Source organism: Cupriavidus sp. 86D6, from assembly GCF_057815095.1.
On the sequence record NZ_JBYPSB010000004.1, the window covers coordinates 1 to 57,671 of the forward strand.

The window sequence follows — 57,671 nt, forward strand, 5'->3', positions numbered from 1 at the left end:
GCGGCGCTGGCGGCGGTGATGGCAGGGTCGTTGTTCGCACCCAGGGCGACACCGAGCGTGGAGCCTGTGTCCTGCGTGAGGGCGTTGGCCACGTTGAGCTGCGCGTTGCCGTCGATGGCCGTGGTGGCGCCGCTGGCGGTGGTGAGGCTCTCGGCATTGAATATCCCGGTCTGCGCGAAGCGCAGCGTACCGGCATCGACCGCGACGGTACCCTGCGTGCCGCCGCCGGTCAGCGTGGCGGTGCCGGTGCCGGACTTGGTGAGGCTGCCGGTGCCGGACAGGGCGTTGGCCAGGGTACTGTCGTCGGCGAAGGCAAGCTGCAGGGCGGCGGTGTTGGCCACGGCGCCGGTTCCCATGGCGCTGCCGCTGGTGGCAATCAGCGTGCCGTCGGAGAGGGTGGTGCCGCCGGTATAGGTGTTGGTGCCCGAGAGCGTGAGCGCGCCGGTTCCGGTCTTGGTGAGCTGGCCGGCGCCGCCGATGATCCCCGAGAACTCCGTGTCGCTGGTGTTGTTGGCCGTCAGCACCGTGGTGTCGAGCGTGCCGGTGGCGATGGTACCGGCGCCGGACAAGTTTCTGGCGGTCTGGCTGAAGTCATTGAGCGCGAGGGTGGCGCCGCTGGCGATGGAGACCCCGCCGCTCGTGGCAAACGCATCGGCGATGCCGGCCGCCAGCGTGCCGGCGTTGACGGTGGTGAGCCCGGTATAGGTGTTCTTGGCCGACAGGGTCAGCGTACCGTCACCGGCCTTGGTCAGATCGTGGCCGTTCCATTCCGTTGCCGACGCGGTCTGATCGGCGAGCACGACATCGACGTTGAAGGCGTCGGTGGCATTGGTCAGCGTGAAGAGTCCATTGCCGAGCGCCGTGCCGGCCTGCCAGGTGAGGCCGAAGCCGACGTTGTAGTCGAGGTTGTCGGCGCTCTTGCGTCCGGCCAGCGTCAGGTAGTCGACGGCACTGGCGGCGCCGCCGAGGTTGACGGTGGTGAAGTCGCCGGTGATGCCGTCGGTGGTGTGGATGACCCTGAACAAGGTGCTGGTCAACGCGCTGGCGGTGTCGGGTGCACTGGCGGAGAAGCCGGTGATGTTCAGCGTACCGGCCAGGGTGGCGCTGGCGGCGGTGATGGCAGTGTTGTTGTTCGCACCCAAGGCGACCCCGAGCGTGGAGTCTGCGTCCTGCGTGAGGGCGTTGGCTACGTTGAGCTGCGCGTTGCCGTCGATGGCGGTGGTGGCGCCGCTGGCGGTGGTGAGGCTGTCGGCGGTGAAGACGCCATCTTGCGCAAAATTCAGCGTACCGGCATCGACCGCGACGGTACCCTGCGTGCCGCCGCCGGTCAGCGTGGCGGTGCCGGCACCGGTCTTGGTGAGGCTGCCGGTGCCGGACAGGGCGTTGGCCAGGGTGCTGTCGTCGGCGAAATCGAGCTGTAGGGCGGCGGTGTTGGCCACGGCGCCGGTTCCCATGGCGCTGCCGCGGGTGGCAATCAGCGTGCCGTCGGAAAGGGTGGTGCCGCCGGTATAGGTGTTGGAGCCAGAGAGCGTGAGCGCGCCGGTCCCCGTCTTGGTGAGTTGACCGGCGCCGCCGATGATGCCGGAGAAGGCCGTGTCGCTGGTGTTGTTGGCCGTCAGCACGGTGGTGTCCAGCGTGCCGGTGGCGATGGTACCGGCGCCGGTCAGATTGTTGGCGGTCTGGCTGAAGTCGTTCATGGCCAGGGTCGCGCCCGCGTTGACCGTGACCGCGCTGCTCGTGGCAAACGCATCGGCGATGCCGGCGGCCAGTGTGCCGGCGCTGACGGTGGTCAGTCCGGTATAGGTGTTCTTGGCCGACAGGGTCAGTGTGCCGGCGCCAGCCTTGGTCAGATCGTGGCCGTTCCATTCCGTTGCCGACGCGGCCTGATCGGCCAGCACGACATCGACGTTGAAGGCGTCGGCGGTATTGGTCAGCGTGAAGAGTCCATTGCCGAGCGTGGCGCCAGCCTGCCACGTAAGCCCGAAGCCGACGTTGTAGTCGAGGTTGTCGGCGCTCTTGCGTCCGGCCAGTGTCAGGTAATCCACGGCACTGGCGGCGCCCCCGAGATTGACGGTGGTGAAGTCGCCGGTGATGCCGTCGGTGGTGTGGAGTACCGTGAAATGCGTGCCGGTCAGTGCGCTGGCCGTGGTCGGGGCTGCCGTGGTGTATCCGCTGAGGCTCAAGGTGCCGGCCAGGGCCGCGCTCTTGGCGGTAATGACCGGCTGGCTGCTGGCGAGCAGCGCGTTGCGTTCGGCGGTAGCGGCATTGCTGCCGGCATCGATCGCGACGCTGAGCGTGGAGCCGGAGGTCTGCGTGAAGGCATCGGCCACGTTGAGCTGCGCGGTGGCATCGATGGCGGTGGTGGCACCGCTGGCGGTGGAGAGGCTCTCGGCATTGAATATCCCGGTCTGCCCGAAGCGCAGCGTACCGGCATCGACCGCGACGGTACCCTGCGTGCCGCCGCCGGTCAGCGTGGCGGTGCCGGCACCGGTCTTGGTGAGGCTGCCGGTGCCGGACAGGGCGTTGGCCAGGGTACTGTCGTCGGCGAAGGCAAGTTGCAGGGCGGCGGTGTTGGCCACGGCGCCGGTTCCCATGGCGTCGCCGCTGGTGGCAATCAGCGTGCCGTCGGAGAGGGTGGTGCCGCCGGTGTACGTGTTGGAGCCAGAGAGCGTGAGGGCACCGGTCCCCGTCTTGGTGAACGTGCCGGCGCCGCCGATGATCCCCGAGAACTCCGTGTCGCTGGTGTTGTTGGCCGTCAGCACCGTGGTGTCGAGCGTGCCGGTGCCGATGGTACCGGCGCCGGTCAGATTGTTGGCGGTTTGGCTGAAGTCATTGAGCGCGAGGGTGGCACCGCTGGCGATTGAGACCGCGCCGCTGCTGGCGAAGGCATCGGCGATGCCAGTGGCCAGCGTGCCGGCGCTGACGGTGGTGAGCCCCGTATAGGTGTTCTTTGCCGACAGGGTCAGCGTGCCGTCCCCCGCCTTGGTCAGGTCCTTGCCGTTCCATCCGGTGGCCGATGAGGCCTGGTCTGCGAGTACGACATCGACGTTGAAGGCGTCGGGTGGGCCGGTGAGCGTGAACGCGCCGTTCCCCATCGTGGGGCCAGCCTGCCAGGTGAGGCCGAAGCCGACGTTGTAGTCGAGGTTGTCGGCGCTCTTGCGTCCGGCCAGCGTCAGGTAATCCACGGCGCTGGCGGCGCCGCCGAGGTTGACGGTGGTGAAGTCGCCGGTGATGCCGCCGGTGGTATGGATGACCCTGAACAGGGTATCGGCCAATGCGCTGGCGGTGGCAGGTGCCGCGGTCGTGTATCCGCTGATGTTCAGCGTGCCGGCCAGGGTGGCGCTGGCGGCGGTGATGGCAGGGTCGTTGTTCGCACCCAGGGCGACCCCGAGCGTGGAGCCAGTCGCCTGGGTGAGTGCGTTGGCCACATTGAGCTGCGCGTTGCCGTCGATGGCCGTGGTGGCGCCGCCGGCGGTGGTGAGGCTGTCGGCATTGAATATCCCGGTCTGCCCGAAGCGCAGCGTACCGGCATCGACCGCGACGGTACCCTGCGTGCCGCCGCCGGTCAGCGTGGCGGTGCCGGTGCCGGACTTGGTGAGGCTGCCGGTGCCGGAGAGGGCATTGGCCAGGGTACTGTCGCTGGCGAAGGCGAGTTGCAGGGCGGCTTTGTTGGCCACGGCGCCGGCTCCCATGGCGCTGCCGCTGGTGGCAATCAGCGTGCCGCCCGATATGGTGGTGCCGCCGATGTACGTATTAGTACCGGTGAGTGTGGCGGTGCCGTCATCGGTCTTGGAGACGCTGCCGGTGCCGGAAATGGTGTTGGCCAGGGTGCTGTCGCTGGCGAAGGCGAGCTGCAGGGCGGCGTTGTTGGTCACCGAACCCGTGCCCATGGCACTGCCGCTGGTGGCGACCAGCGTGCCGCCCGAGATGGTGGTGCCGCCGGTGTAGGTATTGGCACCGGCCAGCGTGAGCGCGCCCGTTCCCGTCTTGGTGAGCTTGCCGGCGCCGCCGATCACACCGGAGAAGGCCGTGTCGCTGGTGCTGTTGGCCGTCAGCACCGTGGTGTCGAGCGTGCCCGTGGCGATGGTACCGGCGCCTGACAGGTTCCTGGCGGTCTGGCTGAAGTCGTTCATGGCCAGCGTGGCGCCGCTGGCGATGGAGACCGCGCCGCTGCTGGCAAACGCATCGGCGATGCCGGCGGCCAGCGTGCCGGCGCTGACGGTGGTGCGTCCCGTATAGGTGTTCTGGGCCGACAGGGTCAGCGTACCGTCGCCGGCCTTGGTCAGGTCCTTGCCGTTCCATTTGGTGGCCGATGCGGCCTGGTCGGCGAGTACGACGTCGACGTTGAAGGCGTCGGTGGCATCGGCCAGCGTGAAGACGCCGTTGCCGAGCGTTTTCCCGGCCTGCCAGGTGAGGCCATATCCGACGCTGTAGTCGAGGTTGTCGGTGCTCTTGCTGGCGGCAATGGTCAGGTAGTCCACGGCGCTGGCGGCGTCCCCGAGGTTGACGGTGGCGAAGTCACCGGTAATGCCGTCGGTGGTGTGAAGTATCGTGAAGTGCGTGCCCGCCAGCGCACTGGCCGAGACGGGGGCCGCGACGGTGTATCCGCTGACGTTCAGCGTGCCGGCCAGGGTGGCGGAGCCTGCAGTGACAGCGGGATCGTTGCTGGCACCCAGGGCGACAGTGAGCGTGGAATCGGAGGCTTGCGTGAAGGCATTCGACACGTTCAGCTGTGCCTTGCTGTCGATGGCCGTGGTGGCGCCACTGGCGGTGGTGACAGTGCCGGCGGTGAAGGTGCCGGTCTGGCCGAAACGCAAGGTGCCGGCGTTAACGGCAATGGCGCCCTGGGTACCCACCGCGCCCAGGGTGGCCGCGCCGGTACCCGTCTTGATGAGGCTGCCAGTGCCGGACAGGGTGTTGGCCAGGGCGCCGTCGCTGGCGAAATCGAGTTGCAGTGCCGCATTGTTGGCCACGGCGCCGGTGCCTATGGCGCTGGCATTGGTGGCCACCAGCCTGCCATCGGAGACCGTGGTGCCGCCGGTATAAGTGTTGGAGCCAGAGAGAGTCAGCGTGCCTGTGCCGGTCTTGGCCAGCTGGCCGGCCCCGCCGATGATCCCGGAGACGGCCGTGTTGCTGGTGTTGTTGGCGGTCAGCACTGTTGTGTCGAGGGAACCCAGGCTGATTGTGCCGGCGCCGGACAGGTTCCTGGCCGTCTGGCTGAAGTCATTGAGCGCGAGGGTGGCGCCACTGGCGACAGAGACCGCGCCGCTGCTGGCGAAGGCATCGGCGATGCCGGCCGTCAGCGTGCCGGCGCTGACGGTAGTCAGCCCGGTATAGGTGTTCTTGGCCGACAGGGTCAGCGTACCGGCGCCGGCTTTGGTCAGATTCTTGCCATTCCATCCCGTGGCCGACGCGGCGTGGTCGGCAAGCACGACATCGGCGTTGAAATTGTCGGTGGCATTGGTCAGCGTGAAGACGCCGTTGCCGCGCGTGGCGCCGGCCTGCCATGTCAGGCCGAAGCCGACGTTGTAGTCGAGGTTGTCGGCGCTCTTGCGTCCAGACAGCGTCAGGTAGTCGACCGTGCTAGCCGCCCCGCCGAGGTCCACGGCACTGAAGTCGCCGGTGATGCCATCGGTGGTGTGGAGCACGGTGTACCGGATGTCGGCCAGCGCGCTGGCCGAGGTTGGGGCCGGGGTGGTGTATCCGGTGATGTTCAGGGTGCCGGCCAGCGCGGCGGACCCTGCGGTGACGGCAGGGTTGTTGCCGGTGCCGACCGCAACGTTGAGGATGGAACCGGATGCCTGCGTGAAGGCATTCGCCACGCTGAGCTGTGCCCTGTTGTCGAGGGTGGTGGTGGCGCCGCTGGCGGTGGTGAGGCTGTCGGCATTGAATATCCCGGTCTGCGCGAAGCGCAGCGTACCGCCATCGACCGCGACGGTACCCTGCGTGCCGCCACCGGTCAGGGTGGTGGTGCCCGTGCCGGTCTTGGTGAGGCTGCCCGTGCCGGAGAGGGCGTTGGCCACGGTGCCGTCGCTGGCGAAGTCGAGTTGCAGGGCCGCATTGTTGGCCACGGCACCGGTGCCCATGGCGCTGCCGCTGGTGGCAATCAGCGTGCCGTCGGAGACGGTGGTGCCGCCGGTGTAGGTGTTGGTACCCGAGAGCGTGAGCGCACCCGTTCCCGTCTTGGTGAGCTTGCCGGCACCGCCGATGATCCCGGAGAACTCCGTGTCGCTGGCGTTGCTGGCGGTCAGCACGGTAGTGGCGAGGGAGCCCAGGGTGATCGTGCCGGCGCCTGACAGGTTGTTGGCGGTCTGGCTGAAATTGTTCAGCGCGAGCGTGGCGCCACTGTCCACGGAGACCGCGCTGCTGCTGGCAAAGGCATCGGCGATGCCGGCCGACAGCGTGCCGGCGCTGACGGTGGTGAGTCCCGTATAGGTGTTCTTGGCCGACAGCGTCAGCGTACCGGCGCCGGCCTTGGTCAGATCGTGGCCATTCCATCCCGTGGCCGACGCGGTCTGGTCGGCGAGCACGACATCGGCGTTGAACTTGTCGGCGGTATTGGTCAGCGTGAAGAGCCCATTGCCGAGCGTCGTGCCGGCCTGCCACGTGAGCCCGTAGCCGACGTCGTAGTCGAGGTTGTCGGCGCTCTTGCGTCCGGCGAAGGTCAGATAGTCGACGGCACTGGTAGTGTCGCCCAGATCGACGGCAGTGAAATCGCCGGTGATGCCACCGGTGGTATGGATCACCCTGAACAGGGTATTGGCCAGCGCACTGGCGGTGGCAGGTGCCGCGGTGGTGTATCCGCTGATGTTCAGGGTGCCGGCCAGTGTGGCGGACCCCGCGGTGACGGCAGGGTTGTTGCCGGTGCCGACAGCAACGTCGAGGCTGGAACCGGATGCCTGGGTGAAGGCATTCGCCACGCTCAGCTGCGCCTTGTTGTCGATGGCCGTGGTGGCGCCGCTGGCGGTAGCGAAGCTGGCGGCGTTGAACGCCCCAGTCTGGCCGAAACGCAATGTGCCGGCTTCGACAGAGACAGCACCCTGGTTACCCGGGGTACTCAGGGTGGCCGTACCGGTACCGGTCTTTGTGAGGCTACCGGTACCCGACAGGGCGTTGGCCAAGGTGCTGTCGCTGGAGAAGTCGAGTTGCAGGGTGGCGTTGTTGGCGATGGCGCCGGTACCGAGGCTGTTGCCGCCCGTGGCCACCAGCCTGCCGCCCGAGACGGTGGTGCCGCCACTGTAGGTGTTGGTGCCGGATAGTGTCAGCGCACCGGTTCCGGTCTTGGTGAGCTTGCCGACGCCGCCGATCACGCCGGAGAACGCCGTGTCACCGCTGTTGCTGGCCGTCAGCGTTGTCGTGTCCAGTGTTCCCAGGTTGATCGTGCCGGCGCCTGACAGGTTCTTGGCCGTCTGGCTGAAGTTGTTTAGCGCGAGAGTGGCGCCGCTGGCAACGGAGACCGCGCTGCTCGTGGCGAACGCATCGGCGATGCCGGCGCTCAGCGTCCCCGCGTTGACGGCTGTCTGACCCGTATAGGTATTCTTGGCCGACAGGGTCAGTGTGCCGGCGCCCGCCTTGGTCAGATTCTTGCCGTTCCAGCCGGTCGTTGACGCCGACTGATCGGACAGCGCGGTATCGACATCGAACGTATCGGATGCCGCAGTCAGTGTGAACGCTCCGTTGCCAAGCGACGTGCCGGCGTACCAGGCAAGGCCGAAGCCGAGGTTGTAGTCGAGGTTGTCGGCGCTCTTGTGGGCGGAGAGGACCAGGTAGTCCCTCGCGCCGGACGCCCCACTGAGGTCGATGGCGGAGAACGTTCCGGTGATGCCATCGGTGGTGTGGAGGATCGTGTACTGCGAGGTATCCAGCTCGCTCGCTGAGTCTGGCGGTGTGCCGCTGAAGCCGGCAACGTGCAGCGAGCCACTGACCGCGGCGGACTTTGCGGTGATCAGGGGCGAGTTCGCCGAGCCGACATCCACATTCAGCGTGGACCCGGCTGCCTGTGTGAATGTCTGACCAATCTGCAGCTGTGCGTTGGAACCCAGCGTCGTGGTTGCATCGCTGGCGGTGGTCATATTGTTCGCAACGGCAAAAATACCCTCCTGGTCGAAATGCAGGGTGCCGCCGTTGACGTTGACGGTTCCCGCGCCAGAATCCACCGAGGTCAGGGTCGCGGTGCCCGCGCCGGTCTTCAGCAGGGTGCCGGAGCCGGAGATCCGGTTGGCCAGCGTATTGGCATCGGCAAAATCGAATTGCAGGGTGCCGTTATTTGTGAGCGCGCCCGTGCCGATGGCGCCGCTGTTGCTGGCGCGCAGTGTTCCGGCCGAAATCATTGTGCCGCCGCCGTAACTGTTGGACGTGCCCGAAAGTGTCAAGGTACCCGTGCCAGACTTCGTCAGGGAGCCGGTGCCGGTGATGTCCCCTGAATAGGTCGTGCTGGTGCTGCCGCTGGCGGTCAGTGTTGCCGAACCAAGGAGTATGGAACCCGCGCCGGAAAGATTCTGCGCAGTCTGGTTGAGATTATCTGCGCTCATGTCGAGGGTGCCATCCACCACGACATTCCCGCTGCTTGCAAATGCATTGGCCACGGTTCCGGCAAGGGTGGAGCCCGTGTTGATATTCGTCGTTCCGGTATAGCTGTTCCCGGATGATGACAGCTGCAGTGTTCCACCGCCCTGGATATTGAGGCCGCCCGTGCCGGCCAGCCGGCCGCTCACGTTCAGTGCGGAGCCGGTAGCGATATTGGCGAGAACCGTACCGATGAGGTTGATGTTGCCAGATGAAGCCAGTGTGCCGCTGCCGGAAAATTGCGCGCCGCTCTGGAAGTTGATGTTCGTGGCATCGAGCGTGAAAAGACCGTTGTTGATCTGGACTTGCCCCCCATTCTGGACTGTCAGGTTCAAGGCCCTGAGGCTGGTATTGTCGTTGCCCTGGAGCGTGCCAGCGGCAACAGTAAATGTTCCTGACGACGTGTTGCCGTATTTCACGCCATCGGCCAGGATGAAATTGCCGTCCTGCACTGTGGTATTGGCTGTGATATTAGAGTCGTAATTGGACGTGGTGCCGTTGTCTCCATAAAAGACAACATCGCCGGCCCCCGTCTTGTTGACCGTCACGGTGGAACCGGCAACGGAAGATATCGGATCGCGAAGCTGAATCTGATAACCGGCGCTGGCACTCAGGTTAAATGTGCCCGACGACCCGAGATAAATGCCGTTGGGGGTCCCGGTTCCAGTGATGGGGTTGTAGGCCCCATCCACCTGGACACCGTGCCGGTTGCCCTGGAACAGGATATTTTCGGTGGCTGCATTCAGTGAGATGGTTCCGGACTGCAAGTAGATTGCCCCACCGTTTCCCGTAGCCGAATTGTTGAGAAACTGTGTGCCTGACGACAGGCTTAGCAGTGCGCCGGAAGCGTCATAGTAAATCGCGCCGCCATTTGCCGAGCCGCTTCCCGATCCGGTTTTCGCGACGACGTTGTTCTGGAATAGCGCCGGGCCGCCAAAAATATACCGGTAATTGTAGGAATTCCCATTTCCAAATGCGCTGATTGCGCCGCCGTATGCGGACCCCCCCGAGCCAGTGGACGCCACGTAGTTGCCGTCGAATGTGACCGGTCCATTGAACCTGACGACCGATGCGCCGGAGCCCGGGCTCGTGTAGCCGATGTTGATGGCCCCTCCGCGAGGATTTCCAGAGCCGGTGGAAGACGACTCGACATAGTTTCTCGTGAAGCTGGCGCTGTCGTTGAAGGTGAGTGTCGAGGCGCCACCCCATATATCGATGGCTCCCCCGAAATACCTGACTGCATAATTTCTGTTGAATGTCGTTTTTCCATTGAAAGTCAGCTCTCCGTTGTTCTGGTACATGGCGATCGCACCGCCATAATTCGCGGTCGAGTTGGAATTGAATACATATTCACCATTAAAAACCATGGTGCCAGCGCGCATGGAAAGAACCCCGGCGCCGTCACCCGTGGAAGTGTTGTTGCTGAAAGTCACCTTGTTGTCGCCTGTGCCGGCGGTAACATTCACTACCGTGCTGCCGGTTGTGCCGTCCAGATAGAATACATTGCCGAACGCGCCGGTTAATCCGTCGAATGTGACGTTATTCACGAATATATTGGAGGTTCGTGTGCCGCCGGTATTATAGAATATTGCCTGGTCGTCATTTGCCGTTTGTCCGAATTTCAGGTTGGATAGCGTGACGGAGTTGTTGTTGATGCTGGATGAGTTGTAGTTCAGAACATTATTGGCGGCGCGCGTGATGGTATTCCCGTTCCCGTCAATCGACAGTATCGAGTGCCCCGCGGTATTTACGGATACTGAGTTATTCCAGGTTGCCCCGGAAGTGATCTGAAAGGAATTGCTGGTGTCGGACCGGTTGGGGGTTCCCGAAGTGCTGCCATTCAGATAACTGCCGGTATCCGTTGCGACAGGTATGGGAGTCTGTGCTTCTGCAGAAGAAGACAGTGCCGGATTGAATAATTGCCCGATCAGCATGGCGAGAGCGAGATTATTGTGCCTCGGGGTGATCTGCGAGGCGGATTTTTTGCCGTTCCTCATTCTTGCGGCAGCACTTCCCCTGCAATTGCGCGGTTGACCGGCAACTGTTTTTGCGGAGTCAGTCAGTGTCATGGTTTTTATCAACCTCGGTTATTATGACGTGGTCTGATTGGCTGCTTTACGAGAATAAGGATATGGATTTCCGTGCGTTGCAAATTCTGTCGCATTTGGCGGGTATTAAAAACCGATGCGACGGATCGGTCATGCTGAGTGTATATGGTGATAATAATAAATCCAGTTCGTTGTCTGTATATATGGATCGATTATCGTGATGATCAGAAATCCTTGCTGTGAGAGGGATTTGCGATTTTGGCTGCGAGCGACTATATATAGGCCAGTAGCGGGGCGCCGGCGATGCCAGCAAGGGCGGTTCGCTACTGAAAATGAGGAAAATCTGGATAATCAAGAAAATCAGGCGATTTTCCGGATTTGAATACTGACCATGTGGAAATCTGAAGCCACCCGAATGGGGAACCCGTAAGGCGGAACTGTTCGGGAGAGGAGGGAGGAGAGCGTGGACAGTGAGGAGTGGAGCGGAGAGCGCTTGCAGCGTGCCGAGGTGAATTGCTGCAACGCTTCCTTACATTTCAGACATGTGTCTTGGTCCTGTGATGGTCTAGCCTGTGCTCATTGTGTCAATGCAGTTTGTACTGGCGAAACATCGACGAATGACGTGGCGAGACATACTTCTGATCGGCTCTGGATGGGTGGGAGCCTGCCTGGCGGCAGGCTGGTTTCTGACGTCGGTGGTCAAGGTGATGGGCTGAGTGGCATCCGTTATTTCCCCTTGGACACCAGCATCGGTTCATTCCGGTACACGTCCGGAAACATCGTCTTCAGGTTGCCGATCTTTGGCAGGTCATTGATGACGATGTATGGATAGTTCGGGTTGTTGGCCAGAAAGTCCTGATGGTAGGGCTCGGCGGGATAGAACCCCTTGTAGTCCTCGACACGCGTCACGATCGGCGCCTTGAATGACTTGGCCGCGCCGAGCTGCGTGATGTAGGACGATGCCACCGAGCGTTGCTCGGGCGAGAGCGGGAAGATCGCCGAACGGTACTGTGTGCCGTAGTCCGGTCCCTGACGATTCAGTTGTGTCGGATCGTGGGCGACGGAGAAGAAGACCTGCAGCAGCTTGCCATAGCTGATTTGGGTCGGGTCGTAGCGGATCTCGACGGATTCCGCATGGCCCGTCATCCCGGTGCCGACTTGCTCATATTGCGCAGTGCCCGCGGCGCCGCCGGCGTAACCGGACACCACCCGTGTCACGCCGCGGACATGCTGAAACACGCCTTGCACACCCCAGAAGCAGCCGCCGGCGAATACCGCGGTTTCGCTGTGGCTGGTGCCCGGTTTCTCGTCGACCGTTGGCGCGGGAATCTTCACCGCGGCTTCCGCCGAGACGGCAGGCAGCTTCCACGTTACCGCCACGGCTGCCAGCAAGGCCAGGCCGGTGAGCTTGAGTGCGGTGGGGCGGGTCCAGTGTTGCAGGATGGCGGTGGGTTTCATGATCTGCTTTCTCCGAAATGGATGGATCAGCCGAACGTGAAGGCGTAGGCCTGCACGCCGGCGTCAAGGAATTCGATGGTGAACGTGCGATCGCGGATGTCGCCGCGCTGCCGCACAAGCTGGTACAGCCGCTGGCCGGTGACCTTGCCGCTGCCATCGGCTGCCACGTCGGTGCCGTGGGAGGCGCCTGGAGCGTGGCCATCGATCGTCACGCGAAAGCGCACCGGCTTGCCGTCCGTACCGGGGCCCAGCACAAGATGCAGGTCGCGGGCATGGAAGCGGTAGACGATGCGCCCGTTGGCACGTTCCAGCGATGCCTGTTCCTGCCCCACCTTCCAGCCGCCAGCCAGACCCCATTCGTTGAGCGAGAGACTGGCCGGGGTGGTGTAGTCCCGGGTCTGGTCCTGCTGCGCGCCGCCGGGCGACACGAAGTGCTCGGCGCGCGCATAGCCGACGTAGGTTTCCGCCGAGCGCATCGTGTCGTTGTCGGCGGGCATCTCCACACCCTGCATGGCGGTGCCGCCGGTCGTCGCGACCTTGGTCACGTCCGTGTGGCCGGCTTCGGCCAGCAGTTGCCGGATCACGGCTTCTGACTTGGCATAGTCGCCTTCGCCGAAATGGTGGAAGCGCACGCGTCCCTGGGCGTCGATGAAGTAATGCGCCGGCCAGTAGTTGTTCTGGAACGCGCGCCAGATGGCGTAGTTGTTGTCGATCGCGACCGGGTAGGTCACGCCCAGGTCCTTCGCGGCCTTGCGGACGTTGTCGACATTGCGCTCGAAGGCGAACTCGGGCGCATGCACGCCGATCACCACCAGCCCCTGGTCGCGATACTTCTCCGCCCATGCCTTCACGTACGGCAGCGAGCGCAGGCAGTTGATGCACGAATACGTCCAGAAATCGACCAGCACGACCTTGCCACGCAGGGCCTCTGCCGTGAGCGGCGGCGAATTCAGCCACGCCACCGCGCCATCGACACCGGGAAACTTGCCTTCGACCGGCAGATCCGATGCGGGGCCGGCCGCGGCGCGCATCATCATCGACCCGCCGGATGCCTCGGGCGTGGCCGACATCGCCATGGTGTTCTGTGCCATCGCCTGGGGCTTGGCCTGCATCATCATCGCGCCGCCACCGCCGTTGCCGGCGTCCTTGCGGCCCGCGAACGCATCGACCAGCCGCTGTTCCAGCCCGCCGGTGGCCACCGTGGAAATGCGCGTGAGGATGCCGGTATCGAGCCCGAGCGCGATGGCGCCCACACCCACAAGCATGGCGGCGCCGATGCCGCGCCGGATCCATTCGCCCGCGCCGAGCGACCGCTTCATGGCGGCGAACACGCGGCCGCCCACCAGCAGTGCCACGGCCAGCGAGGTGGCGGCCCCGGCGGCATAGGCGAGCAGCAGCAGGGTGGTGCCGATGCTGGCCCCTTGCAGGGCGGCGCCTGTCAGCACCAGGCCCAGGATCGGTCCCGCGCAGGGCGCCCAGAGCAGGCCGGTGGCGATGCCGAGCAGGAACGACGACGCCGGGCTGGCCGGGCGTCCGTCGGCCTGGGCGAAGTTTGTCAGGCGGCTGCCGGCACGCACCAGCGGCTGGGTCAGCCGTTCGGCCAGGCTCGGCAGCAGCAGCGTCACGCCGAACACGGCTAATAGTGCGATGGCCAGCCAGCGGCCGAGTTCATTGGCCTGCGCCACCCAGCCGCCGCCCACGGCGGCCAGCGTGGCCACGCCGGCGAACGTGATGCCCATGCCGGCCAGCAGGGGCAGCCCGCTGCGCACGAACGGCTGGTCGGCCCGCGCGAAGACGAAGGGCAGGACGGGCAGGATGCAGGGGCTCAGGATCGTCAGGACCCCGCCCAGGTAGGCAAGTATCAGCAGCAGCATGGCGTAGTGCTCGTGGTCAGTGGCCAGGGGTGTCGGCCGGTCAGTCAGGCGGCCGCCGGCCGGAAGGTCATCGCCACGCCGTTCATGCAGTAGCGCAGGCCGGTGGGCTTGGGGCCGTCATCGAAGACATGGCCCAGGTGACCGCCGCAGCGGCGGCAATGCACGGCGGTGCGAATCATCCCGAACGTCACGTCCTGGGTGGTGCCCACCGCATTGGCCAGTGGGGCCCAGAAGCTGGGCCAGCCGGTGCCGCTGTCGAACTTGGTATGCGACGAGAACAGGTCGAGCTGGCATCCCGCGCAGGCAAACACGCCCTTGCGGTGCTCGTCGTTGAGCGGGCTGCTGAACGGCCGTTCCGTGCCTTCCTGCCGCAGCACGTTGTACTGGGCAGCGGTCAGCTTCTTGCGCCAGTCCGCGTCGCTCATGGTCACTTCGAATGTCTCGGGGGCCTGCGGGCCAGTGCCGGCGCTGGCCGGGCCAGCCAGCAGGCGCCAGCCGCCCAGGGCGGCCACCGCGGCGGTCAGGGTGCCGCCGGACAGCAGAAAGCGTCGGGTGATGCGCATGGTGGACTCCGTGCTCGGGAAGGGGTGATCGGATGGTAGGCAACGGGGCGTATCGGAGTCCTCGCCGAACCTTAAACAATTCGTGATAACTGCCTCGGGCGGATTTCTGCACAATAGCGACACATTGCCGATTTCTTGACTCCCGATCTCCCGATCTTTCCCGCGCCCCTGCCCACCCGGTACAACATGGAACACCCGAAACGGATCCTGCTGGTCGAAGACGATGCCGGCATTGCCAACGTGCTGGCCATGCATCTGCGCGACGAACGCTACGAGGTCGTCCACAGTGCCGACGGCGCCGAAGGCCTGCGCCTGCTGGAGCAGGGTGGCTGGGACGCGCTGGTGCTGGACCTGATGCTGCCCGGCGTGGACGGGTTGGAAATCTGCCGGCGGGCGCGCGCGATGACGCGCTACACGCCGATCATCATCACCAGCGCGCGGTCCAGCGAGGTGCACCGCATCCTGGGCCTGGAACTGGGCGCCGACGACTACCTGGCCAAGCCGTTCTCGGTGCTGGAACTGGTGGCACGTGTCAAGGCGCTGCTGCGGCGCGTGGAGGCGATGGCCCGCGATGTGCGTGCCGATGCCGGCAGCCTGGAACTGGCGGGCCTGGCCATCGACCCGCTGGCGCGCCAGGCCTCGGTGGACGGCCGGCGGCTCGATCTCACGCCGCGCGAGTTCGACCTGCTGTACTTCTTCGCGCGCCATCCCGACAAGGTGTTCTCGCGCATGGACCTGCTCAACGCGGTCTGGGGCTATCAGCACGAAGGCTACGAACACACCGTGAACACGCATATCAACCGGCTGCGCACCAAGATCGAGGCGGATCCTGCGCGGCCAATGCGCATCCTGACGGTCTGGCGCCGGGGTTACCGTTTCGTGGCCGACCCGGCAGCCGCGCCATTGGGGGAAGAAGGGGAGCCATCGTGAAGCTGTCGCTGACCCAGCGCCTGTCCGCCGTGTTCGCGGCGCTGCTGCTGGCCTGCTGCGGGGCGTCGGCCTGGCTGCAGGTGCGCGCCAACGCGATGCACGAGAAAGAGGTGATCCAGAGCCTGTCGCGCGGCCTGGCCGCCTACATCGCGCGCAATGCCTTGCTGGAGGACCAGAGTGCCATTGCGCCGCAGGCGCTACGCCAGCTGTTCGGTCAACTGATGGTGGTGAACCCGAGCGTGGAGGTCTATCTGCTGGACGACCAGGGCCATATTCGCGGCCACGATGCGCCCAGCGGCCACCTGATCCGCGATCGGGTCGATCTGGCGCCGATAAGGAAGCTGATCGACGGCGGCGCGCTGCCGATCCTGGGCGACGACCCGCGCAGCGCCTCCGGGCGCAAGGTGTTCAGCGCCGCGCCGTTGCGGCAGGGCGGCTATATCTATGTGGTGCTGATGGGCGAGACGCACGACCGGCTGGCCGCGCGGGCGTCGCAGGATTCGGTCATGCGCACCACATTGTGGTCGATGGCGCTGGTGGCCTCGCTGGGCCTGATCGCCGGCCTGGTGGCGTTTGCGCTGATCACCCGGCCGCTGCGCCGGCTGACCAACGAAATCCGGCAGTTCGATTCCGGCGATGCCTACACCGCCGGCAACCCGCAGGCGACGCCGGCAGAGCCCGTGCCGCGCGACGAAATGGCGGCGCTGGAATCGGCGTTTCGCCAGATGTCGGACCGCATCGACAGCCAGTGGCGCGCGCTCAAGCAGCAGGATCAGGAGCGGCGCGAGATGGTGGCCAATATCTCGCACGATCTGCGCACGCCGCTGACGTCGTTGCACGGCTACCTGGAAACCTTGTCGGTGAAGGCCGACAGCCTGAGCGCGGACGAACGCCAGCGCTATCTGGCGATTGCGCTGGCGCAGAGCGCCAAGGTCGGCGGCCTGGCGCAGGCGCTGTTCGAGCTGGCGCGGCTGGAGCATGGCATGGTGCAGGCCGTACCCGAGGATTTTTCGATGGTTGACCTGACGCAGGACGTGCTCGAAAAATTTGCCTTGCCCGCCGAGGCCAAGCACCTGCAACTGCGCGCCGGGGTGCCCCCCGCGCTGCCGGCCGTGTCGGCCGACCTGGGCATGATCGAACGGGTGCTGACCAATCTGCTGGACAACGCGATCCGGCACACGCCGGCCGGCGGTACGGTGGAAATCGACCTGGCCAGCCAGGACGGCAGGGTGGCGGTTACCGTCAGCGATACGGGGCCGGGCATTCCGCCGGCACTGCGCGAGTCGATCTTCCAGCGGCCGTTTCCGTCGGGCGGCGCGCATCGGGGCGGCGGCCTGGGCTTGCTGATCGTGCAGCGCATGCTGCAGTTGAATGGCAGTCAGGTGAAGCTGGTGGACCGGCAGGGCGGTACGACGCTGACGTTTGCGCTGCGGGCGGCGGCGCGCTAGCGGTCAGGGCTGGCATGGGATGTCCGGCAGCCCTTGGCGGGCCTTTCCTTCGTCATGGCAGGGGCAGCCTGTGACCGCCATCCGGCCCCTCCACGATCTGGCCGCCCAAGCGTACCCTTAGCCAGCCGACGAATGCCGCGATATCGGCGTGAACGCCGGCGCGGATCTGACGCTCGGCCGGCACTGCCATCAGCCCGCCGTCGAACGCCGTGAAGCCATACGGCGCCACCAGCGCGCCCGCATCCAGTTCGCCGCGAATCAGCCGCTGCTCCACCAGCGCCACGCCCAGCCCCGCCAGCGCCGCCTGGATGCACAGATGAGTGTGCGGGAACGTGAGCCCGCCATGGGGCGCGATACGCTTGCCGGTCTTGGCTTCCCATTGATCCCATGCGCTCGACGTGAAATCGTGGGTGATCCGCACGCCCGTGGCGATCTGCCTGGCGTGGGCCGGCGTGCAAACCGGGCCGAACAGGACTGGGGCCAGCGGCATCGCACGCTGCCGATCGGCGGCCGGGTACGACGATAGATCCCACGCGATCACCACATCGGCGCCTTCGGTGCGCATCTCGCGCGCGGAAGTCATCGACAGCCGGATCCGGATATCGGGCCGGACGCGATAAAAATCCGCCAGTTCAGGCACCAGCCAGCGCATCGCGAACGTCGCGCTGCAGGCCACATGCAGTGTAGGACCGCGCGACTGGTCCAGAACGCGGTCGTAGCCTTGCTCCAGCTGGTCGAACACCGCGCGCACCACATCGTAGAACGCACGGCCATGGTCGTTGAGCCGTACGCCGGTGCCGTCACGCTCGAACAGTTCGACGCCCGCATGCTCCTGCAACAGCCGCAACTGCCGGCTGACCGCGCCATGGGTGCGGCACAGTTCCTCGGCGGCGCGCGTGACGGAACCCGTGCGGGCCGTGGCCTCGAACGCGCGCAGCGTGGACATCGGGGGCAGGGTGCGCATGGTGGCTCTGTGAGAAAAACTGACGAATTGAAGAAAATAACGCGATATTCGCCGGGCAGGAAGGTGTCTACGATCCATCCATCGATATTTTTTTCACGAAATCTCACTGGGGGAAGTTGGCATGGCGCGAATCGTGGCGGTGGCGGGACTGGAGGTGCTGGACAGCCGGGGCAACCCGACCGTCGAAGTGGAAGTGACGCTGGACGATGGCGCAAGCGGCCGCGCCATCGTGCCGTCGGGGGCGTCCACCGGCGCGCGCGAGGCGCTGGAACTGCGCGATGGCGATCCGCGCCGTTTTCTGGGGCGGGGCGTGTCGCGGGCCGTGCGGGGGGTCGACACCACCCTGCGCGACGCCCTGCGGGAATGCGACGCCCTGGAACAGGCGCAGGTCGACACCATCATGATCGACGTCGATGGCACGCCCGACAAAAGCCGGCTCGGCGCCAACGCCATGCTTGGCGTGTCACTGGCCGTGGCGCGTGCCGCGGCCTCTTCGAGGCGCCAGCCGCTGTTCGCCAGCCTTGGCGGCGACCGCGCCACGCTGTTGCCGCTGCCGTTGATCAACGTGATCAATGGCGGCGCGCATGCCGATAACGCGCTCGATTTTCAGGAATTTATGATTGCCCCGGTGGGCGCGGCCACATTTACCGATGCGGTGCGCGGCAGTGCCGAGGTATTCCATACGCTGCGCGGCCTGCTCAAGGCCGACGGCCACAACACGAACGTGGGCGACGAGGGCGGCTTCGCGCCTGCGCTGCGCACAGCCGAATCGGCACTGGACTTCCTGGTCGAAGCGATTGGGCGCGCCGGATACCGGGCGGGGCAGGACATCGCGCTGGCCCTGGACCCCGCCGCAAGCGAGCTGTACGCGGACGGGCAGTATTGTTACCCAGGCGAAGGCGTCACGCGTTCGCGCGTCGAGCAGGTGGACTATCTGGTCGGACTGGCAACGCGCTACCCGATCGTGTCGATCGAAGACGGCATGGCCGAGGACGATGCGGAAGGCTGGCAGTTGCTGACGCAGCGGCTGGGCCAGCGTTGCCAGCTGGTGGGCGACGATGTGTTCTGCACCCATCCCACGCTGCTGCGCGAAGGCGTGGATCGGCATATCGCCAACGCCATTCTGGTCAAGCCCAACCAGATCGGCACCCTCAGCGAAATGCTGGCGACGGTACGCGTTGCCCATGGCCATGGCTATGCCGCGGTGATGTCGCATCGCTCGGGCGAGACCGAGGATGTCACGATTGCCGACCTGGCCGTGGCCACGCGCTGCGGGCAGATCAAGACCGGGTCGTTGTCGCGCGCGGATCGTACGGCCAAGTACAACCAGTTGCTGCGCATCGAGCGCATGCTGGGTAGCCGGGGGCGCTATGCGGGCGGCGAGGCCTTGCGGCGCTGATGCCCGGCGACGCCAGGGGACGCCCCCAGCCCGGCCACCTATAGCAGCGCGAAGCGGGCGGCCTGCGGCCCCACCACCGCCGGCCGGCTGACCGGGTACCGATGATGGTCGCCGCCGGCCTCGAACGACAGGTAGTCGGGCGTCCAGCGCAGGCCGCGCAGGAAACGGGTTTCCAGGCCATCGACAACAATGGCGCCGCCCTGCACGGTGACGCTGTCACAAGGCAGGCGCAGCAACTCGGCGTCGTCGCCGAAGTAATGGGCTTCCAGCAGGATCGAAGCGGCTTGGTAGGCGGGCATGATGGTCGTCGGTGCGGCGAATCGAATACTGTATAAACATACAGTAGTATAGCGGCCTTGCTGCCCGGCTGCACGTGCCTGATTCTCAATTTTCGCGGCCGATCTCGGATTCAGAAAAGTCTTGCTTCGGCGACACCGCATTGCGCCGGGGCACATCCACGGCCGCGATCCTGCCCCATCGCCAGATTGGTATAACCTGCAATGCAGGAACCTCCGATCTTCCGGCGTCTCTCGACATCGGAGAAACGTCTCGAAGCGGGAGGCTGCGGATGTTGGAAAGGGAAAGCAGGACGTGCTGGTTTGCTGCGGGATTGCTGACGGGGGCCATCACGGCGGGCATATGTGCATGGCTGGGCGTTCAGCGCGCGCGGCACGACAGGTTGCCAGGCGGAACGCCGGGCCCGGCCGATGCCGGTGATGCCGAAGCGCCGGCCGGAGCCGCTGCCGGGCCGGTACCTTCGGTGGCCGCCTCGCACCAGACCGACGGTGGGTCCGACATGTTCGAGTACCGTGGGTTTGTCGTGCATCTGTTCTGGCAGGCCCTGGCGCCGGAGCGTTATCGCGCGTGGTGCGATATCTGGGAGGCCGGGGCCGTGGTGCAGGAAGCGGGCGGTCCGCCGGCCACGTTCCTGACCGCGGCCGAAGCGCGGCTGGCTGCCGGGGCATGGGCACGCCACTGGGTGCAGAACAATGGCTAGGCCAGTCACGCCATCCCGCCGACGTGGGGCGTGAATCATGCGGATGCGCGGTGTGACGCGCGATGGCTGCGTGATACGATGACTCGCTTCATTTGGAGTTCATGATGTTTGTCTGCCAGAACCAGCCTTGCGGCGCACAGTGGTCGCCCGACGAGGTGGAGATCCGGAACGAAGGGCAGGGCCCGCTGTTTCGCTGCCCGCTATGTGGCGCGCGCAATCACCTGGAGGCCCGCAGAGGGCCGGACGGCGCGCCAGGATACCGCCAGGTTCCTCGCGCTCCCGCCGCCGCCGCGCCGGAGCGTCTGTCCAGGCCGGCGCCTCACCGTGGAAAACGGCACTGATTGCGCCGCGCAAGAGGGGGGCCTTCCATCGCGATAGCGATGCCTCCTCAAGGCGGCGCGGTCTCGTACCGTTAAGACACCCATGGACATTAGCGATATCTCTCACGATGCCGCCTCCAATGCCGAAATCATTGGATGGTCGGGTGCATCCCCACAGGTCATTGCCAGAGTGCTGAACACCGCGCTGGCCGCGCAGGATCTCTCGGGCTTTGCCGCGCTGCTGTCTGACATCGCACGAGACCGCGGCCTCAAGGGGGCGCGCGGCACGCATCAGTCGATCTACGACATGCCGTATGCGAGCCTGCTGCCGCGCCAGAAGCATATGCTGGCCGATGCGTTCGACCTGTTCCTGCGCCTGGGGCTTGAATTCCGTGCGCGTGGCGACGGGGCGGACGACGATCTGACCGATGATGGCGACGACGCGCCGCCGCTGCGGGACATGGACGACGACGACGTGATCGACGACGACTGAAGCCGCCGCACCGGACCCTTCCCTTCATACGACGGTTCATACGACCGTTCATACGACTGTTTGACCACCCCATCTTCCGGCCCGCCAAGCGCGGGCCGTTTCCATTTGCGGTGCGGGTCAACGCGTGCGCCCGCGTCAGGCACGTTCCAGCAGGCCGATCTCCCTGACCGCCACCGACAGCATCGACAGTGCCGCCGCGCCCGACACACCCGACGCGCGCTGGTCGGTCAGCATCTGCGCGTAGCGGTCCAGCGCCACCTGGCGGCTGGCCCGCCAGCTATGGATCATTGCCGCCGCATCGTCGCTGTCCCGGGCCTGCGCCAGCACGCTGGTGGTCAGCGCGCGCTTGAGCCGGCCCAGGTCTTCCAGCGTAGTGGTGCGCGCGAGCAGGTCCCAGTGCGTATCGGCCGGCAGCGACAGCGCGCGTTCGCGCAGCCAGCCGAAGTTGAGTTCGGTGTCGAGCGCGAAGTAGACCGCCGCCACCGCGCCCAGGCTGCGTTGGCAGGCCCCGGCCACTTCGGCAATGTCCAGTGCGGCGGCAGCGTTGTCGCTGGCCGCCACGCGCAGGGCCAGGTCGTCGTCGACACCCGCCTCGGTCAGCGACAGGGCCGCATCGGCCATGGCCTGCGACGTCTCGGGCGGCAGCAGCACGGCCAGTTGCGGCGTCAGCCACTGCGCGGCCTCCACGAAACGGGTTGCCCCCGGCTCGACGGTGCCACCGCCCCGCAGGTAGCGCACGAACCATAGCGTCGCGCGTTCCAGCAGCCGGCCCAGCGCGCCGAACATGCGCGCCTGGATGGCATCGTCCACGCGGTTGTCCAGGGCGTCGATGCGTTGCCACAGCCCGGTCAGCCCGAATACGTCGCGCGCCAGCAGGCAGGCGCGCACGATGTCGGCGGGCCGGGCGTCGGTTTCTTCCATCAGCCGATGGACGAAGGTGGCGCCGATGCGGTTCACCAGCATGTTGGTCAGGTGCGTGGCCAGGATCTCGCGCCGCAGCGGGTGTCGCTGCATGGCCGCCGCATGCTGCTGTTGCAGCGGCTTCGGGAAGTAGTCGATCAGCAGGCCCGCCACCAGTGGGTCTTCGGGCAGGTCGGACACCAGCAGTTCGTCGTAGAGCCACATCTTGCTGTAGGCCAGCAGCACCGCGCGCTCGGGCGATGTCAGGCCCTGGCCCAGCGACTTGCGTTCGGCGATGTCGGTGTCGGACGGCAGGAATTCCAGCGGACGGTTGAGGCGGCCCGCGCGCTCCAGCCATCGGATCAACCGGCCCTCGGCATCGACCAGCACCGGCGCCTCGCGCCCCGCCACCGACAGCGCCTGGGTCTGGTAGTAGTTGTCCTCCAGCACCAGCCGGCCCACCTCGTCGGTCATCTCGGCCAGCAGCTTGTTGCGCTGCTTGCCGGTCATCTCGCCATCGGCCACCACCAGGCCGAGCAGGATCTTGATGTTGACCTCGTGGTCGGAGCAATCGACGCCGGCCGAGTTGTCGATGGCATCGGTATTGATGCGGCCGCCATTGCGCGCGAATTCGATGCGGCCCAGTTGCGTGAAGCCCAGGTTGCCGCCTTCGCCCACCACCTTGCAGCGCAGCTCGTTGCCGTTCACGCGGATCGCGTCGTTGGACCGGTCGCCGGCCTGCAGGTGCGTCTCGGTGCTGGCCTTGACGTAGGTGCCGATGCCGCCGTTGTAGAGCAGGTCCACCGGCGCGGTCAGGATCGCGTGCATCAGTTCGTTCGGCGACAGCGCCGACGCCTGGATGCCCAGCGCGGCCTGCACCTGCGGCGACAGCGCGATCGTCTTGGCCGTGCGCGGGAACACGCCGCCGCCGGCCGATATCAGCGCCGTGTCGTAGTCGGCCCAGCTGGAGCGGGGCAGGTCGAACAGGCGCTGGCGCTCGGCCAGGGCCTTCGCGCAATCGGGGTCCGGGTCCAGGAAGATATGCCGATGGTCGAACGCGGCCAGCAGCTTGATATGGGGCGACAGCAGCATGCCATTGCCGAACACGTCGCCGGACATATCGCCCACGCCCACCACGGTGAACGGCGTGCTCTGGATATCGACGCCCATTTCGCGGAAGTGCCGCTTGACGCTTTCCCACGCGCCGCGTGCCGTGATGCCCATCTTCTTGTGGTCATAGCCCACCGAGCCGCCCGACGCGAAGGCGTCGTCGAGCCAGAAGCCGTATTCGGCCGAAATGGCGTTGGCATAGTCCGAGAACGTGGCTGTGCCCTTGTCGGCCGCCACCACCAGGTAGGGGTCGTTCTCGTCGTGGCGCACCACGTCGGGCGGCGGCACCGGCTGGCCCGATACCAGGTTGTCGGTCAGGTCCAGCAGGCCGCGCAGGAAGGTCTGGTAGCAGGCCACGCCTTCGGCCAGGAAGGCATCGCGATCGGTGGCCGGCGGCGGGCGCTTGACCACGAAGCCGCCCTTGGAGCCCACCGGCACGATCACGGTGTTCTTGACCATCTGGGCCTTCATCAGGCCCAGCACCTCGGTACGGAAGTCCTCGCGGCGGTCCGACCAGCGCAGGCCGCCGCGTGCCACCCGCCCGCCGCGCAGGTGCACGCCTTCGACGCGCGGCGAGTAGACCCAGATCTCGAACATCGGGCGCGGCTCGGGCAGGCCCTGCACCAGCGCCGGATTGAACTTGAACGACACGTACGGGCGCGGCTGCCCGTCCGTACCGCGATGGAAATAGTTGGTGCGCACCGTGGCGTCGATCAGGTTCAGGAACAGCCGCAGGATGCGGTCCTCGTCCAGGTTGGGCACCTGGTCGAGCGCGGCATCGATGTCGGCCAGCCACTTGCGGGTGCGCGGGTCGTCGGTCTTTTCGGCATGATCGGGGGCGGGCGCGGCCGCCGTGGCCGGGTCGAAGCGCGCCAGGAACAGCGACACCAGCATCGACGCGATGTTGGGATTGGCCGTCAGCGCCCGTTCGATATACGCATTGCTGAACGTGGAGCCCACCTGGCGCAGGTACTTGGTGTAGGCGCGCAGGATGGTCACGTCGCGCGCGGCCAGGCCCGCGCGCAGCACCAGCCGGTTGAAGTCGTCGTTCTCGATCTCGCCATTCCAGGCGCGCGCGAAGGCATCCTCGAACAGCGGCTTGATCTTCTCGATATCGATGTCCAGCGGCTTGCCGTCGGGGTCGGCCACGATTTCGAGCCCGAAGTCGTGAATCCACACCGGCTCGCAGCCGTCGGGCTCGATCAGGTAGGGGCGCTCTTCGTCCACGCGCACGCCCAGGTGTTCCAGCATCGGCAGGCTCAGCGACAGCGCGATGGGTTCGCCGGCGCGGTACACCTTGAAGCGGAACACGCCCGATGGCGCCTCGATCGGCCGGTACAGGTTCATCGCGAGCTTGCTGGGATGCTGGCGCGCGTGTTCCATCAGCTCGATATCGCGCACGGCGGTGCGGGCGGCGTAGTCTTCACGAAAGCCGGCCGGGAACGAGTCGCCGTAGCGGCGCAGCAGCCGGTTGCCCTGTTCCTCGCCGCGGCTGTCGTGCAGCGCCTGCGCCAGGTCGTCCTGCCAGCGGCGCGTGGCCTGCACGATCTTTTCTTCCAGCTCGCGCGTGTCCACCTCGGGCATCGTGCCCGGTTGGCCGCGTACCGTCAGCTGGATGCGCGCCAGCGGCGATTCCGACAGCTGCGGCGTGAACTCGCAACTGGTGCCGTTGAACGACTGCACCAGCAGCTTCTGGATGCGCTGGCGCAGGTCGGTGTTGTACTTGTCGCGCGGCACGAAAACCAGGCACGAGATAAAGCGGTCGAAGCGGTCGCGCCGCACGAACAGCCGCGTACGCTGGTGTTCCTGCAGGCGCAGGATGCCCAGCGTGATGTCGAACAGTTCGTCCTCGTCGGCCTGGAACAGTTCGTCGCGCGGATACTGCTCCAGGATCGTCACCAGCGACTTGTACAGGTGGCCCTTGGTCAGGAAGCCGGCCCGCTGCAGGATATTGGCGCACTTGCGGCGCACCAGCGGAATCTCGCTGGTACTGACCATGTAGGCCGTGGACGTATACAGGCCCACGTAGCGGCGCTCGCCGAACAGGTTGCCATGGGCGTCGAGCAGCTTCACGCCCACGTAGTCGAGATAACCGGGCCGATGCACGGTGGATCGCGAGTTGGCCTTGGTGATGAAGATCGGCGATGCGCCTTCGATGATGGCACGTGCGGCGGGCGGCAGGGGGGTGACATCGTCCGTGCCCGGGTCGCGCAGCGCCTCGCGCAGGATGCCCGCGCCCGAGCCCGCCACACCGCGCAGGAAGTACTGGCCGTCACGCGACACCAGTTCATAGTCGCGCTGGCCCAGGAACGTGAAATGGTCGTCGAGCATCCATTCCAGGAACGCCCGCGCCTCGGTCGACTCCGGCGTGCCCGCATCGGCCGCGTGGGCCATGCCGGCCACGGTTTCCTGGGCGATCTGGCGCATGCGCGGCCAGTCTTCCACGGCCGCGCGCACATCGCCAAGCGCGGCGCCGATGCCCACGCGCAGTGCGTCGAGCCGGGTGGCCTCGCCGGTTCGGTCCACTTCGAAATGGATGAACGATTCGAGCCGGCAACGATCGGTGCTGGCTTCGGTGCCGCCCAGGCCGATGCTCTCGATCGCGCCGCGTGCGTCGCGGCAGACGCGGAATACCGGGTGGATGGCCGAATGCAGGGTCAGGCCGTGACGGTTGATCTCCATCGTCACGGAGTCCACCAGGAACGGCATGTCGTCGTTCACGATCTCGATGATCGTATGGTCGGAATGCCAGCCGTGTTCTTCCAGGTTGGGGTTGTACACGCGCAGTCGCGCGGCACCCGGGACGAACTTCTGGGCTGTCTGCCAGTGCGCCATCACGGCGCCGTACAGATCCGCCACGTCGCGCGCCAGCAGGTCTTCGGCATCGGCCAGGTCGTAGTAATGCCGGAACAATGGCTCGACGATGGCAAACGTGGCCGCGGGCAGGCGTTCACGCGCGAATGCAACCAGGTCATCGAGCAGTTGCGCAACCTTTTCTTCGTTCTCGGGGGGCATGGCCTCTCCTCGCTGTTCTCGGTGGTGTGCCGGTGCATGCTCACACTGTAGGAAAGATTTACGAGGCCGGGGCGACAAAACGACGACGCCCCGCAGGGCGGGGCGTCAGGATCGTGGCCGGCGGGCGCAGGGCCGAAGCCCCGGCACGGGTCAGGCGGCCAGCGCGTGTTGTGCGGCGCGGCTGGCGTGCTCGGCGACCACCAGCGATAACTCGGCGGTGTTGCGGGCGGTCTGGCGGCTGTGGCGTTCGGCGTGATGGTCCAGCGTGGCGGTCATGCGATGCAGCAGACTGGTCAACGCGGTGCGTTCCGCCGGCGCCAGATGCGAGATCGAGACCGAATGCAGCGCACGCACGGCCAGCGCCGCGCGCTCCAGGCGCGGACAGGCTTCGAATGCGATCTGCGGCGTGCCGTCGCTGGGGAACTCCAGCCAGCCATCGGCATGGAGTTCGCGCAACAGCCGCTCGGTCTGGGGCACGTCGAGGAAGATCGCGCCCTGGCACGGTTGGCCGCGGGTAAATTCGCCGGCGCGGATGGCGCGCAGCAGCAGCCATTTCGGATAGGACAGCCCGGAGACACTTAGCGTCTGTTCCAGGGCGCTTTGCCATGCGGTGACGGCGTCGACAAGCGAGAGCACGACAGGCTCGTGAACTTCGAGTGCTTTGGGCTGCATTTGCTCAGGTCTCCCATAACAGGGTTTTCTTGCCGCCTGGACACTTCTTGGGCCGGTGCTTGGCCGGCCCGGACGGCTGGCGCCTGCCTCTCGTTCGGGCCGGTCGCTCTTCATTGAAAATCGGTAGGGAGGAACACTATCAGCAATGTTGGGACATTTGCGTGACAGCTCGGGTATGTCCTAGTCAGTCTTTTGGCTGAGCCCTGGCTGAGGCGGCTTCGTTGTCGCTTGACGCTGCAGGGCAGACCGGGGTCTGACGTCTGATGAGCAGGCAGGGACGTGCCATCCTGTGCAAATGAAAAAGCCCCTGCGCGAGTGGCAGGGGCCTCGAGGCGGTGGCAGCGGGTTGTCCGCTCGCCGCCGATCATCTTGCTGGAGGTTACTGCTTCTTGGCGCCGTCGGTGTACGGATCGGCCTTGCCGGACTTTGCGCCGTCCAGGTACGGATCGGGCTTGCCGCTCTTCGCGCCGTCCAGGTACGGGTCCGGCTTGCCGGACTTGGCGCCGTCGGTGTACGGGTCAGCCTTCTTGTTCGGGGCCAGGTCGGCGCGCGTCGATTTCTTGGCGCCATCGGTGTACGGATCGAACTTGCCGGACTTGGCCGGATTCTGGTTCGGATTTGCCTTGTTCTTGGTGTGGCTGCCGCTGTAGAGATCGCCGCCATCCGTGTAGTTCTTCTGGGCGTGGGCCAGCTGCACGGCGCCCAGGGCAGTCAGGGCGGCAACGATCAGCGTCGGTACGGTCTTCTTCAGCATCATTATCCTCTCGAGTGAGGGCCGGTCGGTGCGGCCGGCCAAAAACAGAAATTTGTAGAAAATGCCTGTATCGATAATCACACTGTACCGCTATTTGTGACGGCCTGCCGCCAGAGTCGTAGTAACAACGCTCGGGCGACGGGCACGTCACGTGACTGTCAAGCCTTCATCCCGCTGTCATTCGAGCGTGATGTTCTGGTCGGTCGCAATCTTCTTGCGCAGTTCCAGTTCGCGCTTGATCTGCGCGGCATATTGCTGCTGCGTATTGCCGTCAGGGTAGGCGCCGGCGTCGTGCAGGCGCTTCTTCACGTTCGGGTCCTGCAGTGCCTTGACCGCGGCATCGTGCACCTTGGTCAGGATCGCGGCCGGCGTGCCTGCCGGTGCCACCAGGCCGTACCAGGCCATGTTGTTCATGTCCTTCATGCCTTCCTCGGCGAAGGTCGGCACGTTGGGCAGGCCTTCCACGCGCTTGGGCGCGGCCACGGCCAGCGCACGCAGCTTGTCGCTCTGGATGAACGGCATCGACGACGGCAGGTTGTCGAACTGAGCATTCACCTGGCCGGCCAGCGTGTCGTTCAGTGCCGGGCCCGATCCACGATAGGGGATGTGGACCATGTCGGTCTTGGTGATGTACTTGAACAGTTCGCCGTCCAGATGCGAGATGCTGCCCTTGCCGGCCGACGCATAGCTGTACTTGCCGGGGTTGGACTTGAGCAGGGCGACGAATTCCTTGAGGTTCTTCGCCGGCACCTTGGGGTTCACCGTCAGCACGTTCGGCACGTTCACGAGGTTCGTGATCGGTGCGAAATCCTTGATCGGATCGTAGGGGTTCTTGGCGTTCGTGGCCGGGTTGGTGGCCATCGTGCTGACGGTGGCAATGCCCAGCGTGTAGCCGTCCGGTGCGGACTTGGCCAGCGCGTCGGCACCAATCGCACCGCCGCCGCCGCCACGGTTCTCCACCACCACCGGCTGACCCAGTTCGCGGCCCAGCGCGTCGGAAACGGCGCGGCCAACGATATCGGTGGTGCCGCCTGCCGCGAACGGCACGATCAGGCGAATCGGCTTGGTCGGATACGACTGCGCGTGTGCGGCGGTTGCGACCAGACCCAATGCGGCGAGGGCGCCCGCAGCGCCCACTTTCAGAACAGCTTTCAAGAGATGCCTCCCAACATATTGCTTGTATTGCCCGGGTACGGACTCGGGTTCCGCAATACGGAACTGCGTTCCGTGATATGCGGCGAAGAGCATTCAACCGCGAAAGGCGAGGCGTGGGATATAGGGAGGAACCCGTGGAGGTCAGACCTCTTGGGGGCCGTACGGGAGCGGACGTGCGCGGTTCTGGCCGGGAAGCGGCGGGCCGGCAAAGTGTGGGCCAGGAATGCAAAAAGCCCGAAGCGGACAGCTTCGGGCTTTTCTGGAATTCGCTGGTGGGGCGTGAGTGACTCGAACACTCGACCTACGGATTAAGAGTCCGCTGCTCTACCAACTGAGCTAACGCCCCAACGAAGAAAAAGATTGTAGCAAGGGGGTTTGTATCGCGCAAGCCCCTTTCAACAGTTTTTTGAAGAAATTGCTGCGCCGTACAATGCGCAGATTCCCGAGCCGACCCTTTTCCGTCCTTCGCCCATGCATGCACGCGTTCTCCGCTATCTCGACGAGGTTGTTCGCCGTGGTTCGATCCGGCGCGCGGCGGAAACCCTGCACGTGGCGCCCACGGCGATCAATCGCCAGATCCTTGAACTCGAAGCCGAGCTTGGTGCGCCGCTGTTCGACCGCATCCACAAGCGACTGCACCTGACGCCGCTGGGTGAGGCCGTGCTGGCGCATGTCCGGCAGACGCTGCGCGAACACGAGGCGCTGCAGGCGCGCGTGGCGGAGATCAAGGGCGCGCGGCGCGGCATGGTGACCGTTGCCACCACATCGGGGCTGGCCGGCGCGTTGATGCCGTCGCTGGTGCATGACTTCCGGCAGCATCAGCCGGGCATCGTCGTGCGCGTGGCCGACCTGCCGGTCAGCGGCATCGTCACGGCGGTGGAGCAGGGCGATGCCGACCTGGGGCTTGGTTACGACCTGCCGGAAGTGGCGGCGTTTCGCGTGGTGGCCAGTCGCGACTGGTCGATCGGCGCCGTGGTGGCGCCCGGCCATCCGCTGGCAGCCCAGACTTCGGCCACGCTGGCCGAATGCGCCGGGTACCCGCTGATCCTGCCGGCGCCGTCGCTGTCCATCCGCGCGCTGGTCGACGATGCCTTTGCCCGCCAGTCGATCGAGTTGATGCCGGTGGTGGAATCCACCTCGGTGGTGCTGATCCAGCGCCTGGTGGCGACGGGCGCCGGGGTGGCGCTGCTGAATCCGCTCGATGTGATGGAGGAGCGGGCGCGCGGCGCGGTGGTGTTCGTGCCGCTGCGCGACAACGGCCTGCAGCGCCAGACGCTGCGGCTCGTGGCGCGCGGCCGCAGTCCGCTGTCGCCCGCTGCGGGCTTGATGGCCGACGCCATGGCCGAGACGCTGGCAGGCCTGTTCCGATAATCCGCCAGATAGCCGTCTGTCCACAAATTGTGGACACCCCGCGCGAAATTCTGCGCTTGGGGTGGCGTGCCGGCGATGCGTAGACTCCGGGCATTGCCAATCCGGATACACGACTGCCATGACCCTGATCCTCCAGCACGCCGACGTACTGGTCACCATGGACGCCCAGCGCCGCGAGATCGCCGACGGCGCCCTGGTGGCCAACGGCCCCGCCATCGAATGGGTGGGCGCCACCGCGGATCTGCCCGAGACCTATCGCCGCATGATCGACGACGGCAGTGCCGAAGTGGTGAACATGCGCGGCCATGTGGTGATGCCCGGCCTGGTCAACACGCACCATCACATGTACCAGAGCCTGACGCGCGCCGTGCCGGCGGCGCAGGACGCCGAGCTGTTTGGCTGGCTCACCAACCTGTACATGATCTGGTCGCACCTGACACCCGAGATGATCCGCGTGTCGACGCAGACGGCGATGGCCGAGCTGATGCTGTCAGGTTGCACGACCACCAGCGACCACCTGTACCTGTATCCGAACGGCGCGAAGCTCGACGATTCGATCGACGCGGCGCGGCAGATCGGCATGCGCTTTCACGCGGCGCGCGGCTCGATGAGCGTGGGCCGCAGCCAGGGCGGCCTGCCGCCTGACGTGGTGGTCGAGCGCGAGGCCGACATCCTGCGCGACAGCCAGCGGCTGGTGGAGCAGTACCACGATGCCTCGCGCCACGCGATGCTGCGCGTGGTGCTGGCGCCGTGCTCGCCGTTTTCGGTGTCGCGCGACCTGATGCGCGAATCGGCGACGATGGCGCGCCACTATGGCGTGTCGCTGCACACGCACCTGGCCGAGAACGACAACGATATCGCCTACTCGCGCGAGAAGTTCGGCATGACGCCGGCGCAATACGCCGAGGACCTGGGCTGGGTGGGGCACGATGTCTGGCACGCGCACTGCGTGAAACTCGATGACGAGGGCGTGGCGCTGTTTGCGCGCACCGGCACGGGCGTGGCGCATTGCCCGTGCTCGAACATGCGGCTGGCGTCGGGCATCGCGCCCATTCGGCGCATGCGCGATGCGGGCGTGCCGGTGGGGCTGGGGGTCGATGGCAGCGCGTCGAACGACGGCGCGCACATGCTGGGCGAGGCGCGCCAGGCCATGCTGCTGCAGCGCGTGGGGTTCGGCCCCGCCGCGATGAGTGCGCGCGAGGCGCTGGAGATTGCCACGCTCGGCGGTGCCCGGGTGCTGAATCGCGACGATATCGGCGCGCTCGTGCCGGGCATGTCGGCCGACATCGTGTCGTTCGACATGTCCGCCGTAGGCTTTGCCGGCGGTGGCCATGACCCGGTGGCGGCGCTGGTGTTCTGTACGCCGGCCAATGTGTCGACCAGCATCATCAACGGCCGCGTGGTCGTGCGCGACGGCCAGTTGCGCACGGTAGACCTGCCAGGCGTGCTGTCCGACCATCGCCGGCTGGCGCGCGTCCTGTTCGAGAGTGCCAGGGTCTGATGCGGCAGGGGTGGGCGCTTTGATGAGCGGTTCGGCTTTGCGTGGCGGTATCGCCAGAAAGCGCATCGCCAGAAAGCAAAAGGCCGGAAGCATTGCTGCTTCCGGCCTTTCTTGTGTCTGGTGGGGCGTGAGTGACTCGAACACTCGACCTACGGATTAAGAGTCCGCTGCTCTACCAACTGAGCTAACGCCCCGACGAAGACCGAGATTCTAGCAGCATTTTCAGCTTTGTCAAACGCTAAATGCGTGCCGGGAATAAATCGGTCCGGCGGCCCCCAAGCATGCGCGCTGCAAGCTGCCGCGTGACCGGACCGATCGGCTGACCGATCGGCTGCCCGGTCGGCACATCACACTGACACACACGCATGGCACGCTGCGCGGTTGCGGTGGCGGCGTCACGAGGCGAAACATTCGACAAGTGACGGAACTTGCCGTACCCGCCGCCGGTCATTGGGACGAATCCTATTCTGCTGATGGCGTGCAGGGGATCGAAGACGATTTCCGCAAAGCCATGTTAGGATTCTTTTCCACTTGCATATGGAGGGCTGTGATGATGGAAATCAAATTCCAGGAGCAAGACCGCTACGACATCAACAACGAGGGTTTGCTGTTCCACGCGCTTGTCGATGGTGAGCAAGTGACATGCGTGGTAACACGCGAAGCACTCTGGGAAGGCTTCAGCGCCGATCAGGTGCTGTCGCTGGAAGAGGCGTTCCGCGCCGGTCGTGACACGATCGAACGCGCGGCCGTGGTACTGATCGAGCAGGGTGTCCCCCAGCCGGTCGTGGTCAAGCGGGCACACGTGGCGCCGGTCTGAAAGCCGGCCGACGGTAGCAACCCTCCGCCCGCCGGCTTCGGCCCTGCTTCACCGCAGGCCGGCCGGCGCGCCAGACGCCAGAAGGTTCAGGGCGCCTTTCGAGAAGTTCTCAGCAGTTTTTTCAAAGTCTGGTTGTCTGCATTGCCATTCAGGCAGGATCCGCCGTGTCCAGTGTTTCGCCATGCCGTGGCGCGGCCTGAACGGTGGTGTCCTGTTCCTGCGGGCTTGCCGGGCCGCCGGGCCGCTGTGCGCATTCCTCGAAGATGCGCGCCTGGCATTGCGCGCAGATTTCGGGCGATAGCCGCGCGATGATCGTGTGAAGTGCCTGCCGCTTGGTCGGGAAGATATGGTCGCTGCCCAGCTTGGCGGTGAATCCGGTCTGCTTCCACGTTTCCAGCACCTGCGTACGTGGGCGATGGAAGTAGAGGTCGCCACCGGCCGCGCGCCGTTCGCTCAGTTCGGCTTCCCACATCTCCGCGCCAGCCAGGTCGATGAAGTTCATGCTCTTCGTCATCGCCAGCAGATGCTTCTGGTCGGCATCGACGGTACGCAGCCAGTGCAGGCGATCGGTCACGTATTGCACCGCGCCGAAGTAGATCGCGCCTTCCATGCGCAGCAGCTTCAGCTGCGGGCATTCGGGCTGCGGGCGTCGCAGTTCGTCCAGCGGCGTGAAGCGCCGGCCCGGGTCGTCGGCGTCAGGCACCAGGCTGCGGACGGCGGGGCGCGATGTGCGATAGAGATAGGCCACCAGCGACAGCACCGTACCTAGCAATACGGCCATTTCCAGCCGGATCACCAGCGTGGCGGCGAACGTGCCCACCGCGATGGCGAATTCCGTCCGCGAAAGCTGCGCGATGCGGCGCATCCGCTGGAAATCGAACAGGCCCCAGGCCACCAGCATCAGCATGGCCGCGATGGCGGCCAGCGGAATCTGGGCCAGCAGCGGGGCGCTGACGGTGACCAGCACCACGAGCAGCAGGGCCGAAAATACGCTGGCCAGCGGCGTTTGGGCCCCGGCCTCGAAGTTCGGCATCGAACGGTTCAGCGAACCGCACGAGATATAGCCCGAAAACAGCCCGCCAGCGATGTTCGACAGACCCTGGCCAATGAATTCGCGGTTGGCGTCGATGTGCTGCCCCGACCGCAGCGCCACGGCCTTGGCGATCGAGATCGACTGCCCCAGCGCCACAATGGTCAGCGCCGCGGCGATGCCGAGCAGGTCGGGCACCGTGCGCCAGTTGATGTCGGGCACATGGAACGGTGGAATGGCCGACGGAATCGGTCCCACCACGTTCACCTGCCGGGCGCCACCCCAGCCGCTATGGTTCAGCATCATCGCCACGCTGTAGCCGGCCAGCAGGCCCAGCAGCATGAACGGCAGCCGCCGCGACACCCGCTTGAGGGCGATGGTGACCACCAGCGTCACCGCGCCGACGATCAGCGCGCTGCCATTGACGGTGTCGAGGTTCTCGAACAGAAAACGCACCACGCCGAACGCGCTGGTGCCCGTGGGCACTGCCAGGCCGAACAGGTCCTTGAGCGCGTAAAGGCCGATCAGCGTGGCCGCACCGCAGGTGAAGCCGAGCAATACCGACGGCGAGATGAAGTTGGCCAGCGAGCCCAGCCGCAGCGCCCCGACCGCCAGTTGCAGCAGGCCCACCAGTATCGTCACGGCAAGGGCCAGCGCAATATAGGCCGGGCTGCCCGCGAATGCGACCGGGCTGAGCATGGCGAACAGCGCCAGCGAATTGGCATTGGTCGGCCCGGACATCACATGCCAGCTCGACCCGAACAGCGCGGCCACGATGCACGGAATCACGGCCGTGTAGATGCCGTATTGCGGCGGCAGCCCGGCCAGCGTGGCAAAGGCCACGCCCTGCGGCAGAACCAGGACCGCGCCGAGCAGGCCGGCGATGACGTCCGCGCGCAGCGTCAGCGGGGTGACGCGTCGCAGCCAGGGGAACCACCGTTGCAGAGGCGGGGTGTTGGCGCGGGCGGTGGCGCTCATTGGCTCAGTCGAGCTTGAGCGAGGCCACGACCGGCGTGTGGTCCGACGGCTGGTCCCAGCGGCGCGGTTCCTTGTCGATCAGGCAGGTCGTGCAGTGCGGCGCCAGGCCGGGCGACAGCAGGATGTGGTCGATGCGCAGGCCCGCGTTGCGGCGGAAGCCCATCATGCGGTAGTCCCACCACGAGAACATCTTGTCGGGCTGCTCGAACATGCGGAACGAATCGACCAGGCCCATCGCGATCAGCGCCTTGAACGCATCGCGTTCCTGCGGGGATACCAGGTTCTGGCCTTCCCACTTGGCCGGGTCGTGCACGTCGCGGTCTTCCGGGGCGATATTGAAATCGCCCAGCAGCGCCAGCTTCGGATACTTGATCATTTCGGCGCGCAGCCAGTCGGTCATGGCGCGCAGCCAGTCGAGCTTGTAGACGAACTTGTCAGAATCCAGCGCCTGGCCGTTCGGGAAGTACGCGCTGATCAGCCGCACGTCGCCGTAGGTGCCGGCCACCACGCGCTGCTGGGCGTCCTCATAGCCGGGGATGTTGCGCACCACGTCGGTCGGCGCCGGCATGGCGCCGTCGCGCGCCACGATCGCCACGCCGTTGTACGTCTTCTGGCCCGTGAAGATGCTGTGGAAGCCGGCGGCCTCCAGTTCGGCCAGCGGATATTTGTCGTCGGGCAGCTTCAGTTCCTGCAGGCACAGCGCGTCGATCGGGGTGCCCGCGGCGTCCTGCGCGGCCAGCCATTGCAGCACCTGGGGCAGGCGGACCTTCAGGGAATTGACGTTCCAGCTGGCGATTCTCATATGTCGTTATTCTTCGGGGTTGGCACTTTCGCCAAAAAGGTTGCGGCTGCCGCCCAGCAGATCGCGCTGATCGAGGATTTCGAACGCGATGTCGGGATGGGTTTCCATGCTGCGCCGGATGGCGGCGGGAATCGCCTGCCGGGTCTTGCGGCACAGGCCGGGCTGGTCGGCCAGTTCGATGCGGAAGCCGCGCGTGGTGCGCACCACGTTGTCACTGGGCGTGATCGTGATCGTGATGCCCAGCAGCGCGTGCATCCGTTCCTGCATGCGGTTCAGCTCGGCCAGCGTGGCGATGTTCTCTAGTCGTTCTACGAGTTTCTTTTCTTCCTGCTGCGTGAGTTGCAGGATGCGCCGGTCGGCGTGCGGGTTTTCCAGCAGCGCCTCGCGGTTGCAGACGCAGGCGCCCGGCGGACATTCCTTGCGGATCGGGAAAGGCATGTCCATGAGCCGGGGCGCCTGGCCGGGGTGACGCGATCAGGCTGCCGCCGCCGTTTCGGCCATGCCGCCGTGCCGCAGCAGCGCGTCGATCTGCGGGGTGCGGCCGCGGAAGGCGACGAACGATTCCATGGCCGGCCGGCTGCCGCCCACCGACAGGATCTCCTGCCGGTAACGCTCGCCGGTTGCCGCATCCAGCACGCTGCCCGACAGCCTGGCGGCTTCCTCGAACGCCGCATACACGTCGGCCGAGAGCACTTCGGCCCACTTGTAGCTGTAGTAGCCGGCCGCGTAGCCGCCCGCGAAGATATGGCTGAACGTGTTCGGCCAGCGCGACAGCGGCGACTGCGGCACCACGTGCTTCGCGTCGTTGATCTGGCGCGACAGTTCCAGCACCGACACGGGGCCCTGCGGGTCGTAGTCGGTATGCAGGTGCATGTCGAACGACGAGAACACGATCTGGCGCAGCGTCATCATGCCGTTCTGGAAGTTCTTCGCCGCCAGCATGCGGTCGAACAGCGCGCGGGGCAGCGGGGCGCCGGTATCCACGTGGGCCGTCATCGTCGACAGCACCTCGTATTCCCAGCAGAAGTTCTCCATGAACTGCGACGGCAGTTCCACGGCATCCCATTCCACGCCGTTGATGCCCGAGACGCCCAGGTCGCCCACCTGCGTGAGCATATGGTGCAGGCCGTGGCCGAACTCGTGGAACAGCGTGATGACCTCGTCATGCGTGAACTGTGCCGGCTTGCCGCCCACCGGCGCCGTGAAGTTGCAGGTCAGGTAGGCCACCGGCGTCTGCACGGTGCCGTTGTCGCGCTCCTTGCGGCCGCGGGCGTCGTCCATCCAGGCGCCGCCGCGCTTGCCTTCGCGCGCGTAGAGGTCGATGTAGAACTGGGCCAGCAGCGCGCCCTGCGGCGACACCACGCGGAAGAAGCGCACATCCTTGTGCCAGGTCTGGGCGTTGTCCGGCTCGATCTTCACCGAGAACAGCTTTTCGACCACGCCGAACAGGCCTTTGAGCACCTGCGGCTCCTGGAAGTACTGCTTGACCTCGTCGTCGGAGAAAGCATAGCGCTTCTGGCGCAGCTTTTCCGACGCATAGGCCACGTCCCACGGCTCGATGGTGTCCAGGCCCAGTTCGGCGGCTGCGAATTCGCGCAGTTCCTTCCAGTCGGCTTCGGCGAAGCGGCGCGCGCGGACGGCCAGTTCGTCCAGGAACTTCAGCACGTCGGCCGGCGTTTCGGCCATTTTCGGCACCAGCGAGACTTCGCCGTAGTTGTTGTAGCCGAGCATCTGCGCCTCTTCCCGGCGCAGCGTCAGCTGCTCGCGCATGTTCGCCGTGTTGTCCCAGTCGGGCTGGCCGTTGTTGTACTGCGGGCCCAGTTCCGAGGCGCGCGTGACGCTGGCCTGGTACATGGTCTGGCGCAGCGCGCGGTCATCGGCGTACTGGAGCACCGGGAAGTACGACGGGAAGTGCAGCGTGAATTTCCAGCCGGCCTTGCCGTCCTTTTCGGCGGCCAGCCGTGCGGCTTCCTGCGCGTCGGCCGGGATGCCGGCCAGGCGCTTCTCGTCATCGATGTAGAGCGCATAGGCGTTCGTCGCGTCGAGCACATGATCGGAAAACGCCTTCGACAGCTGGGCCTGCTGCTCCTGGATCTCGGCAAAACGCGGCTTCTTGTCCTCGGGCAGCTCGGCGCCGCCCAGGCGGAAGCCGCGCAGCTCGTTTTCGAGCAGTTGCTTGCGGGCCGGCGACAGGCCGGCGAATTCCGGGCCGGCCGCCACGGCCTTGTATTTCTCGTACAGGGCCAGGCTCTGGCCCAGCGACGACCAGAATTCGGTCATGCGCGGCAGGTTGTCTGCGTGAGCCTTGCGCAACTCGGGCGTATCGGCCACGGCGCTCAGGTGGCCCACCACGCCCCAGGCACGGCCCAGCGGTTCGGTGGCGGCTTCCAGTGCCTCGACGGCGGTCTTCCAGGAAGCCGGCGTCTCCGGGGCTTCGGCACGGGCGACGGCGGCCTGCGCCTGCGCCAGCAGCACGTCCAGCGCGGGGCTGATGTGCTCGGGGCGGATTTCGGCAAAGCGCGGCAGGTCGGTGAAGTCCAGCAGCGGATTGGCGGCGCGGTCGGTGGTATCAGTCATGACAATTCCCGGTTGGCGTGCCGCCGTCGAAAAGGCCATGCGGGCATGGCGGCACGATTACCCCTGCAAGATGAGGCCTTTGAGGCCAAATATCCAGTACGACTTAGCTATCAGGATGATTGAGGCGCGGCGGGCGCGCCATCGGGACCCATCCGGATCCTGTCTCAGGCCAGGCCGGCCCGGCGCTCGGCCGCTTCGAGCGTGTTGATCAGCAGCATCGTGATCGTCATCGGCCCGACGCCACCCGGCACCGGCGTGATATGGCCGGCTACCTCGCGCACGCCGGCAAAGTCCACATCGCCGCACAGCTTGCCGGCATCGTCGCGGTTCATGCCCACGTCGATGACCACGGCGCCGGGCTTGACCATGTTGGCGGTAATGATGTTGCGGCGGCCCACGGCGGCCACGATGACGTCGGCGTCACGGGTGTGGGCGGCCAGGTCGCGCGTCTTGCTGTTGCAGATCGTCACGGTTGCGCCAGCCTGCAGCAGCAGCATCGCCATCGGCTTGCCCACGATGTTCGAGGCGCCCACCACCACGGCACGGGCGCCGCGCAGCGGGTACTGGATCGATTCCAGCATCTTCATGCAGCCGTACGGGGTGCAGGGGCGGAACAGCGGGGCGCCGGTCATCAGCGCGCCGGCATTGGCCACGTGAAAGCCGTCCACGTCCTTCTCGGGGGCGATGGCTTCGAGCACCTTGTGGCTGTCGATATGCCTGGGCAGCGGCAGCTGCACCAGGATGCCGTGGATCTTCGGGTCGTTGTTCAGCGCGTCGATGCGGGCCAGCAGGTCGGCTTCGGACAGGTCGGCCGGATAGCGGTCCAGGGACGAGTAGAAACCGTTGTCCTCGCAGGCCTTGACCTTGTTGCGCACATAGACCTGGCTGGCGGGATCCTCGCCCACCAGCACCACGGCGAGCCCGGGCTGGTGACCGGCGGCGGTCAGGCGGGCAGCGCGCTGGGCGGCTTCGGCACGGATTTGTTTGGCAAGGGCGTTACCGTCGATCAATTGGGCGGACATGGGCGTACGTGACTGGAAAGGCTGGGAGGAAGGGCCGCGCGCCGCGCGGAAGGGCCGGCGCGCGCAAAACCCGGATTATAAAGGCTTGGCACGATTCGGCGCCGCCTTGACCGCATGCAAGCGGAGACAAGCTGGCGACTGCTAGCATCCGCCGATGGACATCGACGAATCTTCAATTCCGGAACTGCTGGCGACCTGGCCGCTGCCGACCCTGGCCGTGGCGGTGCTGGCCTGGGCGATCTCGCAACGGCCGTGGCTGGTGCTGCGCCGCGAGCCGATCCAGCATGCCTGGCTGGGCACGCTGGTGTTCCTGGCGCTGCTCTGGACGGCGCGCGCGACGCTGGGCGGTGGGGTCGTGATCCAACTGATGGGCGCGACCCTGGCCGTGACGATGTTCGGCCTGCCGATGGCGCTGGTGACGCTGGCTATCGCCAACGTGATCTCGCTGATCGGGCTTGCCTACCTGGCCGGGCAGGCGTGGCAGGACATCCACTGGATTTCGCTGGCGCCGCGCTTTATCTGGATGGCTGCGGTGCCCGGGCTGGTCACGGCCGGCCTGCAGGCCACCTTGCGGCACTGGCTGCCCCGGCACCTGTTCATCTTCATCCTGGGCCACGGCTATTTTGCCGCGCTGGTGGCGGCCATCGTGGCGGGGGTGCTGCGGCTGGCGTGGCTCATGCTGGTCGGGCAGGCGGGCGAGGCCGGGCTGACCGTGGGCGACTGGCTGACCGGCGTGGTGATCATCGCCTTCGGCGAGGCCTTCCTGACCGGCATGCTGGTGGCCATCTTCGTCATCTACCGCCCACAATGGGTGGTGACGTTCGCCGACGCCGAATATCTGGACGGAAAGTAGGGGGCGCCGGGCTGGGCCGTGGCGATGCACGGGCAGCCGGCGCGTCGGGGAATGCAGCCCGGTCAGCTGTTGCGCGACAGTGCCAGGCGCAGCAGGTCGGCCACCGTGTTGACGTTGAGCTTTTCCATGATGTTGGCGCGGTGCGCCTCCACGGTCTTGATGGAAATCCCCAGGTCGTCGGCGATCTGCTTGTTCAGGCGGCCGGCCACGATGCGTTCCAGCACCTGCTGCTCGCGCGTGGTCAGCTTGGACAGCAGATCCTTGGCGGCGCGCTGCTCGCGGGCGGCGGAATGGTCGGTGCGGGCCTTCTGCAGCATCCGTTCCACCAGCGCGCGCAGTTCGGACTCGTCGAACGGCTTTTCGATGAAATCGATCGCGCCGCGCTTCATGGTCGACACCGCCATCGGCACGTCGCCATGGCCGGTGATGAAGACGATGGGGATGTCGATGTTCTCGGCGATCATGCGTTCCTGCAGTTCCGGACCGCTCATGCCGGGCATGCGCACGTCCAGGATCAGGCAGGCCACCGAACTGGTGTCGTAGGCGGACAGGAACTGCTCGGCGCTGTTGAAGCTGCGCACCTGGTAGCCGTTGCCCTCTAGCAGCCAGGTCAGCGAGTCGCGCATCGCTTCATCGTCGTCGACGATGAAGACGGTCTCGCCACGATGCGGCGTTGGGCTGGGCGTTGCGGTCATGAAGTCTCCTGGGGCAAAGTCGTTTGCAACGAAGTGTAACTGCATGCGGCGGCGCGCAACACCCCCAGGCAAATCGTCCGGACGGCCTCCCGATGCCCCGCGGCAGAGGGTCGTCCGGCATGCCCGGGGGCGCTCCGGAGCTTATTGCTCGGGTAGCGCGGGCTGCAGCGGCAAGGTGATTTTAAACGTACAACCGATGCCGTCCACATTGTTTTCCACCCAGAGACGGCCCTGGTGGGATTCAATGATCGACCGGCAGATGTTCAGGCCCATGCCCATGCCGTCCGATTTGGTGCTGAAGAACGGCTCGAACAGGCGCTCCTTGGTGGCTTCGTCCACGCCCGGGCCCTGGTCGATCACGTCGATGCAGACCGATTGGCCGAACTCGACGTTTTCGATCCGCGCGTGGAGCCGGACCACGCCGGCCGCGCGCATTGCCGGCAGGCCGGCCATGGCTTCCACGGCGTTCTTGAGCAGGTTGACCAGCACCTGCTCGATCAGCACCGGGTCCACATACAGCATCGTCGGCGGGGCGGGCAGGCGCGTCAGGATGGTCACGCGGCGCCGCGTGGCTTCCAGGTCCGCCAGGCCCACGGCGTCGGCCACGATGTCGTGCAGGGCGGCCTCGCGCCGCTGGGGCTGGCTGCGCTTCACGAAGCCGCGGATGCGGCTGATGATGGTGCCGGCCCGCACGGCCTGCGCCGACGTCTTTTCCAGCACCGGGATCAGGTCTTCCGGCGTGCTGCGGCCCGAATGCAGGCGCGCCACGGCGCCCATGCAGTAGTTATTGATGGCGGCCAGCGGCTGGTTCAGCTCGTGCGCCAGCGACGACGCCATCTCGCCCATGGTGGTCAGGCGGCTGGTGAACTGCAGGCGTTCTTCGTGCTGGCGCGCCATTTCCTCGGCGGCCTTGCGGACCGTGATGTCGGTGGCGATCTGCATCTGCGCCAGGTGGCCGTCCACCCACTGGATATAGCGGCGGCGCACTTCGAACCATTTCTGCATGTCCGGTACGAACACTTCCCGGGCGTCGGACGCGTACGGCATCAGCTCCGAGGCGGGCAGGCCGGCGTACGCGTCGACGAAGTCGGTGTTGTCACTCGACATCTGTTCCTTGTCGAAGTCGTCGCCGGCCAGTTTCAGGTGCCCCTCTGCCTCCCAGCCGAACAGCTGGCGGTAATAGCGGTTGGCGAACAGCAGTTCGGCCTTGTCGGTGGCCAGCACCGACACCGCGGCGTCCAGGCTTTCCAGCACCGTCGTGAAGCGGTCGTGCGCGGCGGCCAGTTCCTCGCGGGCGCGCTTGGGCTCGGTGATGTCCGTCATCGAGCTCATCCAGCCCGTATGACGGCCGCGGCTGTCCACCAGCGGCGACACGTACATCCGCGCGAAGAAGCTGCTGCCGTCGCGGCGCATCACGCGCATTTCGTAGCCGGTGGCCGGCGACTTGCCCTGCAGCGTCAGGTCGATCTGCTTCTGCATTTCCTGCTGGTCGTTGGGTGGCCAGTAGGGGAAGGGCGGGATGCGGCCCACCAGTTCGGGCTCGGTCCAGCCGGTCATGCGGCAGAACGCCGGATTCACGTAGGTGATGCGGCCATTCAGGTCAAGCGCCCGCAGTCCGATCAGCATCGAGTTTTCCATCGCGCGCCGGAACGATGTCTCGGCCAGCAGCGCGCGCTGCGCCTCGGAGCGCCGGCTGGTGTGCCGCCACATGCTCCACAGGCTCCAGAGCAGGAAGCATGACAGCCCCACCACCAGCCACAGCAGCATGTTGTTGGGCAGGTTCGATGGCGGCGGATAGGCGTCGGCGCGCAGCGATAGCGAATGGCCCGGCGGGTCGAGCAGCACCTCGTAGGACAGCGCATTGCCTGGCACCGGCCGCACCGACGTGCTGGCGCGCGTCTGGTTGTTCTTGTCGATCAGCGAAAAGCGGTACCGCTCGGTCAGCTCGGGCGGCAGCAGGTGGGTCAGGATGCCGTTGATCGAATAGAGCGCCCCGAGCGTGCCCAGGAACTCGTTGTCGCGCACGATCGGCACTTCCATCAGCATGAAGCTGTCGCCGCGGTCGTTGGTCAGCGGGCGGGAATAGACCACGCGCTGGGTCTCCCGCGCGGCGTCGAAGGTGTCCAGCACCTCGGGTTCCAGCGGCTGGTCGACAGTTTCACGTAGCCGTCCAGCGAATTCGGACGTCGACGGCAGCGACCAGCGGCCCCGCTTGGTGGCGTCGAGCCAGTTGATGAAGACGATTTCGGGGTTTTCGCGCAGGATTTCCTGGGCGGCGGTGCGGTAGGCGCCCTGGTCCAGCTGCGCGGCGGCGATGTCGCGCGCCAGCGAGGCCATCTGGTCCTGGTTGCTCAGCAGGGATAGCCGCACACGCTGCTGGGCCCAGGCGGCGTCGCGGTACAGCGAGTCGCGTTGCTGCTGGCGCTCGGTCTCGTGCAGCGACCACAGGATGACGCCCATCGCCACGGTGAACAGCACGATGGCCACCAGCGGAATGAACATGAACCAGCTGGTCGCCACCAGATTGCGCCAGCGCATGATCCACAGGCGGCGCGGCGGTGCGGCCAGCGGCTCCATGACGTCGGCGTGATCGGCGTGTTCGGGGTGTTCGGCGTGACCGCCATGCGGGTCGCCATGGCCCCCGCGCGCCACGCCGGGCGCAACGCCCTGGGCGGAATCGCTGACGGTACCGGCGGAATTCGGTGGCAGGATGGCCGTTCGCAGGCCAGAGAGGATTCGGTCGAAGAACTGCATAGGGGATTGACGGTCAGCCAACCAGTGTATCGGCTTTATTGCGGTGCGTCGCTTGGGGAAAGCGCCTATCCGGCACAGGCAGATTCGCAAATCCGCCAGGCCGTTTGACGGCGCCGGCATGCGGTTTCTGGTGCACTGCCGCAATATTTCACATTATAAGAAATGACTTCGTAATCTGAAAATTTAGCTTGTCAGTCGTTGCTGTGCTTCCATAGAATCGCTTCGACCGAACAATGCGGGCGGAGCCATGTGCTTGAGCCGATGAGGATCCGGGCGACGCGACCCGATGCGAAAGATCCCGGTCCTGGCCAGTGAACCGATGCCAGGGCCATGCGGCAAGGGCTCCGCTGCGACGTCAACACCGTCAGACCGGCCAACCGAGATCCGCCATACCGGGCGGGCGCCGGGGCAGGAATTTACCCAGGAGACAGTCATGTCCGCTGTACCAGAGCAGATCCTCGGCGCCAGCAGCGCCAACGACGCAGATCCCCAGGAAACGCATGAATGGCTTGACGCCCTGCAGGGCGTCCTGAACGCGGAAGGCTCCGACCGCGCCGCCTTCCTGATCGACAAGCAGATCGAATACGCACGCGTGAACGGCGTGACGCAGCCGTTCCACGCCGAAACGCCGTATATCAACACCATTCCGGTGGAGCAGCAGGCACGCATTCCGGGCGACCAGGACATCGAGCACCGCATCCGCTCGTACACGCGCTGGAACGCGATGGCCATGGTGCTGCGCGCCAACAAGAACACCAACGTCGGCGGCCATATCTCGTCGTTCGCCTCGGCGGCCACGCTCTATGACGTGGGCTACAACCACTTCTGGCGCGCCCCGTCGGAACAGAGCGGCGGCGACCTGGTCTTCGTGCAGGGCCACTCGGCTCCGGGCGTGTACTCGCGCGCCTTCCTGCTGGGCCGCCTGACGGTCGAACAGCTCGACAACTTCCGCCAGGAAGTGGACGGCAAGGGCATCTCGTCGTACCCGCACCCGTGGCTGATGCCGGATTTCTGGCAGTTCCCGACCGTGTCGATGGGCCTCGGCCCGATCATGGCCATCTACCAGGCCCGCTTCATGAAGTACCTGGGCAGCCGTGGCCTGGTGAACACCGAAGGCCGCAAGGTCTGGGCCTTCCTGGGCGACGGCGAGACCGACGAGCCGGAGTCGCTGGGCGCGATCGGCATGGCCGGCCGTGAAAAGCTGGACAACCTGGTCTTCGTGATCAACTGCAACCTGCAACGCCTGGACGGCCCGGTGCGCGGCAACGGCAAGATCATCCAGGAACTGGAATCGGAATTCCGCGGTTCGGGCTGGAACGTGATCAAGGTGGTGTGGGGCAGCCGCTGGGACCAGCTGCTGCAGCGCGACACCAAGGGCCTGCTGATGAAGCGCATGATGGACTGCGTGGATGGCGAGTACCAGACGTTCAAGGCCAAGGACGGCGCGTACGTGCGCGAGCACTTCTTCAACACGCCGGAACTGAAGGCCATGGTGGCCGACTGGTCCGACGACGACATCTGGCGCCTGAACCGTGGCGGCCATGATCCGCACAAGGTGTACGCGGCCTACAAGGCGGCCAGCGAGCACAAGGGCCAGCCGACGCTGATCCTGGCCAAGACCATCAAGGGCTATGGCATGGGCGATGCCGGCCAGGCCATGAACGTGGCCCACCAGCAGAAGAAGATGCCGGTGGACGCCATCCGCGCGTTCCGCGACCAGTTCAACATCCCGGTGCCGGACGACAAGCTGGAGGAAGTCCCGTACCTGACCTTCGAGGAAGGCTCGAAGGAACTGGAATACATGCGCCAGGCGCGCATGAACCTGGGCGGCTATCTGCCGGCCCGCCGCCAGAAGGCCGACGCGCTGAAGGTGCCCGAACTGTCGGCGTTCGACGCGCTGCTGAAGGCCACCGGCGAAGGCCGCGAAGTGTCCACCACGATGGCCTTCGTACGGATCCTGAACACGCTGCTCAAGGACAAGCAGATCGGCAAGCACGTGGTGCCCATCGTGCCGGACGAATCGCGCACGTTCGGCATGGAAGGCCTGTTCCGCCAGGTAGGGATCTGGAACCAGGAAGGCCAGAAGTACGTGCCGGAAGACCATGACCAGCTGATGTTCTACAAGGAATCGCAGACTGGCCAGGTGCTGCAGGAAGGCATCAACGAAGCCGGCGCCATGTGCGACTGGATCGCCGCCGCCACGTCGTATTCGACGCACGGCGTGCAGATGATCCCGTTCTACATCTACTACTCGATGTTCGGAATCCAGCGTATCGGCGACCTGTGCTGGGCCGCGGCCGACATGCGCTCGCGCGGTTTCCTGCTGGGCGGCACGTCGGGCCGGACCACGCTGAACGGCGAAGGCCTGCAGCACGAGGACGGCCACTCGCACGTGTTCCATGCCGTGATCCCGAACTGCATCTCGTACGACCCGACGTTCCAGTACGAACTGGCCGTGATCATGCAGGACGGCCTGCGTCGCATGTATGCCGAACAGGAAGACGTGTATTACTACCTGACGGTGATGAACGAGAACTACGAACATCCGGAAATGCCGGCTGGCGTGGAAAAGGACATCGTCAAGGGCATGTATCAGTTCCGCAAGGGCGTGGAAAACAGCAATGCGCCGCGCGTGCAGCTGCTGGGTTCGGGCACGATCTTCCGCGAGGTGATCGCCGCCGCCGACATGCTCAAGAAGGACTGGGGCGTGGAATCGGACATCTGGAGCTGCCCGAGCTTCACCGAACTGGCCCGCGAAGGCCAGGCCGTGGAGCGCCACAACCTGCTGCATCCGACGGAAGCGCCGCGCGAGTCGTTCGTGGCCCAGAAGCTGAAGGGCGTGCGTGGCCCGGTCATCGCATCGACCGACTACATCCGCGCGTTCGCCGAGCAGATCCGTCCGTTCGTGCCGCGCCGCTACGTGGTGCTGGGCACCGACGGCTTCGGCCGCTCGGATACCCGCGAGAAGCTGCGTCACTTCTTCGAAGTGGACCGCAACTGGGTGACGGTGGCCGCGCTGAAGGCGCTGGCTGACGAAGGTGCGATCGGTCACGAAAAGGTGGCGGAAGCCATCAAGAAGTACAACCTCGACCCGAACAAGCCGAACCCGATGTCGGTCTGATTCCCCGGACTTGCACGACTGAACCCCCGCAGCGCGGCCACCCGCCGCGCCGCGGGCGCCCCCGGCTGGCCCGGCGGTGCCCCGCGGCGCCGGTGATGCGCGGCAGCGTGACAGATGCGTGCGGCGAGAGTAACCTCGCCGATTGCGTTTGTCGTGTTGACCGTAACGAACCAGGGTGCCGGCTGCCCAGGAGAGACACTGAATGAGTCAAGCGATTGAAATCAAGGTGCCGGACATCGGCGACTACGACGCCGTTCCCGTCATCGAAGTGCATGTGAAGCCGGGCGACCAGATCAACGCGGAAGACGCGCTGGTCACGCTGGAATCGGACAAGGCCACGATGGACGTACCGTCGCCGCAGGCCGGCACGGTCAAGGAAGTCAAGATCAAGGTGGGCGACAACGTGGCCGAGGGCACCGTCCTGGTCATGCTGGAGCCTGCCGGCGCCGCCGCAGCGGCGCCTGCTCCGGCTCCGGCCGCCGCCCCGGCGCCTGCCGCCGCGGCCCCGGCGCCTGCTCCCGCTCCCGCAGCCGCGCCGGCTGGCGGTGGCACGGTCGAGGTCAAGGTGCCGGACATCGGCGACTACGACGCCGTTCCCGTCATCGAAGTGCACGTGAAGCCGGGCGACCAGATCAACGCCGAAGACGCACTGGTGACGCTGGAGTCCGACAAGGCCACGATGGACGTGCCGGCCCCGCAGGGTGGCACCGTCAAGGAAGTCAAGGTCAAGGTGGGCGACAACGTGTCCGAAGGCACGCTGATCCTGATCCTGGAAGCTGCTGGCGGCGCCGCCGCAGCCCCGGCGCCGGCCGCAGCACCCGCTGCCGCCCCGGCTGCGGCTGCACCGGCACCCGCGCCGGCTGCCGCCGCCCCCGCTCCGGCCCCGGCCCCGGCCCCGGCCGCTGCGCCGGCCCAGGGCGTGACCGGCAAGGCCGCCCACGCCAGCCCGTCCGTGCGCAAGTTCGCACGTGAACTGGGTGTGGACGTGGCACGCGTACCGGGCACCGGTCCGAAGGGCCGTATCACCCAGCAGGACGTGCAGACCTTCGTCAAGGGCGTGATGTCGGGCCAGACCGCTGCCCCGGCGGTGGCTGCCGGCGGCGGCTCCGGCGTCGGCCTGGACCTGCTGCCGTGGCCGAAGGTCGATTTCACGCGCTTCGGCGAAGTGGAATCGAAGCCGCTGTCGCGCATCAAGAAGATCTCGGGCGCCAACCTGCACCGCAACTGGGTGATGATCCCCCACGTCACGAACTGCGACGAGGCGGATATCACGGACCTGGAAGCGTTCCGCGTGCAGCTGAACAAGGAAAACGAGAAGGCTGGCATCAAGGTCACGATGCTCGCGTTCATGATCAAGGCCACCGTGGCGGCGCTGAAGAAGTTCCCGAACTTCAACGCATCGCTGGACGGCGACAACCTGGTGCTGAAGAAGTACTTCAACATCGGTTTCGCCGCCGACACGCCGAACGGCCTGGTCGTGCCGGTGATCAAGGACGCCGACAAGAAGGGCGTGATCGAGATCAGCCAGGAAATGGGCGAGCTGGCCAAGCTGGCGCGCGACGGCAAGCTGAAGCCGGACCAGATGCAGGGCGGCTGCTTCTCGATCTCGTCGCTGGGTGGCATTGGCGGCACCTACTTCACGCCGATCATCAACGCGCCGGAAGTGGCCATCATGGGCGTGTGCAAGTCGTACATGAAGCCGGTCTGGGACGGCAAGCAGTTCGCGCCGCGCCTGACGCTGCCGCTGTCGCTGTCGTGGGATCACCGCGTGATCGACGGCGCCGAGGCCGCGCGCTTCAATACGTACTTTGCGGCACTGCTGGCGGATTTCCGCCGGATCCTTCTCTAAGTACCGAAGCAACCCGCCGGCGGGTCCGGCGGGATTGTCCGCACAGATTCAAAGGGGCGAGCCATGACTACCTGCGTTGTCGTACGCAAGGGTGACGAGGTGGCGATCGCGGCCGATGCGCTGGTGACGTTCGGCGATACGCGGCTGTCGCGTGCCTACGAGCGCAACCAGAAGGTGATTCCCGTGGGCGAGAGTTTCGTCGCGCTGGCGGGCACCACCGCGCATTTCCCGGTCATGCGCGCGCTGTTGACGGGCATGGGCGACGAATGCCGCCTGATGACCCGCGACGACGTGTTCCGGACCTTCCTCAAGGTGCATGAAAAGCTCAAGAACGAGTACTTCATCAACACCAAGGAAGACGAGGACGACCCTTACGAGTCATCGCAGATCGTTTGCCTGATCGCAAATCCGGGCGGGATCTTTGGCGTGTATTCCTACCGCGAGGTGTTTTCGTTCGACCGTTTCTGGGGCATCGGCTCGGGCCGCAACTATGCGCTCGGGGCCATGCACGCGGTGTACGACCGGCCCGAACTGGGCGCCGGCGATATTGCGCGGATCGGGGTCGACGCGGGAATCGAATTCGACAAGAGCTCGGCTGGCCCGATCGACGTGCACACGGTGAAGATTCTTGCGGCACCCCATGAGACGCCCCAGCAGCCCGGCGGCGCGGCAACCAACAAAGACGACGCGGCCTGAGCCCGGAGCGGGCAGGGCGCGCATCCCAGGAGGAAAAGCATGAGTGTGATCGAAGTCAAGGTGCCGGATATCGGCGATTTCGACGCGGTGGAAGTGATCGAGGTGCTGGTCAAGGCCGGCGACACGGTCGAGGAAGAGCAGTCGCTGATCGTGCTGGAAAGCGACAAGGCCAGCATGGAAGTGCCGTCGTCGGCCGCCGGCAAGGTGGTGGACGTCAAGGTGAAGGTGGGCGACAAGGTGGCCAAGGGCACGGTGATCTGCACGGTGGAAGGCGGCGCGGCCGCCGCCCCGGCGCCGGCACCCGCCGCGGCACCTGCCCCGGCCCCCGCTGCGGCCGCTGCGCCGGCGGCAGCCCCCACGGCCGCCAAACACAGCGGCAGCGCCGACATCCAGTGCGACATGCTGGTGCTGGGCGCCGGCCCCGGCGGCTACTCGGCCGCCTTCCGTTCGGCCGATCTGGGCATGAACACGGTGCTGGTCGAGCGTTACGGCTCGCTGGGCGGCGTCTGCCTGAACGTGGGCTGCATCCCGTCGAAGGCACTGCTGCACAACGCGGCCGTGATCGACGAGGCCAAGGCCCTGGCCGCGCACGGCATCCTGTTCGGCGAAGCCAAGATCGACCTGGATGGCCTGCGGCACTACAAGGAATCGGTGGTCAGCAAGCTGACCGGCGGGCTGGCCGGCATGGCCAAGTCGCGCAAGGTTCAGGTGGTGCGTGGTATCGGCACGTTCCTGGACCCGCATCACCTCGAAGTGCAGGAAACCGAAGGTGACGCCAAGGCCACCACGGGCAAGAAGACCGTGATCCGCTTCGAGAAGGCGATCATCGCGGCCGGCAGCCAGGCCGTGAAGCTGCCGTTCATCCCCGAAGACCCGCGTATCTTCGATTCGACCGGCGCGCTGGAACTGCGCGACATCCCGAACAAGATGCTCGTGATCGGCGGCGGCATCATCGGCCTGGAAATGGCCACCGTCTACAGCACGCTGGGCGCGCGCATCGACGTGGTGGAAATGCTCGACGGGCTGATGCAGGGCGCCGACCGCGACCTGGTCAAGGTCTGGGACAAGATGAACAAGCATCGCTTCGACAACGTGATGCTGAAGACCAAGACGGTCGGCGTGGAAGCCAGGCCGGACGGCATCTACGTCAAGTTCGAAGGCGAGGGTGCCCCGGCCGAACCGGTGCGCTACGACGCCGTGCTGGTGTCGGTGGGCCGGACGCCGAACGGCAAGAAGATTGGCGCCGAGAAGGCAGGCGTGGCCGTGACCGACCGTGGCTTCATCGACGTCGACAAGCAGCTGCGTACCAATGTGCCGCACATCTTCGCGATTGGCGACATCGTTGGCCAGCCGATGCTGGCGCACAAGGCCGTGCACGAGGCGCACGTGGCCGCCGAGGCGGCCCATGGCGAGAAGGCATACTTCGACGTCAAGCAGATTCCATCGGTGGCCTATACCGATCCGGAAGTGGCCTGGGCCGGCCTGACCGAAGACCAGTGCAAGGCGCAGGGCATCAAGTACGGCAAGGGCGTGTTCCCGTGGGCCGCGTCGGGCCGTGCCATCGCCAATGGGCGTGACGAGGGCTTCACCAAGCTGATTTTCGACGAGGAAACCCATCGCATCATCGGTGGCGGCATCGTCGGCACCCATGCGGGCGACCTGATCAGCGAAGTGTGCCTGGCCATCGAGATGGGCGCCGATGCCGTGGATATCGGCAAGACGATCCACCCGCACCCGACGTTGGGCGAATCGATCGGCATGGCCGCCGAGATCTACGAAGGCGTCTGCACGGACGTGCCGCCGCCGCGCAAGCGTTGATCGGCCTTGCCCGCACCGAAGAAGCCCGCCCATCGGCGGGTTTCTTTTTTTTGCCTGATTATTCAATTAACCGCCAAGCCATCCTTGCGGCAGCGAGCGGGCAAAAAAACGCCCGGCTACCTGCTTGCAGGGCCGGGCCGCACGATACCTTTTGGAATCGGTACCGAGGAGACATCGGTACAGGGCGATAGACGGTGCGGGGGGCGATGGCACCGCGTCTTGTCTACGCTTGCCGTTGGCAAAGCACCCATGCTGGAGGCGCAAAGCGAGGATGCTTTGCCAACGGACCGGCCGAAGCCGGTACGCTGGAGCTACGGTGCTTAGGCAGCAGCCGTCGGCTTCTTGGCGGCGGTGCGGGCCGTGGCGCTGGCTTGCTGGGCAGCCTTGGTCGCGGCGGTTGCAGCAGCCTGGAAGTTGCTTTCGGCCATTTCAACAGCCTGCTTGGTGGCCTTCTGGACCGATTCGTAGGCGTTGTTGGCAGCCGAGATGGCCGACTTCACGATGGCAACGGTCGATTCCGAACCGGCCGGGGCATTCTTGGCGAAGTTGTCGACCAGGGTCTGCACGTTCTTCGTGCCTTCGGCCAGCTGGGCTTCGGCAACCTTCGTGAACTCGCTTTGGGTTTCCGAAGCGATTTCGTACAGGTGACGGGTGTAGGCCAGGGTCTTTTCGGCAACCGGCTGCACCAGCGAAGCCTGGATGGCCAGCAGTTCCTGTGCATCCTTGGCGCCAAGGGCCTTCTTGGCGTTGTCGACGTTCTCGGCGAACGTGGCCTTGACCACTTGCAGGTTCAGCTCAACGAGCTTCTCGACGCCTTCGAAGGCCTTCGAGGTCAGACCGAACAGGGTCTCGAGGTTGGCTTTTTGTGCAGCTGCAACTTGTTCCGGGGTCAGGATCATTGCTGGTCTCCAGTGGTGAACTTCAAGGTCAAGCAAAAGTAAAATTAAGCCGCCCAGATGTCAGAGCCATGACTTCAGTGTCTGGCCAGCCCGAGCGTACCTTCGTATGTCTGTCGGCGTTTTCCGAGATTCTTTCGGTCTTTGATGCGCCGCAACAATTCCAATTCTAAGCAAGACAGATTGGGTGTCAAGCGGTTTTTGTGCGGCGCACCAAAAATACTGGCGGAATGCGCCAGGGAAGGGCATCGCGGGCCACTATCCCGCCATGGATAAGGGTTTTTCCCGATCCGGAAGGATGTCGCGGAGGTGGTGCGATGCGAGAAAAACGGGCGTTTCACACGCCTGCGTCATCGGCACGGGCCGGGCGCTGGAGACGGTGCTACCATCGCTGACTGTCCGGTCGGGAAATGACTGCAACGCGTCACTTGTCGACCATGCCTCCAGCGCCCCGACCCCCAAGCGCCCAGATGTTTGCCTTCTACGCCGACCACTTCGTCCTGCCGTTGCCCCCTGGGCATCGCTTTCCCATGCGCAAGTACAGCATGCTGCGCGATGCCGTGGTGCGCCAGGTGCCGGGGCTTGAACTGCATGAAGCACCGCGCGCGGATGACGATGCCTTGGCGCTGGCCCATTCGGCCGACTACATCGCCGATGTGTCGGCAGGGCGGCTGGACCCGGCGCGGCAGCGCGAAATTGGCTTCCCCTGGTCGCACGACATGGTGGAGCGTTCGCGCCGGTCCGCCGGCGCCACGATTGCTGCGTGCCGCACCGCGCTGACGCAGGGCATCGCGGTCAACCTGGCTGGCGGCACGCACCACGCCTACGCCGACAAGGGGGGTGGCTTCTGCGTGTTCAACGACGCTGCCATCGCCGCGCGCCAGTTGCAGTGCGATGGCCAGGTGCGGCGCGTGGCCGTGATCGATCTCGATGTCCACCAGGGCAACGGCACGGCGTCGATCCTGCGCGACGACCCGACGGTGTTCACGCTGTCGCTCCACGGCGAGAAGAACTACCCGTTCCGCAAGGAAGCCAGCGATCTCGATGTCGGGCTGCCCGATGGCTGCGACGACGACACCTATGCCGCAGCGCTGGCCGGTGCGCTCGAAACGCTGCAGGCGCGCTTTGCTCCCGATCTGCTGATCTACCTGGCTGGTGCCGATCCGCATGAAGACGACCGGCTGGGACGCCTGCGGCTGACAATGGCAGGCCTGGCCCGGCGCGACAGCATGGTGTTCGACTTTGCCTTGTCGCAGCGGCTGCCGATCGCCGTCGCGATGGCGGGCGGCTATGGCAACCAGATCGAAAACACCGTGGCTGTGCACACGCAAACCGTCGCGCTGGCAGCGGCCTGTCACACCCGGTACGGCGCAGGGGATGCCGGTCTTGCGTCGCCCATGTCGGCAGCGGCCGCATGACGCGCTTCGTTGCATCGTAAAAAATTTGGAACCTTGTGACATACCGTGCGCTCATACGGTCCTTGCATGTGGCTGTTACGGCGCTGATCCCGTTTCGCTCAACGATGTCCCGAACCGATTCCGATGAAGCCTGAACCCGATCGCCGTCGTGCGTACGCGCACTTCCAGCCCATCACGACGCGTTGGATGGATAACGATGTGTATGGCCACGTGAACAACGTTGTCTACTACAGTTACTTTGATACCGTCGTGAATGCGTACCTGATCCGGGAAGGCGTGCTCGACATCGAAGCCGGTGCGACGATTGGCCTCGTCATCGAAACGCAGTGCAACTACTTCTCGTCGCTGAGCTTTCCCGACACGGTTATGGCGGGCCTGCGCGTGGCGAAGCTGGGCAATTCCAGCGTGCGCTACGAAGTGGGGCTGTTCCGCAACGATGAGGATGTGGCGGCGGCGCAGGGGCATTTCGTGCACGTGTACGTGGATCGCGAAACGCGCAGGCCGGTGGCGTTGCCGCCGGCGCTGCGCCAGGCATTGCAGGCGCTGGCCGTTGGCCAGCCAGAATGAACAAGACTTGAGGAGACCCCAGAGCATGTCGCACGCAGATGACGCCGCGATTGTAGATCGCGCCATCACGACACGCCGTTCGGTTCGCGCGTTCCTGGATACACCGGTGCCGCGCGAGACCATCGAGGACATTCTTGCGGTCGCCAGTCGGGCGCCGTCGGGCACGAATACGCAGCCCTGGAAGGTCTACGTACTGGCGGGCGATGCCAAGGCGCGCTTCTGCGCAGATGTGCTGGCCGCTTACGACGACCCCGAGCGCGACGCCAAGTACCGCGAAGAATATCCATACTATCCGCGCGAGTGGGTCGACCCGTACCTGTCGCGCCGCCGCAAGGTCGGCTGGGATCTGTACAGCCTGCTGGAGATCAAGCGCGAGGACAAGGCGCGCATGCACGAGCAGCACGCCCGCAACTTCCGCTTCTTCGATGCGCCGGTCGGCCTGATTTTCACGATCGACCGGATCATGGAGCAGGGCAGCTGGCTTGATTACGGCATGTTCCTGCAAAGCATCATGGTGGCTGCGCGCGCACGCGGGCTCGATACCTGCCCCCAGGCGGCGTTCACGCAGTTCCACGCAATCATCAAGCAGCACCTGTTGCTGACCGAGGAGGAAATGGTGGTGTGCGGCATGTCGCTGGGGTATGCAGACCCGGGGGCGACAGCCAATCAATTGACAACCGAACGTGAACCGGTCAGTGGGTTCGTGCGTTTCCTCTCCTGAATTGCCCTGACAGATATCAGGATTCCGCCATGCAGACCGTTATCGACAGGAGCCGGCACGATACAAGGCGTCTTGACGTGCCCCGTGGCCGACGACGACGGCGTGACGCCTGAGACGCAGCAAGTCAAAAACTGTTGTATTTGCGTTAGCAGTGATGTGATTTATCTGGCTCTTTTACCGCAATGCGGAAATGTTTGCGAATGAAGCTTTAAAGAGCCGCTGTAAGTCATTAATCTTGCTAAGAATTTCTTAATTTCCTACACTAGCGCCATTCCGTATTCGCGCTGAACAGATCATGTTCCGGACCGATTCCTTCATGTCCCGACTCTTTGGCCTTCCCCAACTGACCGCTATCGCCACTTCGGCGCTGGTGTCCGTTGCCCTGCTGGCCGCGCCGGCAGCGTACGCATCGACGAAGTCGACTGCGACGAAAACTTCCTCCAAAAAGACCGAAAAGTCCGCAAAACCCATCAAAAAGGTGGCTTCTGCGAAGGCGGAGGCGTCTCCCCGAAAGGTGATTGTCGTCAGGAACGGCAAGCGCACCGTGGTGGCCAGCCGTGCGGCGCCGGTGCGCGCCGCGTTCGTGCCGGCCAAACCGTCGTTGGGCGAGGCGATGGGCCTGCGCGATACCGAGGACGCGCTGTCGCTGCGTTCGTCGGTGGCGCTGGTCATGGACCAGAACACCAACGAGGTGCTGTTCCAGAAAAATCCGACCGCGGTGCTGCCGATTGCCTCGATCACCAAGCTGATGACCGCGCTGGTGGTGATGGATTCGCACCTGCCGATGGATGAAATGCTGACGGTGACCGAGGACGACCGCGACAACGAGAAGCACAGCAGCTCGCGCCTGCGCTTCGGCACGACGCTGACGCGCCACGAGATGCTGCTGCTGGCGCTGATGTCTTCGGAAAACCGCGCCGCGTCGGTGCTGGGCCGCAGCTACCCGGGCGGCCTGCCGGCCTTCGTCGGGGCGATGAACAAGAAGGCGCGCGAACTGGGCATGAACGACAGTCACTTCGTCGATTCCAGCGGCCTGTCCAGCAGCAATGTGTCGAGCGCGATGGACCTGGCCCGCCTGGTCAACGCCGCTTACCGCAACCCGACCATCCGCGAATTCTCGACGCAGCCGGAGCACGAGGTCAGCGTGTCGGGCCGGACGATGCACTATGTCAGCACCAACCGTCTCGTCCGTGGCGGCAGCTGGGATATCGGCCTGCAGAAGACCGGGTATATCTCCGAAGCCGGCCAGTGCCTGGTCATGCAGACCCGTGTGAACGATCGCAACGTGGTGATGGTGTTCCTGGATTCGGTGGGCAAGCTGTCGCGCTTTGCCGACGCCACGCGCGTGCGCAACTGGCTTGAGCACCAACCTCCGTCGGCAGGGGGCCAGCAGCGCCCTTTCCCGTCAACGCCCAATCTTACGCAGGGTCCTAGATCCCCTGCGGCGGTCCTGGTATCGCAGCAGTCGCATGGCACCTGAACGGTAGCCATTGCGCCATGGAAAACGCGCCGTGGGGTTCAGACCCCCGGCGCGTTCTTTTTTGCCAGGCCGACGTGGCCCACGTGGCCGTCTGGCCGACGATGGCGGTGCAGGTCAGGCGGCGGGCTCGGGCACGTAGCCCATGCCGCGCGAAATCTGCAGCGCGGTCTCCTTGAGATTCTGCAGCCAGCTGTCCTGCAGCCGATCGGCCGGGGCCGACAGCGACAGGCCGGCGACGAGCCGGCGGGAATCGTCATAGATGCCCGCGGCAATGCAGCGCACGCCCAGTTCCAGTTCCTCGTTGTCACGCGCATAGCCGTTCGAGCGCACCCAGCTCAGTTCGCGTTCGAGCTTGGCCAGCTCCGTGATCGAAGTGCGCGTATGGCCAGCCAGGCCGGTGCGCGTGGCATAGGTGCGCACCCGCGTGGCTTCGTCGGCGGCCAGGAACAGCTTGCCTACCGATGTCAGGTGCAGCGGGGCGCGGCCACCGATCGCGCGCACGACCTGCATGCCGGAGCGTTCGCTGTAGGCGCGTTCGATGTAGACGATCTCGTCGCCCTGGCGCACCGACAGGTTCACGGTCTGCCCCGTCACGCGGTGCAGCGCGCGCATCGGCGCCAGCGCCGCATCACGTACCGAAAGCCGTGCCTTGACCAGGTTGCCCAGCTCCAGCAGCCGCATGCCAAGCCGGTAGCTGCCGGGATCGGACCGGTCGACAAAGCGGCACGCCACCATGTCGTTCAGGATGCGGTGCGCGGTGGACGGGTGCAGGCCGGTGGCCAGCGACAGCTCTTTCAGGCTGACGGGGTCCGCGTGCTGGGCGAGCGCGTCCAGCAGCGTCATCATGCGCTCGATCACCTGGATCGAGGTCTTGCCGGGTGACTTGTCTGCTTCTGCCATGTGGAAAAATGTTGCCGTGCGGCAAATTAAGCGTTTGCCTGATTCTATCTCGCATCGTGAAAATTTCAACAGGTGAAACGTGATTTTCGAGATTTCCCTCGATTGAGGCGTCCGGGCGCCTGGCGTGGGATGAGCCGCTTTGCATCGCCAGATGAACAGGATTGCGGCGCCGGATGCCCGCAGCGGCAGGGCAAAGGGGCATAATCACGGGGTTTCCGGGTCTGGATAAAGAAAAAACCATGCGAATCGGACTGTTCGCCACCTGTCTGGTGGACCTCATGCGCCCGGAAATCGGGTTTTCGGTGCTGAAGCTGCTGGAATCGGCCGGCTACGAGGTGATGGTGCCCGAGGCGCAGACCTGCTGCGGGCAGCCCGCGTACAACTCGGGCGAGCGCGCCGTATCGCGGGATCTGGCCGAGAAATTCCTGCGTGAATTCGAGATGTTCGACTACGTGGTGGTGCCGTCCGGCTCCTGCGGCGGCATGATCCGCCACCACTACCACGACCTGCTGCGCGACGATCCCGAGTTGAACGGCCGCTACGAGCGGCTGCGCGAACGCGTGTTCGAACTGACCGATTTCCTGGTCAACGTGGCGAAGCTCGACAAGCTCGATTCCGCCTTTGCCGGCCACGTTACCTATCACGATTCGTGCTCGGGCCTGCGCGAACTGGGCGTCAAGCAGCAGCCGCGCGCCTTGCTGGGCAAGCTGCCGAACGTGCAGTTGACCGAGATGAAGGACTGCGAGGCCTGCTGCGGGTTTGGCGGTACCTTCTCGGTCAAGTACGGCAACATCTCCACGGCGATCGTCGACGAGAAATGCGCCAACATCAAGGCCAGCGGCGCCGACGCGGTGGTGCTGGGCGACCTGGGCTGCATGCTCAATATCGAAGGCCGGCTGCGCCGCTCGGGCGATGCACAGACGCGCGTGCTTCATATCGCGCAGGTGCTGGCTGGCGACGCCTGACGCCTGACAGCGCGAAATTTCAGGAGAGCCCCCACGATGCAAGTGCACAGCATGGAATTCAAGGCGCGCGCCGGGCAGAAGCTGGCCGATCAGCGCCTGCAGCAGAACCTCAAGAAGCTGTCGACAAAGTTCGTGACGGCCCGTGCCGACGCCATTCTCGACATCGACTTCGATG

38 protein-coding genes and 2 tRNA genes (1 of these 40 running past the window's edge) are annotated in these 57,671 nt (G+C 65.5%); 19 read left to right on the forward strand and 21 right to left on the reverse strand.

Going from position 1 to position 57,671, the window contains the following annotated elements; all coding sequences use genetic code 11:
• The 4 genes from AC3G88_RS11210 to msrB all read right to left on the reverse strand — a co-directional run.
• The coding region (locus AC3G88_RS11210; RefSeq protein WP_488893393.1) for an autotransporter-associated beta strand repeat-containing protein at positions 1 to 10,634 on the reverse strand (10,634 nt) is incomplete at its 3' end.
• A 705-nt stretch (positions 10,635 to 11,339) separates the two neighbouring features.
• The gene (gene msrA / locus AC3G88_RS11215; RefSeq protein WP_488772840.1) at positions 11,340 to 12,071 is read right to left on the reverse strand and encodes a peptide-methionine (S)-S-oxide reductase MsrA; all 732 of its coding nucleotides are present in this window, start codon (positions 12,069 to 12,071) and stop codon (positions 11,340 to 11,342) included.
• Between the two features lie 26 nt (positions 12,072 to 12,097).
• The gene (locus tag AC3G88_RS11220; protein ID WP_488772841.1) at positions 12,098 to 13,945 is read right to left on the reverse strand and encodes a cytochrome c biogenesis protein DipZ; all 1,848 of its coding nucleotides are present in this window, start codon (positions 13,943 to 13,945) and stop codon (positions 12,098 to 12,100) included.
• Between the two features lie 44 nt (positions 13,946 to 13,989).
• Complete coding sequence (gene msrB, locus AC3G88_RS11225; RefSeq protein WP_488772842.1) at positions 13,990 to 14,508, reverse strand: peptide-methionine (R)-S-oxide reductase MsrB; 519 nt, start codon at positions 14,506 to 14,508, stop codon at positions 13,990 to 13,992.
• Positions 14,509 to 14,694: 186 nt separating this feature from the next.
• Here msrB and AC3G88_RS11230 point away from each other — a divergent pair, with 186 nt between their 5' ends.
• Together AC3G88_RS11230 and AC3G88_RS11235 are read left to right on the forward strand one after the other, a co-directional pair.
• Positions 14,695 to 15,438 carry a response regulator transcription factor gene (locus AC3G88_RS11230; protein WP_153948425.1) on the forward strand — a complete coding sequence of 248 codons (744 nt, stop codon included), beginning with the start codon at positions 14,695 to 14,697 and terminating at the stop codon, positions 15,436 to 15,438.
• Positions 15,435 to 16,886, forward strand: coding sequence for a sensor histidine kinase (locus AC3G88_RS11235; protein ID WP_488893394.1), 1,452 nt, complete (start codon positions 15,435 to 15,437; stop codon positions 16,884 to 16,886). The genes AC3G88_RS11230 and AC3G88_RS11235 overlap by 4 nt, the downstream gene beginning before the upstream one ends.
• Positions 16,887 to 16,938: 52 nt before the next feature.
• Here AC3G88_RS11235 and AC3G88_RS11240 read toward each other — a convergent pair whose 3' ends face one another.
• Positions 16,939 to 17,850, reverse strand: a complete 912-nt coding sequence (locus AC3G88_RS11240) for a LysR substrate-binding domain-containing protein (RefSeq protein ID WP_488772844.1) — start codon at positions 17,848 to 17,850, stop codon at positions 16,939 to 16,941.
• A gap of 121 nt (positions 17,851 to 17,971) precedes the next feature.
• On the opposite strand from AC3G88_RS11240, the gene eno reads away from it, so the two are divergent.
• Positions 17,972 to 19,249: a phosphopyruvate hydratase gene (gene eno, locus AC3G88_RS11245; protein ID WP_488772845.1), complete on the forward strand. Its 1,278-nt coding sequence runs from the start codon at positions 17,972 to 17,974 to the stop codon at positions 19,247 to 19,249.
• A gap of 38 nt (positions 19,250 to 19,287) precedes the next feature.
• Here eno and AC3G88_RS11250 read toward each other — a convergent pair whose 3' ends face one another.
• Positions 19,288 to 19,548 carry a hypothetical protein gene (locus AC3G88_RS11250; RefSeq protein WP_101682162.1) on the reverse strand — a complete coding sequence of 87 codons (261 nt, stop codon included), beginning with the start codon at positions 19,546 to 19,548 and terminating at the stop codon, positions 19,288 to 19,290.
• Positions 19,549 to 19,928: 380 nt separating this feature from the next.
• On the opposite strand from AC3G88_RS11250, the gene AC3G88_RS11255 reads away from it, so the two are divergent.
• Together AC3G88_RS11255 and AC3G88_RS11260 are read left to right on the forward strand one after the other, a co-directional pair.
• Positions 19,929 to 20,246, forward strand: coding sequence for a hypothetical protein (locus tag AC3G88_RS11255; protein ID WP_488772846.1), 318 nt, complete (start codon positions 19,929 to 19,931; stop codon positions 20,244 to 20,246).
• A gap of 423 nt (positions 20,247 to 20,669) precedes the next feature.
• Positions 20,670 to 21,059 (forward strand): hypothetical protein, encoded by a 390-nt coding sequence (locus AC3G88_RS11260; RefSeq protein WP_153948430.1) that lies wholly within the window; start codon positions 20,670 to 20,672, stop codon positions 21,057 to 21,059.
• A gap of 135 nt (positions 21,060 to 21,194) precedes the next feature.
• Here the strand turns inward: AC3G88_RS11260 and AC3G88_RS11265 are convergent, their stop codons facing one another.
• The 5 genes from AC3G88_RS11265 to AC3G88_RS11285 all read right to left on the reverse strand — a co-directional run bounded on the left by AC3G88_RS11265 (position 21,195) and on the right by AC3G88_RS11285 (position 29,011).
• On the reverse strand, positions 21,195 to 26,084 hold the full coding sequence (locus AC3G88_RS11265) for an NAD-glutamate dehydrogenase (RefSeq protein WP_488893395.1): 4,890 nt from the start codon (positions 26,082 to 26,084) through the stop codon (positions 21,195 to 21,197).
• A gap of 150 nt (positions 26,085 to 26,234) precedes the next feature.
• Positions 26,235 to 26,756, reverse strand: coding sequence for a MarR family transcriptional regulator (locus AC3G88_RS11270; RefSeq protein ID WP_488772848.1), 522 nt, complete (start codon positions 26,754 to 26,756; stop codon positions 26,235 to 26,237).
• A gap of 379 nt (positions 26,757 to 27,135) precedes the next feature.
• Entirely contained in the window at positions 27,136 to 27,510 is a 375-nt protein-coding gene (locus AC3G88_RS11275; protein ID WP_066738921.1) for a hypothetical protein, read from the reverse strand.
• A 177-nt stretch (positions 27,511 to 27,687) separates the two neighbouring features.
• Complete coding sequence (locus AC3G88_RS11280) at positions 27,688 to 28,665, reverse strand: tripartite tricarboxylate transporter substrate binding protein BugE (protein WP_488772849.1); 978 nt, start codon at positions 28,663 to 28,665, stop codon at positions 27,688 to 27,690.
• 270 nt (positions 28,666 to 28,935) lie between these two features.
• Positions 28,936 to 29,011, reverse strand: a tRNA-Lys gene (locus AC3G88_RS11285).
• Positions 29,012 to 29,136: 125 nt separating this feature from the next.
• On the opposite strand from AC3G88_RS11285, the gene AC3G88_RS11290 reads away from it, so the two are divergent.
• Entirely contained in the window at positions 29,137 to 30,036 is a 900-nt protein-coding gene (locus AC3G88_RS11290; protein WP_488772850.1) for a LysR family transcriptional regulator, read from the forward strand.
• A 118-nt stretch (positions 30,037 to 30,154) separates the two neighbouring features.
• Entirely contained in the window at positions 30,155 to 31,537 is a 1,383-nt protein-coding gene (locus AC3G88_RS11295) for an 8-oxoguanine deaminase (RefSeq protein WP_488772851.1), read from the forward strand.
• Positions 31,538 to 31,655: 118 nt separating this feature from the next.
• Here AC3G88_RS11295 and AC3G88_RS11300 read toward each other — a convergent pair.
• Positions 31,656 to 31,731: transfer RNA gene (locus tag AC3G88_RS11300), tRNA-Lys, on the reverse strand.
• A gap of 359 nt (positions 31,732 to 32,090) precedes the next feature.
• Here AC3G88_RS11300 and AC3G88_RS11305 point away from each other — a divergent pair.
• Complete coding sequence (locus AC3G88_RS11305) at positions 32,091 to 32,354, forward strand: DUF1488 family protein (RefSeq protein ID WP_066738920.1); 264 nt, start codon at positions 32,091 to 32,093, stop codon at positions 32,352 to 32,354.
• A gap of 148 nt (positions 32,355 to 32,502) precedes the next feature.
• Here the strand turns inward: AC3G88_RS11305 and AC3G88_RS11310 are convergent, their stop codons facing one another.
• The 5 genes from AC3G88_RS11310 to folD all read right to left on the reverse strand — a co-directional run bounded on the left by AC3G88_RS11310 (position 32,503) and on the right by folD (position 38,763).
• A complete protein-coding gene (locus AC3G88_RS11310) occupies positions 32,503 to 34,362 on the reverse strand; it encodes a SulP family inorganic anion transporter (RefSeq protein ID WP_488893396.1) in 1,860 nt (619 codons plus the stop codon).
• A gap of 4 nt (positions 34,363 to 34,366) precedes the next feature.
• Entirely contained in the window at positions 34,367 to 35,164 is a 798-nt protein-coding gene (gene xth, locus AC3G88_RS11315) for an exodeoxyribonuclease III (RefSeq protein ID WP_153948436.1), read from the reverse strand.
• Between the two features lie 6 nt (positions 35,165 to 35,170).
• The gene (locus AC3G88_RS11320; RefSeq protein ID WP_488772853.1) at positions 35,171 to 35,608 is read right to left on the reverse strand and encodes a hypothetical protein; all 438 of its coding nucleotides are present in this window, start codon (positions 35,606 to 35,608) and stop codon (positions 35,171 to 35,173) included.
• A gap of 30 nt (positions 35,609 to 35,638) precedes the next feature.
• Positions 35,639 to 37,741: a M3 family metallopeptidase gene (locus tag AC3G88_RS11325; protein ID WP_488772854.1), complete on the reverse strand. Its 2,103-nt coding sequence runs from the start codon at positions 37,739 to 37,741 to the stop codon at positions 35,639 to 35,641.
• Between the two features lie 164 nt (positions 37,742 to 37,905).
• The gene (gene folD, locus AC3G88_RS11330) at positions 37,906 to 38,763 is read right to left on the reverse strand and encodes a bifunctional methylenetetrahydrofolate dehydrogenase/methenyltetrahydrofolate cyclohydrolase FolD (RefSeq protein WP_488772855.1); all 858 of its coding nucleotides are present in this window, start codon (positions 38,761 to 38,763) and stop codon (positions 37,906 to 37,908) included.
• A gap of 154 nt (positions 38,764 to 38,917) precedes the next feature.
• Here folD and AC3G88_RS11335 point away from each other — a divergent pair, with 154 nt between their 5' ends.
• Positions 38,918 to 39,616 (forward strand): hypothetical protein, encoded by a 699-nt coding sequence (locus AC3G88_RS11335; protein WP_488772856.1) that lies wholly within the window; start codon positions 38,918 to 38,920, stop codon positions 39,614 to 39,616.
• A gap of 62 nt (positions 39,617 to 39,678) precedes the next feature.
• On the opposite strand, the gene AC3G88_RS11340 is transcribed toward AC3G88_RS11335, so the two are convergent.
• Together AC3G88_RS11340 and AC3G88_RS11345 are read right to left on the reverse strand one after the other, a co-directional pair.
• The gene (locus tag AC3G88_RS11340; RefSeq protein WP_101682117.1) at positions 39,679 to 40,311 is read right to left on the reverse strand and encodes a response regulator transcription factor; all 633 of its coding nucleotides are present in this window, start codon (positions 40,309 to 40,311) and stop codon (positions 39,679 to 39,681) included.
• A gap of 141 nt (positions 40,312 to 40,452) precedes the next feature.
• Positions 40,453 to 43,065, reverse strand: coding sequence for a PAS domain S-box protein (locus AC3G88_RS11345; RefSeq protein WP_488893397.1), 2,613 nt, complete (start codon positions 43,063 to 43,065; stop codon positions 40,453 to 40,455).
• Between the two features lie 433 nt (positions 43,066 to 43,498).
• Here AC3G88_RS11345 and aceE point away from each other — a divergent pair, with 433 nt between their 5' ends.
• The 4 genes from aceE (at position 43,499) to lpdA (ending at position 50,549) form a co-directional block, all read left to right on the forward strand.
• Positions 43,499 to 46,186, forward strand: coding sequence for a pyruvate dehydrogenase (acetyl-transferring), homodimeric type (gene aceE / locus AC3G88_RS11350; RefSeq protein ID WP_488772858.1), 2,688 nt, complete (start codon positions 43,499 to 43,501; stop codon positions 46,184 to 46,186).
• Between the two features lie 202 nt (positions 46,187 to 46,388).
• Positions 46,389 to 48,035 (forward strand): dihydrolipoyllysine-residue acetyltransferase, encoded by a 1,647-nt coding sequence (gene aceF / locus AC3G88_RS11355; protein WP_488893398.1) that lies wholly within the window; start codon positions 46,389 to 46,391, stop codon positions 48,033 to 48,035.
• Between the two features lie 63 nt (positions 48,036 to 48,098).
• The gene (locus AC3G88_RS11360; RefSeq protein ID WP_228770958.1) at positions 48,099 to 48,731 is read left to right on the forward strand and encodes an Ntn hydrolase family protein; all 633 of its coding nucleotides are present in this window, start codon (positions 48,099 to 48,101) and stop codon (positions 48,729 to 48,731) included.
• Positions 48,732 to 48,770: 39 nt separating this feature from the next.
• The gene (gene lpdA / locus AC3G88_RS11365) at positions 48,771 to 50,549 is read left to right on the forward strand and encodes a dihydrolipoyl dehydrogenase (RefSeq protein WP_488772860.1); all 1,779 of its coding nucleotides are present in this window, start codon (positions 48,771 to 48,773) and stop codon (positions 50,547 to 50,549) included.
• 320 nt (positions 50,550 to 50,869) lie between these two features.
• Here lpdA and phaP1 read toward each other — a convergent pair whose 3' ends face one another.
• Entirely contained in the window at positions 50,870 to 51,448 is a 579-nt protein-coding gene (gene phaP1 / locus AC3G88_RS11370) for a TIGR01841 family phasin PhaP1 (RefSeq protein ID WP_400392899.1), read from the reverse strand.
• Positions 51,449 to 51,915: 467 nt separating this feature from the next.
• Between phaP1 and AC3G88_RS11375 the strand changes: the two genes are divergently transcribed.
• From AC3G88_RS11375 to pbpG, 4 genes are all read left to right on the forward strand, one after another.
• The gene (locus tag AC3G88_RS11375; RefSeq protein ID WP_488772861.1) at positions 51,916 to 52,863 is read left to right on the forward strand and encodes a histone deacetylase family protein; all 948 of its coding nucleotides are present in this window, start codon (positions 51,916 to 51,918) and stop codon (positions 52,861 to 52,863) included.
• 123 nt (positions 52,864 to 52,986) lie between these two features.
• Positions 52,987 to 53,430: an acyl-CoA thioesterase gene (locus AC3G88_RS11380; RefSeq protein WP_488772862.1), complete on the forward strand. Its 444-nt coding sequence runs from the start codon at positions 52,987 to 52,989 to the stop codon at positions 53,428 to 53,430.
• 25 nt (positions 53,431 to 53,455) lie between these two features.
• Positions 53,456 to 54,151: a nitroreductase gene (locus AC3G88_RS11385; protein ID WP_153948085.1), complete on the forward strand. Its 696-nt coding sequence runs from the start codon at positions 53,456 to 53,458 to the stop codon at positions 54,149 to 54,151.
• Positions 54,152 to 54,446: 295 nt separating this feature from the next.
• A complete protein-coding gene (pbpG, locus tag AC3G88_RS11390) occupies positions 54,447 to 55,631 on the forward strand; it encodes a D-alanyl-D-alanine endopeptidase (protein ID WP_488772863.1) in 1,185 nt (394 codons plus the stop codon).
• A gap of 114 nt (positions 55,632 to 55,745) precedes the next feature.
• Here the strand turns inward: pbpG and AC3G88_RS11395 are convergent, their stop codons facing one another.
• A complete protein-coding gene (locus AC3G88_RS11395; RefSeq protein WP_153948087.1) occupies positions 55,746 to 56,531 on the reverse strand; it encodes an IclR family transcriptional regulator in 786 nt (261 codons plus the stop codon).
• A 239-nt stretch (positions 56,532 to 56,770) separates the two neighbouring features.
• Here AC3G88_RS11395 and AC3G88_RS11400 point away from each other — a divergent pair, with 239 nt between their 5' ends.
• A complete protein-coding gene (locus AC3G88_RS11400; protein WP_488772864.1) occupies positions 56,771 to 57,496 on the forward strand; it encodes a (Fe-S)-binding protein in 726 nt (241 codons plus the stop codon).
• Positions 57,497 to 57,532: 36 nt separating this feature from the next.
• Positions 57,533 to 57,671, forward strand: partial view of a LutB/LldF family L-lactate oxidation iron-sulfur protein gene (locus AC3G88_RS11405; RefSeq protein ID WP_488772865.1) — the beginning only. The gene runs 1,274 nt beyond the window's last position; the window shows 139 of its 1,413 coding nt (coding positions 1–139); the start codon lies at positions 57,533 to 57,535; its stop codon lies off the right edge, out of view.

Bases quoted from the DNA above. Each gene is read 5' to 3' on its own strand.
- AC3G88_RS11310 (WP_488893396.1), bottom strand. From the start codon at position 34,362: ATGAGCGCCACCGCCCGCGCCAACACCCCGCCTCTGCAACGGTGGTTC.
- AC3G88_RS11325 (WP_488772854.1), bottom strand. From the start codon at position 37,741: ATGACTGATACCACCGACCGCGCCGCCAATCCGCTGCTGGACTTCACC.
- AC3G88_RS11295 (WP_488772851.1), top strand. From the start codon at position 30,155: ATGACCCTGATCCTCCAGCACGCCGACGTACTGGTCACCATGGACGCC.
- AC3G88_RS11240 (WP_488772844.1), bottom strand. From the start codon at position 17,850: ATGCGCACCCTGCCCCCGATGTCCACGCTGCGCGCGTTCGAGGCCACG.
- AC3G88_RS11340 (WP_101682117.1), bottom strand. From the start codon at position 40,311: ATGACCGCAACGCCCAGCCCAACGCCGCATCGTGGCGAGACCGTCTTC.
- aceF (WP_488893398.1), top strand. From the start codon at position 46,389: ATGAGTCAAGCGATTGAAATCAAGGTGCCGGACATCGGCGACTACGAC.
- AC3G88_RS11230 (WP_153948425.1), top strand. From the start codon at position 14,695: ATGGAACACCCGAAACGGATCCTGCTGGTCGAAGACGATGCCGGCATT.
- lpdA (WP_488772860.1), top strand. From the start codon at position 48,771: ATGAGTGTGATCGAAGTCAAGGTGCCGGATATCGGCGATTTCGACGCG.
- AC3G88_RS11395 (WP_153948087.1), bottom strand. From the start codon at position 56,531: ATGGCAGAAGCAGACAAGTCACCCGGCAAGACCTCGATCCAGGTGATC.
- AC3G88_RS11360 (WP_228770958.1), top strand. From the start codon at position 48,099: ATGACTACCTGCGTTGTCGTACGCAAGGGTGACGAGGTGGCGATCGCG.
- aceE (WP_488772858.1), top strand. From the start codon at position 43,499: ATGTCCGCTGTACCAGAGCAGATCCTCGGCGCCAGCAGCGCCAACGAC.
- folD (WP_488772855.1), bottom strand. From the start codon at position 38,763: ATGTCCGCCCAATTGATCGACGGTAACGCCCTTGCCAAACAAATCCGT.
- phaP1 (WP_400392899.1), bottom strand. From the start codon at position 51,448: ATGATCCTGACCCCGGAACAAGTTGCAGCTGCACAAAAAGCCAACCTC.
- AC3G88_RS11320 (WP_488772853.1), bottom strand. From the start codon at position 35,608: ATGGACATGCCTTTCCCGATCCGCAAGGAATGTCCGCCGGGCGCCTGC.
- AC3G88_RS11345 (WP_488893397.1), bottom strand. From the start codon at position 43,065: ATGCAGTTCTTCGACCGAATCCTCTCTGGCCTGCGAACGGCCATCCTG.
- eno (WP_488772845.1), top strand. From the start codon at position 17,972: ATGGCGCGAATCGTGGCGGTGGCGGGACTGGAGGTGCTGGACAGCCGG.
- AC3G88_RS11400 (WP_488772864.1), top strand. From the start codon at position 56,771: ATGCGAATCGGACTGTTCGCCACCTGTCTGGTGGACCTCATGCGCCCG.
- AC3G88_RS11385 (WP_153948085.1), top strand. From the start codon at position 53,456: ATGTCGCACGCAGATGACGCCGCGATTGTAGATCGCGCCATCACGACA.
- AC3G88_RS11260 (WP_153948430.1), top strand. From the start codon at position 20,670: ATGGACATTAGCGATATCTCTCACGATGCCGCCTCCAATGCCGAAATC.
- AC3G88_RS11250 (WP_101682162.1), bottom strand. From the start codon at position 19,548: ATGCCCGCCTACCAAGCCGCTTCGATCCTGCTGGAAGCCCATTACTTC.
- AC3G88_RS11335 (WP_488772856.1), top strand. From the start codon at position 38,918: ATGGACATCGACGAATCTTCAATTCCGGAACTGCTGGCGACCTGGCCG.
- AC3G88_RS11380 (WP_488772862.1), top strand. From the start codon at position 52,987: ATGAAGCCTGAACCCGATCGCCGTCGTGCGTACGCGCACTTCCAGCCC.
- pbpG (WP_488772863.1), top strand. From the start codon at position 54,447: ATGTTCCGGACCGATTCCTTCATGTCCCGACTCTTTGGCCTTCCCCAA.
- msrA (WP_488772840.1), bottom strand. From the start codon at position 12,071: ATGAAACCCACCGCCATCCTGCAACACTGGACCCGCCCCACCGCACTC.
- AC3G88_RS11265 (WP_488893395.1), bottom strand. From the start codon at position 26,084: ATGCCCCCCGAGAACGAAGAAAAGGTTGCGCAACTGCTCGATGACCTG.
- xth (WP_153948436.1), bottom strand. From the start codon at position 35,164: ATGAGAATCGCCAGCTGGAACGTCAATTCCCTGAAGGTCCGCCTGCCC.
- AC3G88_RS11270 (WP_488772848.1), bottom strand. From the start codon at position 26,756: ATGCAGCCCAAAGCACTCGAAGTTCACGAGCCTGTCGTGCTCTCGCTT.
- AC3G88_RS11375 (WP_488772861.1), top strand. From the start codon at position 51,916: ATGTTTGCCTTCTACGCCGACCACTTCGTCCTGCCGTTGCCCCCTGGG.
- AC3G88_RS11305 (WP_066738920.1), top strand. From the start codon at position 32,091: ATGGAAATCAAATTCCAGGAGCAAGACCGCTACGACATCAACAACGAG.
- AC3G88_RS11290 (WP_488772850.1), top strand. From the start codon at position 29,137: ATGCATGCACGCGTTCTCCGCTATCTCGACGAGGTTGTTCGCCGTGGT.
- AC3G88_RS11275 (WP_066738921.1), bottom strand. From the start codon at position 27,510: ATGCTGAAGAAGACCGTACCGACGCTGATCGTTGCCGCCCTGACTGCC.
- AC3G88_RS11220 (WP_488772841.1), bottom strand. From the start codon at position 13,945: ATGCTGCTGCTGATACTTGCCTACCTGGGCGGGGTCCTGACGATCCTG.
- msrB (WP_488772842.1), bottom strand. From the start codon at position 14,508: ATGCGCATCACCCGACGCTTTCTGCTGTCCGGCGGCACCCTGACCGCC.